The following is a 57,671-nucleotide window of genomic DNA, read 5'->3' as shown; positions in this document are numbered from 1 at the left end:
ATACCCCCATCAACATGGGATTCCTCTTACTCAAGGAAGGAGACACGGCCAAGGGGATGGATATTCTGAACAAGGCCGAGGCGCGGGTTACGAAGTCCCTGCTTACCGCTCCGGCAGATACCGATGCCCTCTTTGAGATGTCTGAGATCTACGTGATGAAAAGAGATACTGCCGCCGCCATGGAATACCTGCAGCGCGCCCTGCAAACCGGACTGGGAAAAGAATGGTGGTTCTACCATGTGATCAGCGAGGAGTCGGTAAGCGATCCGGTCTTTGCTCCCCTGCGTGATCACCCCGGGTTTCAAAAGATCAGGGATTCGATCCTTCAGGAAAGGGTTCGGATGAAATCAGAGTTGGTTGATGGGGAGTAGAGAGTAAAGAGTCGGGAGTGGTGGTTGAGAGTTGAGGGTAAATTATAGATGATGGATGATGAATGATGTCTTTGCGAGGACCACTTCAGTGGGACGAAGCAATCTCTCGAAATGAGAAGGGGGCCTTCGAGAGCTCTCCTGCCGTGGGAGGGCAAGCGAAGCAATCTTTCGAATGGTATTCCGGACATCAATTAGGCTTTGAGGAAGAACAATAAGATTGCCGCGGTCTAACGAAGTATCGGAACACCTACCGCTGACAGATTTAGATACTCTGTTGTAAAGTATATAAATTGTGGCTCCCCACCCTGGACAGAGGGCCGAACGTTAAGAAAACAGCCAGTGGCTGTTTTTAGTGCAGGAGCCAGCCGGCGTGAGGGCGATCAGGGTGAAACCCTGAGACGGGGCGGGTTGATTCAAATTGACCTCTCCTACAACCCCTTCCGACCCTGCCTACCGCAGGCAGGCCCGCTTCTAGCGGCGCATCCCTCCGCCTTCAGGCGCCTTCGCTAAAATGGTTCACCGAACCATTTCTTTACGCTTGGCCCTCCCTGACCAGGGGAAGAAGCCCATAATTATGTTAATCCTCATGACGTCATCATTCTACACAAGAAATCCGCATTTCAAATACCTCGCAAAGACAAACTCGTCCCTCAAACTCGTTCCTCTAACTGTAACTCATCTCCACCTTCACCCCCTTACCTTCGGCGCTGTCCAGTTTAAAATGGCCACCGCTTTGGGTAATTCTGCTTTTCGCATTTTGGAGTCCGCCGGGAGCACAAGTGCCTTGCGAAGCAATACCCTTGCCATTGTCTTTATAGGTGATGCGGAGTTTTTTACCCTCCTTGTTAAATTGCAATACTACCAGGCTGGCCTGGGCATGTTTTTTCATATTCACCAGCAATTCCTGCAGGGTGCGGTAGAGGGCTTCCTGTTGCACTTCAGAAACCCCTGCCCAATCCATGTCATTGAGACCTTTTACAAGAATATTGGTGTTCTCATCACGGTATTGGGATATGAGCGACAACAAGGAGTCTTTCAGTTCGAGTCCGAGAGGTATGGAAGCGTGTTCCCTCGAGATATTACGGGTGCGGATATACAGCCTTTCCAGGTTGTCCAGAAGCCAATCTTTATAGGTAGGCTTTGACAGATCGTTAGTTTCTGCATAGGTCATGGCGCTGAACAGGTCGTTCGCCAATTCGTCATGAATTTGTTTTGAAATTCGGGACTCCGTTTTTCGTACAGCTTCCGACTGTTTTAGCTTATAACGGATCTTGGTGAGGCGATAGGTTTGATACCCTCCAATGATTAAAAGAACGAATACGACGGTCAGGGTTATATTAATAATGCGGTTACGCTCCAGGGCGGCCTGTTGTTCCCGGGAATGGGCCTCCAGTATTTCGTTTTCTTTTCGGGTGTTTTCAACGTCAAACGAATACCTGGCAAAATCATCCTTCGACCTGGTGAACTCTTTTAGCCAAGCTTCATTCAATTGCTGGTACTCCAGGGCGTAGGCTTTCGGATTTGGTGAGATCTGTGTTAATAGATGGAGGGCTTTTAAGGTGGCTTTCTGATTCTTGCTCTCCCTGGCTGCTTGCAACGACATCCTTGCATATTCCCTGGCAGTTTCTAGGTCTTTCTCGTAGAATTCAGCCATTCTCAGGTAGAGCGCAGTAAGTTCGTCTTTTTCGTCTGCCTCTTCCCATAAACGTTGGGCGGTTTGGTATAATTCCTCACTTCCTTCTTTCCCCAGGTCATGCCGCACAAGGGCTAAATTGGCATGTACCCTGGCCCATTCGCTTTTGGCCTTTTGTTGACTATCAAATATGGTGTCTTTTACCTCCCAGAGGGGATCTGCATGGAGTTCTTCCAGAAGTTCCAGGGCCTTGGTTTTATCACCCAATCGATATTGCCCGATGGCCAGGTTGTTCCTAAAGATCAACTCTCCTTCCTTATCTTTACCTGTTTCCAGGCCCTTTTCCTGCCAATACATTTTTTCCTTGTACTGCCCCAATCCTGAATTGGCATTGGCTAACACTGTGTAAAGCGAAGCTTTATGCGCATTAGTAGTAGCATAATCAAGTGCATTCAATGCCACCTTTTCGGCATCTGAATAATTAGATAGTGAATTAAGCAAATTGCCAAGGTTTATGGATATTCTGGCAAAAGTTATACTATCCCTGATCTGTTTGGCCACAGCAAGACCTTTTACATCGTATTTAATGGCAGCACTGCCGGCGTTTACCTTGTCGTAATAATACCCCAACCGGAAATAAGCATCAGAAAGCAGGGTGCTGTCTTTGAGGGTTAAAGCCAGTTTTTCATATTCGTGTGATAGGGCAATAGAACTGTCTATAGAAAACAGACGGGCACTGAAGAACATACGTTGTTCAAGCAGTTTGGGCTGCAGGCTGTCTGCCACCTTTTCTTTGAGTAATCGGGAATTGATCTCCCATCCCTGTCGTGCAAGCTCAGTTCTCTCTTGTTGATCAACTGCTTTTCGAACCAAGGGTTTAAGGGCCTCGGCTTTCTGATATTCCCGGTAGATCCGGTTGCCTTGATCTGTCAACTGTTCCCGGGGCGATTTCTCTCCGGAAATACAGCTCTGAAACAGGATCAGCAGGCAAAGAATAATACCTGAATTTCGCATGAGTTTGTTCATATTATTGGGTGCGACAATATAGGGATATTTTCTATAAACAATGTTTAGATCGGCACGATTAATCATGGAAAGTATACCCGTGTAATAAAGTATAGTACTAAGAAAACCAGGTGTTTTAACGGATTTTTTTGTACGATTAACCTTATCTAAATGCTTTTAATCTATAAAATTTACCTTTTATCTTCAAAATATTATAATTTAGTTGTTATAAGGTGATTTTAGACACACGTATACGTGGCTCCAGGATCACGTTTATCAATAAACGGTTTGCCGATTATCTAATTGCATTCCCGGATTTTATGGCGATAAAGAAGCTTCCCTTGCTACTGGTTTTTTGCGTTATGTTGCTACATGCGCAAGACCGTCGCCTCCAAAAAGCAGATGAATCTTACGACGAATTAAATTATTCTAAGGCAACCCGTCTCTATGAAGGGGTGGTGCAACGCGGTCATCAAACGCCTGATGTGTACGAACGCCTGGCCAATGCCTATTATTTTATAGCCGATTATGAAAATGCGGCCGCCTACTATGATCAGCTTTTTGCCATCAATCCTGACCCTGATCCGGAACTCTATTTTCGTTTTGCCCAATCCTTAAAAACTGTTGGCGATTACAACCGTTCGGATGCTATCATGAATGCCCTGTACCAGAAAAATAAAATGGATGCCCGGGCCCGTTTGCTAAAACTTCGAAAGAATTACAGGCAGGAAATACGGCGACAAAAGGATCGTTTTACCTTGAAAAAGATCAAGGGTAATACAGTGCACTCTGAATTTGGCTTAACCTGGTACGGTGATGAGGTGGTATTTACTTCTACCCGCGATACCGGGGGTGCAGCAAAAAACCGTCATGGCTGGGATGCCTCCTATTTCCAGGAGATCTACCGCGCCCGTCCGGATACGGCCAGTGGTAACCTGGAAGAGATTAGAAAATTTTCATCAGCGATCAATTCCCGATATCATGAAAGCAGCGCAGCCTTTTCTGCCGACGGACAGCGCATTTACTTTACCCGTAATAATACAGACGGTAAAAAGCTTAGAAAAGACAAAGACGGTATTACCCGTTTAAAGATCCTGACTGCCGAACGCCTGCCAGACGGGGGATGGACAGAACCGGTGCCGGTTTCTTTCAGCGATGACGGATGGACGGTAGCCCACCCTGCTTTAAGCCCGGATGGGAAAACCCTTTATTTTGCCAGCGATATGCCGGGCACCAAGGGGGCTTCAGATATTTTTGCGGTGGCTGTAAAGGAAGACGGAAGTTTTGGTATTCCGCAGCCTCTTCAGGGAGTTGTAAATACGGAAGGGAGAGAAACCTTTCCCTTTGTAGCCAATGGCAAGCTGTATTTTGCCAGTGACGGACATCCAGGCTTGGGAGGTCTTGATATCTATGAGGCCGAATTGCTGGACCCTTATATTGTGGGGAGGGTCAATAACCTGGGGCATCCTGTGAATACCCGAAGGGATGATTTCAGTATTCTGACCGATAGTACCGGTCAGTTCGGATATATTGCCAGTAACCGTTGGGGTGGTATAGGGGCTGATGATGTCTATGCGATAAAAGCGAATGACGACATTATTGATGTAGAGGGTATTATTGTTGACCTGGAAAGTGCCGAACCTATTGAAGATGCCAGGGTGACCTTGTATAAGGATGAAGAAGCCATTGATTCTACCCTAACCGACCATAAGGGTGGCTACTTGTTTGAGAACGTTAAAAATGACGGGGAGCTCCGGGTAGAGGCTGATAAACCTAACTATACCACCGAGAAGCTTGATGTAGACCGGGATGGAAAATACTATGACTTAGGACTGAAGCCTGCCCTGGAAGACCTGGTTAGGCGCGATCTGTTGGAGGTTTTAGACTTTAACGATATCTATTTTGATTTTGACCGTGCTGCCATTCGTCCGGATGCACAAACAGAATTGGATAAGATCGCGGGTTACCTGCTTAAAAATGCAAAACTGACCTTAGAGATCCTGTCCTTTACCGATAGCAGAGGTACGCGGGCCTATAATCAAAAACTTTCTGAACGCCGGGCGGCAAGCACAGCAAAATACCTTATAGCTAAAGGTGTAGATGCGTCGCGTATCAAAGCCGTAGGACTCGGAGAACGCCACCTGGAAACCAACTGTCCGGATGGAGTAAAATGTACAAAAGAAGAACATCAACTTAACCGAAGATCTGAATTCTATATTTCTAATCAGCCTGAAAGGGAGAAAGTAGAGCGCCTTATGGCGGAAGCCAATTCGCAGTCTGATGCCCTGGCGAAGGGACAAAGAAGCGAAGGAGCAAAGGGGAATGCCCACCCCCTCGAATCTCCCCCTCGAGTCTCTCCCTCAGACCTCGACGCCATCCCCGAGATGAGGGTTGATGCTGATGCTCAGGAAGAAGCCTATGCCGTTCAGCTGGCGGCCTACCGGGACCATGAGCCCATAGACCTGAAGCGCTTTGACCGGGTGAATAACCTGGTGCTTGAAAAGGGAAATGATGGCTACACCCGCCTGTTCTCCGGGATCTTTAAAGACCGCAAAAAAGCAGATGCCCACCTGCAAGAACTCAAAAACAAAGGGTATCACGGCTTCATCAAAACCCTTGGAGGGCCTTAGTGATTCCTGCGAAATTAATTATGAATTATGAATGATGAATGATGGGTTGTGAAATATTAATTAGGTGGAGTTAGGTGTAGACTATTTTTCCGCCCTTTAGGGAGGGGAAAAGAAAAATAGTCTGCTGTAAAAACCCCATCTACAATCTACCATTTACAATTTATCATCTCTCCCGCTTTCGGTAAGACCACTCTCGTCCCTTTTTACCGACCGTAGCTTTAGCGAAGGTTGGCAAACTCGTTCCTCAAACTTGCCTGCGGGAAGCAGGCTAGTCCCTCAACTCCATGATCCTCGCCACATATTTTCCAACCACATCAAACTCCAGGTTGACTTTGGTGCCCACCTTGTAATGTTTAAAAATGGTATGCTCATAGGTATAAGGAATAATGGCCACGCTGAAATGGTCTTTTCCGGAGTCGACCACGGTAAGGCTGGTCCCGTCTATGGTGATGGATCCTTTTTCTATGGTCACATTGCTTTTTGAAGGGTCATAAGAGAAGGTAAATCGCCAGCTGCCATCTTCTTCAGCGATGTCTGTACAGGTGCCGGTTTGATCTACATGTCCCTGCACAATGTGGCCGTCAAGTCTTGCGCCCATCTTCATGGCGCGCTCCAGGTTTACCTGGTCGTCCACCTGCCATTGGCCGATAGCCGTTTTGTTCAGGGTTTCCCGGATGGCGGTAACCACATAGGTGTCGCCCTCGATGCCGACCACGGTCAGGCAAACGCCATTGTGGGCTACGCTTTGGTCAATTTTTAATTCGCCGGTGATGGCGCTTTTAATATGTATGTGGAGATTTTCTTTTTCTTTTTCAAGTTTGGTGATCGTACCTAACTCTTCTATAATGCCTGTGAACATTCTGATTTAATTTGGTTAAATTTGCCGTTAACGGCGGTCCTGTTTTTTGGAATGGTAAAGATAGCGAAAGCTGTGAACAACTCATGACTACCCCTAAACTGAACGACCGAAAACTTCTGGTTACATGAAAAGCGAAGAACGTATTAAAGTTGGAATATCTATAGGCGATCTGAACGGCATTGGCAGTGAGATCATTTTAAAGACTTTTGAAGATGCACGTATGCTGGAGCTTTGCACCCCGGTTATCTTCGGATCTACCAAGGTGATGTCTTTCCAGAAAAAGCTGCTCAAGCTCGATGTGATCTACCAGGGTATAGATCGCGCGGATAATGCGGTACACGGCAAGTTCAATGTGGTTAATGTCTGGAAGGAGACTCCAAATATTGAGCCCGGCAAAGAAACCGAAGAAGGTGGTAAATACGCCTTGTTGTCATTGAAGGCCGCTGTGGAGGCTTTGAAAAAGGAGGAGGTAGATGTTCTTGTAACGGCCCCTATCAATAAGCACAATATTCAGAGTGACGATTTTAAATTTCCGGGGCATACCGATTACCTGGCCAAAGAGCTGGAAGGAGATGCCCTTATGTTTATGGTAACCGATGACCTCAGGGTAGGATTGCTTACCGATCACGTTCCGGTAAAGGACGTGGCCGATCATATTACGCCAGAGTTGATCAGGAAAAAAGTCACCATCATCCATGATTCCTTATTAAAGGATTTCAGGATTCGTCGCCCTAAAATTGCCGTATTGGGTATCAATCCGCACTCCGGCGACCAGGGTGTTATCGGGAAGGAAGACGATGAGGTCATGAGACCCACCCTGCAGAAGTTACACGAAGAGGGAATGTTGGTGTACGGTCCGTATTCTGCCGATAGCTTTTTCGGAAGCGGAGCTTACAAACAATTCGACGCCGTGGTAGCGGCCTACCATGACCAGGGGCTCATACCTTTTAAGACCCTGAGTTTTGGTAATGGGGTCAATTATACGGCAGGACTGAGTCGTGTACGCACCTCTCCCGATCATGGTACTGCCTTTGATATGGCCGGAAAAGGAAAGGCTGATCACCATTCGTTCAAGGAGGCGGTTTTTACTGCCATGCAGGTTTTCAGAAGCCGCGAAGAATACAAGGAGATCACTGCAAATCCGCTCCAAAAAGCCAAGGGCAAGTTATGAACAAAAAAAAGTTGATAACATTATTATGATTCATAAAAATTTATATCTTTGCACCCGCCTTATCCTTAAGGAGATGGCACTCAAAACTGATGTTTAAAATGAAGCAGTTAAAGGAGTTCGATATTCCTTTTGTGGGGTTGAAACTTGGAAAACACCGGTTTGATTATCAAATTGACAAGACGTTCTTTGAAGCTTTTAACTATGACGAGTTTGCTGAGGCCACGCTGAAGGTAAACCTCGTGATGGATAAAAAAAGCAATATGCTGGAGCTCAGTTTTAAGGTAGACGGGGTGGTGAATGTACCTTGTGATCTTACTGATGAGCCTTTTGATCAGCCGGTAGAGGGCAACCTTCACCTGGTGGTGAAATTTGGTGAAGAATACAATGATGAGAATGAAGAATTGCTCATTATTCCTCACGGAGAACACCAGATCAATGTAGCGCAGTACATATACGAAATGATCGTATTGGCCGTTCCTGCCAAAAGGGTGCATCCCGGGGTAAAAGACGGAACGCTCTCCAGTGAATTATTGCAAAAGCTTGAAGAATTTCAACCGAAGGAAGAGAACAAAAATAATGACGGGGATACAGATCCGCGTTGGGACACACTGAAGAAACTATTAACGGATAAATAAGATTTAAAAATGGCACATCCTAAAAGAAGACAGTCCAGCACCAGAAGAGATAAGAGAAGAACGCATTATAAGGCGACTGCTCCTCAGATTGCTGTTGATCCTACTACCGGAGAGGCGCATGTTTATCACAGAGCGCACTGGCACGAAGGTAAGCTTTATTACAGAGGCCAGGTACTTATCGATAACTCGGCTGAAGAGGTAGCGTAAGGAAAATACTCGGATAAAATAGGAACTCTCACGGAAGTGGGAGTTTTTTTTATTAAAATTTTTCTATCGGCCAAAAACCAAGTATTTTGCGCCTTGTTTCAGATAAAAATTAGTAATTTCAACAAATTTTTATCGATTTTTGCATGTTTTAGGATTCAAACCCAACGGATTATGAATGAACTTAAAGCAGCGATCACTGCTGTGGGGGCTTATGTTCCCGATTATGTGCTGACCAATAAGGAACTTGAGACCATGGTTGACACTAATGACGAGTGGATAACAACAAGAACCGGTATCAAGGAACGACGTATCCTAAAAGGAGAGGGCAAAGGCACCTCTTTTATGGCCATCAAAGCCGCTGAAGACCTGATGCAAAAAAGCGGTCTGAATCCGGAAGAAATTGATATGGTCATCGTGGCTTCGGCTACGCCCGATATGCCCGTGGCAGCTACCGCAACCTATGTGGCCAGCCAGATCGGGGCTGTTAATGCCTTTTCTTTCGACCTGCAAGCGGCTTGCTCCAGTTTTCTATACGGAATGTCAACCGCCTCAGCTTACATTGCGAGCGGACGCTATAAAAAAGTATTATTGATCGGAGCCGACAAAATGTCGTCCATCATTGATTATACAGACCGGGCTACCTGTATCATTTTTGGTGATGGTGCAGGGGCTGTGCTATTTGAGCCCAATGAAGAAGGTTTAGGTGTTCAGGATGAGATCCTGAGAAGTGACGGTATCGGAAGAGAGTTTCTGAAGATCGAAGCCGGAGGGTCTATCCTTCCTGCAAGTGAAGCCACCGTTAAAGAAAAGAAACACTACGTATTCCAGGACGGAAAGAACGTATTTAAATACGCCGTCTCTAATATGGCCGATGTTTCTGCCCGCATCATGGAACGTAATGAACTTACAAAAGACGATGTGCAATGGCTGGTGCCTCACCAGGCGAACAAGCGTATCATAGATGCCACTGCCAACAGAATGGGATTGGAAGAAGAAAAGGTGATGATCAATATCTATAAATATGGGAACACCACCTCTGCTACCCTGCCCTTGTTACTGGCAGATTACGAAAAACAACTTAAAAAAGGAGATAACTTAATTTTTGCTGCATTTGGAGGCGGATTTACCTGGGGGTCGATCTACCTGAAATGGGCATACAACTCTTAACAAACACACTAATCTAACAGAGTAATCATGGATTTAAAAGAAATTCAAAGTTTGATCAAATTCGTGGCAAAATCCGGAGCAAGCGAAGTAAAGCTTGAGATGGAGGATGTGAAGATCACTATCAAGACCATATCTGATGAGAAGAAAGGAGAAGCTACGACTTATGTGCAACATATTCCAATGGGTCAGCCTGTAGCTCAGGCTCCTGCTCAGCCCGCTGCAGCGCCTTCTGCTCCGGCCGCCGCTGCAGAAGCTACTGCTGCTGCCTCTGATGAAAATAGTAAGTATGTTACTATCAAGTCGCCTATCATTGGTACCTTCTATAGAAAACCTTCTCCGGACAAACCTGCCTTTGTAGAGGTTGGTGATACCATTGCTACCGGAGATGTACTTTGTGTTATTGAAGCCATGAAGCTCTTCAATGAGATCGAAAGTGAAATGAGTGGTAAGATCGTCAAAGTTCTTGTTGACGATGCCTCTCCAGTAGAATTTGATCAGCCATTATTCCTGGTTGACCCATCTTAATCGAGAACTTATAACCTGCACCTGTGTTATTCCCATTTTCGGGAAACCCTGCCAGTGTGTGGTTGTTTGTGCGAATTTAAAACATGAAAACCTATGTTTAAAAAGATACTAATTGCCAACAGAGGAGAGATCGCCCTGCGCGTGATCAGAACCTGTAAGGAGATGGGGATAAAGACCGTGGCGGTCTATTCTACTGCCGATGCTGAGAGTCTTCATGTGCGTTTTGCCGATGAGGCCGTTTGTATCGGTCCGCCACCTTCTAAAGATTCCTATCTTAAAATTGCCCATATCATTGCCGCTGCAGAGATCACCAATGCAGATGCAATTCACCCCGGTTACGGTTTCCTTTCTGAGAATGCAAACTTCTCAAGGATCTGTCGTGAACACGGGATAAAATTTATCGGAGCATCTCCTGAACAGATCGAACGTATGGGAGATAAGGCTACGGCCAAGGCTACCATGAAAGAAGCAAACGTACCTACCATTCCCGGTAGTGACGGATTGCTGAAAGACTTTAAGCAGACCAAGGCCCTGGCTAAAGAAATGGGCTATCCTGTGATGCTGAAGGCTACTGCCGGAGGTGGAGGAAAAGGGATGCGTGCCGTATGGAAAGAAGAAGATCTGCAAAAAGCCTTTGAAAGTGCCAAGCAGGAAGCCGGTGCTGCCTTCGGAAATGATGGGATGTATATGGAGAAGCTTATCGAAGAGCCTCGCCATATCGAGATCCAGATCGTGGGTGATCAGTTCGGTAAAGCGTGTCACCTTTCTGAAAGAGACTGTTCTGTACAGCGCAGACACCAAAAACTGACTGAAGAAACACCTTCTCCGTTCATGACCGACGAATTGCGTGATGCCATGGGGAAAGCCGCTGTGAAAGCTGCCGAATACATCAAGTATGAAGGAGCCGGAACCGTGGAATTCCTGGTAGATAAACACCGTAATTTCTATTTCATGGAAATGAATACCAGGATCCAGGTAGAACACCCGATCACCGAGCAGGTTATTGACTATGACCTGATTCGTGAGCAGATCCTTGTTGCCGCAGGAGTGCCGATCTCAGGAAAAAACTATACCCCTAAACTGCATTCTATAGAATGTCGTATCAACGCAGAAGATCCTTACAATGACTTCCGTCCGTCGCCGGGAAGAATTACAACCCTTCACGCACCGGGAGGACACGGAGTTCGTTTGGATACCCACGTTTACAGCGGGTATATTATTCCACCAAACTACGACTCTATGATCGCAAAACTCATTACCACCGCCCAAACCAGGGAGGAGGCCATTCATAAAATGAAGCGTGCCCTGGATGAGTTCGTGATCGAAGGTATAAAAACTACGATCCCTTTCCACAGACAATTGATGGATCACCCTGATTATATAGCAGGGAACTACACCACCAAGTTTATGGAAGACTTCAAAATGAAACCTGAAGTACAAGAATAAAAAAAAGCCCCGCCCAACAGCGGGGCTTTTTAGTTATAAGGTTATGGGGTTACGAGGTTATGAAGTGGTCGTCTTCGCGAAGTTTGCTTTGCAAACTGTGGCGATCTCCTAATTACAGTATTGCATTAACGATGGGCTCCTTCCCCTGGTTAGGGGAAGGTGTCAAAGCCGGAGGTTTTGACGGAAGGGGTTGTTATTATAGCTACCCTGAATCAACCCGCCCCGTCTCGAGACTTTGTCTCGATCCACCCCTCCCTATCCAGGGTGGGGAGCCAGAATACTAGATTGCTAATGCAAACTGTAGCAACCACCCAATCCCAAATTATCGTAACTTATACCTATGAAACTTTTAGCATACGCAGGGATCATCTTACTAATGTTTATCACTATGCAGGCAACAGTAACCATCTACGATTTTAAAGAGCAGGAAGAAGTTGATGCGTGGAGCATTGTGAATGATGTGGTCATGGGTGGCAGATCGGACGCCTCCCTCGAACTTGATGAGGACGGACATGGGGTGTTCTCAGGAGCAGTATCTCTGGAAAACAACGGAGGATTTGCGTCTATGCGACTGCGATTGTCTCCCATGGACCTGAGGCGCTTTAAAACCATTCATCTGCGTGTTAAGGGCGAGCCTACCCGGTACCAATTCAGGTGTAAGTCTTCCTGGAATGAACCCCAGAGTTATGTTGCTCCGTTTGAAACTACCGGCCAATGGCAGGAAGTAGCCCTGAACCTTCGGGAGATGGTACCCACCTTTAGGGGGAACCGATTGGATATGCCTGATTTTCCGGGAGAATCCCTTGCAGAGATCGCTATTCTTATCGGAAATAAAAAGGCGGAATCTTTTGCTTTAAAGCTCGACAGGATCTGGTTGGAATAACACACAAATATCTTTGATATCGAACTTTCACCTCCAACTTCCAAGAGGAGGGGTGCAGCCGAAGGGATCTGCTTCACCTCGTAGCTATTTTCCTTTTGAAAACGCCTCCGCTTTATGTGAATATGCAAATAGCTGTAAATCAAGGAATTACTCAGAAAAAATTTTAAAAGAACCCCTTGCCATTTTCCTGATTTATATATCTTTAGAATATGAAAGTGAAAACAGCCACAGCAAACGGCCCCTGGGTTTCAATGAACGGTACGCCCGCTTCAGGATTTTCTTATTGGGAGTTTCAGGAGTATTTTAACACCCCTGATTTCGTAGTTGTAGGTGCAGGTATTGTAGGGCTGAGCTGTGCATTATCGCTCAAGGAGAAACATCCGAAAGCCAGAGTGGTGGTCTTAGAACGGGGTCTGTTGCCCCAGGGAGCAAGTACCAAGAATGCCGGGTTTGCCTGTTTCGGGAGTTTGTCAGAACTGCTTGACGACATGAATACCCGAACAGAAAAGGAGGTGTTGGAGCTCGTAGAGAAGCGGTATCGCGGAGTGAAGTTATTGCGAAAAACCCTTGGAGACAGAGCGATAGATTATAAGGAGTACGGCGGATACGAGTTATTTCCAAAAGGAGATTCTGATTTTTTTACGGCCTGCCTGGAGCATAGAGAGCGTGTCAATAAATTATTGAAACCACTGTTCAGAAAACGAGTGTTCGATGTAGTTCCCAATAACTTTGGGTTTAAAGGTGTACAGGCTCATTTACTGTTTAATCGCTGTGAAGGTCAATTGAATACCGGTAAAATGATGCAGGCATTGTACGCAAAATGTGCCAAAATGGATGTGCGCATTCTCTATGGGGTCACCCTGAGAGGTTTCCAGGACCTGAACGGTAAAGTGGCCCTGAATACCAGTATCACCGATTTTAATTGCCGAAAATTAATGTTGGCCACCAATGGCTTTGCAGGCGCTATTACCGGAGAAGAGGTGTACCCGGCCCGGGCCCAGGTGTTGATTACCAAGCCGATTAAAAAACTCCGTATTAAAGGCAGTTTTCATATGGACCGTGGGTACTATTACTTCAGAAATATAGATGACCGTATTCTTTTCGGTGGGGGGAGAAACCTGGATCCTTCCGGGGAGCAGACCGAGGACTTCGGGATGACACCCCTTATACAAAACAGGTTGATCGAACTGCTTGAAAATGTGATCTTACCCGATACTCCTTTTGAGATCGATACCCGTTGGAGTGGTATCATGGGAGTGGGCAGCTCTAAGGAGCCGGTACTGAAATCGCTCTCTGATAATGTAGCTTGCGGGGTACGTCTTGGGGGTATGGGTGTGGCCATAGGCAGTCAGACCGGTCGGGAACTCAGCGGATTGCTTTAATTTCCTTGATTCAAGTTCATTTTAGTCCTTCCCTGCAACAGTTTTTAGTACTTTTGCAGCTTTCAAATAATAGCATAAAACCAAATACGATGACTAAACCTATGATGTGGTTGGTATGCGCCTTTTTTCTTTTGACAGGCTGTACCACAGATGAAGAGATGCCTTGTCCTCAACCTTTTTCAGGATCCCTTACAGAAGATGAAGCAACCCTTGCCGGCACCTGGGAATTAACCGCTTTGACGGCTTCTGAAGAGATCGACCTTACTGATGACAATGTAGATAATCCGTCAACCGATCTCTTATCTCAGCTTGACGCCTGTAGCCAGGTGGCAATATATCAATTCGGTACAGATCGTAACATTAAATATTCGGGCGGACTCTTAAACGGGGAAACCTGCCAGGAGCAAGTGCTTCTCGAAGGGACCTGGGCTCTTTCAGGGAGTTCGATCGGGGTAGTTACCGGATGTCGGGCGCTGTACTTCCCACCTGTTGAGTTCGCTGAAGAAGGAGTGAGCTTTTCCTTTACTGAGGCTCGCACTGTATTCGACGCCCTGGGTCAGGGAGTTCAGTTGGAGATCACGGAAACCTATACGAAGGTGGTTGAATAGATTTTGCTGCCTGAAACTTATAAAGCCATCATTTGATGGCTTTTTTTATTTTAGTACTATGACTACCTACCTCACTAACATAAAGGAGCGAGTGATAACCCTTTGCGGGGAAAAACTCGAAAGTTCATGTGCCAATTACCGCACCCAGCTGGCGGCGTTGAAGATCTCATTGGAAAGTGAATCGAAGAGTTCAGCCGGCGATAAGCACGAGACCGGAAGGGCCATGGTGCAGCTGGAAATGGAACGCCTGTCTGCTCGTCTTAAAATTGCCGAAGACGAATTAAACAGTTTCAGGAGGTTGGCCTTTAACGATGCAAAAAACAGGGGTACGGTAACCCCCGGGACTCTTGTTGAGACCGACAAGGGGCTCTATTTTCTGGCAGTTTCCCTTGGGATGGTTAAGGTAGGCGAAACCCCTGTGGCAGTGGTGTCGTCAGCTTCTCCGATAGGGGGTGTTTTAAAAGGAAAAGCTGCAGGTGAGCAGATCCTTTTTAATGGTGTTGCACAAACCATAAAAGCTATTCGTTGAGCCGGGTTTCCAGCACGCCGTTCTTTAAGCGAAGGTTTACGGCAAATTCATTAGGAATACCTTTCTCGCTCCTGAAAAAGATATTACGTCTTCCCACCCTTGCCTTATTCAAATAGGAATGTCCTTCAAAATAACTGTCTGAAACAATGGCAATGATATGGCCGTCAGCGTCGGGTATCAGCTCGTGTGGATATACGAGCACAAGCCCCTTTTTGTCTTCTTCAAACCAGGAGAGGGGCAGTTGATTAACCTCCCCGAATAAACGGGCTACATATTTGGTTTTTGGCTTTTGGTATAAGATGGAAGGGTGACCCCGGTGAACGATCTTTCCATTTTTCATGACCAGGGTGTGGTCTGAAAAGGAAAGACTGTCTGCATTTTCGTGAGTGGCTACTATTGAGGCAATACCTTGCTGCTTCAGGTATTTAAACAACTCTCTGCGTAAAGCACTTTTCTTAAAATTATCAATATTGCTGAAGGGCTCGTCAAGGAGCAGCAGCTCAGGTTCTCTTGCCAATACCCTCGCAAGGGCTACGCGCTGTTGCTGCCCCCCGCTGAGTTCATCAGGCCTGCGTTGGGCAAAGTCGCTCATACCTACCAGCTCCAGTAATTCGGCAATGCGTTGTTGTTTTTTTCGGGGGTAGAAGTTGGATAGAAATTTCCCGACATTTTCAGCCACTGTCAGGGGTGCCATCAGGTCGTAATCCTGGGCCTGGTATTTTATAAAATCCTCCCCCGGTACCAGGTTGTAATCAGGACCCAGTAATTTCTTGCCTTTCCAGAAGATGGTGCCGGTTGCCGGTTGTAAAAGTCCGTAAACAGTCTTTAATAAGGTACTTTTTCCGGAGCCGCTTTCTCCGATAACAGAGAGTTGCTCGCCGGGTTCCAGGGTGAAGTTTATGTTATGGAGCACCTTTTTCTCCTTGTAGGCGAATGATAGATTCTTAACCAGCAGCATTGTAGATAGATCTTGTTGTCGTGCGCTAAGATACTACAAAACAAAAAGACCCCGGGACTGCAGCCCGGGGTCTTAGGTGAGATGGTTCTCAGATATTATCCTTTGATCGGGTCTTTAAGAGCCGCTTGATTGGGCAGCTCCTCAAAGCCCATATTATAGAAGGAGAAACTGAAGATATCAGCATACAACTCTATGGTCTTGTCGGTACCTCCTGAGCCATGACCCGCTTTGGTTTCGATGCGGATCAGCGTCGGATTATTTCCGGCCTGTTTTTCCTGCAGTTCAGCTGCAAATTTAAAACTGTGGGCCGGTACCACCCGATCGTCATGGTCGCCGGTAGTTACCAGGGTGGCCGGGTACATAATGCCATCTTTTACATTGTGTACAGGCGAATAGCCTTTCAGGTATTCGAACATCTCCTTGTTGTCTTCGGCTGTACCATAATCATAGGCCCAACCTGCACCGGCAGTGAATGTATGGTAACGCAACATATCCATAACACCTACAGCAGGTAAAGCTACCTTCATAAGGTCCGGACGTTGGGTCATCACTGCACCTACCAGCAATCCACCGTTAGATCCACCTCTCAGCGCCAGGTGCTCCGGCGAAGTGTAACCTTGATCGATCAGGTATTCTCCCGCTGCGATGAAATCGTCAAATACATTTTGTTTTTGCATTTTGGTGCCGGCATCATGCCACTCTTTTCCATACTCTCCACCTCCACGAAGGTTGGGAACAGCATAGATACCTCCTTGCTCCAGCCAAACGGCCATAGCGATGCTGAAAGAAGGTGTCAGGCTGACGTTAAATCCTCCGTACCCGTACAACATGGTCGGATTCTTTCCGTTTTTCTCGATGCCTTTTTTATAGGTGATGATCATCGGAACCTTGGTGCCGTCTTTTGATTCGTAAAAGACCTGCTCTGATTCGTAATCATCAGGATTAAAGCTGATCTCAGGACTGAAGTACACTTCAGATGTGCCGTCTTCAGGGTTGAACTTATAGATGCTACCGGGTGTTTTGTAATTGGTGAAGGAGTAATAAAGCTCTTTAGCTTCTTTCTTTCCTCCGATACGGCCTATGCTTCCTATGCCGGGAAGTTCAACGGTTCTTACTTCTTTACCATCGTAGTCATATTGGGTTACCTTTGAAATGGCGTCAACCATATACTCTGCAAAGAAATATCCGCCTCCTGTGCTTGCAGACAAAACATGGTCGGTTTCAGCAATAAAATCTTCCCAGGTTGCAGGAGAAGGGTCAGAAGCATCTGTTTTCACCACTTTTTGGTTAGGGGCATCCATATCGGTTACCAGGTAAAGGGTGCTTCCTTCATTGGTGAGAACATAGGTATTGGTGTCGGTATTTCCAATGATCGTCTTTAGCCCACCTTCTTTGTTATTAAGGTCTATTAAGAAAAGCTTGTTCCCGTTGGTAGATACCGATGCTGAGATGAGCAGGTAATTGTTATCTTCGGTTACACGGCCACCTACATAACGATGCTTTTCTTCTTCTTTACCACCAAAGATGAGTTCGTCTTCTTGCTGTGGGGTTCCTAATTTATGGTAGTAAAGCTTGTGTTGATCGGTCTTGGCAGAAAGTTCACTTCCTTCAGGTTTGTCATAGCTGGAATAGAAGAAACCTTCATCGCCCTTCCATGAAATACCACTAAACTTGATGTCATTTAAGGTGTCTTCAACGACCTCGCGGGATTCTGCATCGATCACGATGACCTTACGCCAGTCACTACCGCCTTCAGAGATGGCATAGGCCGCTTTCTTTCCGCTTTTCGAAAAGCTGAGAGCAGAAAGGGTTGTAGTACCGTCTTCAGAAAAAGTGTTGGGGTCCAGGAAGACTTCTTCCTTGTCTTCACCTGTTTTCTTGCGGTAATACACGTATTGATTCTGCAGTCCGTTGTTCTTGCTGTAATAGGTGTAATCTCCTTCGATAAACGGAGCGCCTACCTTTTCGTAATTCCAAAGATCTTTTAATCGGGTTTCCAATTGTTGTCTGTAAGGAATGTTTTCCAGGTACCCGAAGGTTACCTTATTCTGGGCTTTTACCCATTGGGCTGTTTCTTCAGACATATCATCTTCCAGCCATCGGTAGGGGTCTTTTACTTCAGTGCCAAAGTAGGTGTTGAGCGTATCTACCTTTTTGGTTTCAGGGTAGTTCAAAGCCATGTCGGTGTTTGATTCTTGTTTACAGGAGGCCAAAGCTAGTAAAGCTCCGGCAAAAATGCTGATGCGTTGGGTCATGTGTTTCAATTTTTGACTAAAAATAAAGAAAAGTATGTTAGGAAAGAGTTAATTGAGGGATATAGGGATGTGGGGATATAGGGATGTGGAGTTACGGAGGTACGAGCCTGCCTGCCGCCAGGCAGGGTTACGAAGTTACGAGGAGGGGGGCATTAATTATGGATTGAGTCGTCTTTGCGAGACCGCTGAAATTGGATTTCTTGTGGAGAGGGATGAAGTTTTTGCGAAGGAGTAATGGAGCCAGCCGGCGCGAGGGAGTCACGCTGTAAGCGTGATCGGAAGGCGTCTTCTTTTAAGAAAGTCATAAAAACAACACCTCCGGAGTTACAAAACAAACAATTTGTTATTATTTTATAAATATCTAATTGGGTGCTTGTTATCAAAGGGGAATATCCTACATTTGCGGTTCAATTTTGAACCCAAATTATGAAAGTAGCAGTTGTTGGTGCCACCGGAATGGTTGGCCAGGTAATGCTTAAGGTATTGGCAGAACGCCGTTTTCCTGTGAGCGAACTGATCCCGGTCGCTTCAGAGCGATCTGTTGGAAAAGAGATCGAATTTAATGGTAAGGCATATAAGGTGATCGGCCTGGAAGATGCTGTTGCCGCCCGTCCGGATATTGCGTTATTCTCTGCAGGAGGAGACACCTCTCTGGAGTGGGCTCCGCGATTTGCCGAGGCAGGTACCACGGTGATCGATAATTCATCTGCATGGAGAATGGATCCGACCAAAAAGCTGGTCGTGCCGGAGATCAATGCCGATCAGTTAACCGCCAACGATAAGATCATTGCCAATCCGAACTGCTCTACCATACAAATGGTCATGGCCCTGGCCCCCCTGCACAAAAAATACGGGGTGAACAGAGTTATTGTATCTACCTATCAAAGTATTACCGGGACGGGAGTGAAGGCGGTAAGGCAGCTTGAAAATGAATATGCCGGTGTAAAGGAAGAGATGGCCTATCCGTACCCTATCCACCGAAATGCCCTTCCGCATTGCGATGTTTTCGAAGAGAACGGGTATACCAAAGAAGAGATGAAACTGGTTCGTGAGACCCAGAAGATCGTAGATAAGAATATAGCTGTAACAGCTACCGCAGTGCGTATCCCTGTGGTGGGTGGACACAGTGAGTCGGTGAATATTGAATTTGCCAACGACTTTAAGTTAAACGAGGTTCGCGGCATTCTTAATGAGACCCCCGGAATTACGGTACAGGACAACCCGGATACCAATACCTACCCGATGCCGGCCTTTGCCGAAGGGAAGAACGAGGTTTTCGTAGGACGCATCAGAAGAGATGAATCCCGCCCGAATACCCTGAACATGTGGATCGTGGCTGATAACCTGCGAAAAGGAGCCGCCACCAACGCCGTTCAGATCGCAGAGTATTTGGTAGAGAATAACTTAGTTTAAAACCACCCTGTCTCCCGCTGAAAGCGGGAGACACCCCTCCTTAGACCCCTCCGGTTTTGCTCTGCAAAACCACCTCCCCTTTAAATAAGGGGAGGGATATTACGAGTTTCAAATTAATGTTCGTGACAAAAGGAGGGGGTATATTTTAATTTCAAAATTAGCTTTTCAGCTTAATCTTACTTATTTCCATAACCGCATAACCGCATAACAAAAAAGAACCACCTCTCTCGAGGTGGTTTAATTAAACATGCTTGTGCAGCGGTCTGTCCCGATCTGTCGGGATGTATTATGAATTCTGTTTTTTCAATTCGTCGCGTATCTCCATAAGCAATTCTTCCTGGGTCGGACCTTTTGGTGCTGCAGGAGCAACCTCCTTTTTCTTAGTCCGCTCATACGCCTTTAATACTGCAAAGATACAGAATCCAATGATGATAAAATCGATCACCATTTGGATAAAGTTTCCATAATTGATGGATACAGCCTCTGCTACCACCTCTCCGTTTTCGAGTACCGCTTCTTTCAGGATGAGCTTCAGTTCTGCGAAATCCACGCCCCCCAGCAAAAGCCCTATTGGAGGCATAAGAATGTCGTTGGTAAAAGAAGCAACGATCTTTCCGAAAGCCCCGCCCACGATCACTGCCGTAGCCAGGTTGATGATATCTCCTTTGAGGAGAAACTTTTTAAAATCTGAAAGGAATCCCATAGTATAGTGTTTAGTTGATATTTCTAATGTAAGAAAAATTCCCAACTAAATCACTGTGAACGATCACTTTATGAAGGTGCGTTTTACTCGCTGTGAAATGGCGGTGATCAGTTCATAGGAAATGGTGCCCCCGGTAGCCGCGAAGGTTGCAGCAGTCGGGTTCTTGCCAAAAACCACCACTTCGTCTCCTTCCTTGCATTCGATCCCGGTAATATCGATCATCAGCATATCCATGCAGACATTCCCAATAATTGGTGCTTTTTGTCCGTTAACGGTCAGGAATCCTTTTTTGTTCCCATAGATGCGTCCGATGCCATCGGCATGCCCCAAGGGAATGGTAGCGGTTTTGGTATAGCCATCGGCTGTAAATTTCCGGTTATAGCCCACCGACTCTCCCGGTTCGATCATATGGATCTGGGAGATGACACTCTTTAAGGCGACTACCGGCTGAAGTTGCTTATCGTACTTTTCTTCATTCCCGAAACCGTAGAGTCCGATCCCGCTTCTCACCATTTCAAACTGGGCACGGTCTGCATAATTTAAAATACCTGAGGTGTTGAGCATGTGCCTCATTGGTTGATACCCCAGGCCGCTTGCCATGACCCCGGCAATTTTTTCAAAACGAGCTATCTGCTCAAGACTGAATTCTTTTTCGTTGTGATCTTCAGATGCAGCCAGGTGTGAGAACATGGAGGTGATCTTTAACGCTTCAGACGATCTGATAACGTTAAGTATACTGTCGGTATCATTTTCCCAAAACCCGAGTCTGTTAAGTCCGGTGTTAAACTTCAGGTGTACCGGGTAATCTTTAACCTTTTTGTTTTCTGCGGCTTCCAGGAATTCCTTTAACACCTTCAAATTGTATAAGGCGGGTTCCAGGCAATATTCTATCAGTTCTTCAAAATGTACGGGAAGGGGGTGGAGCACCAGGATGGGTTTTGTTACCCCGGCTTTACGCAGTGCCATACCTTCGGTGGTGTAGGCTACGGCAAAGTAATCAGCTCCGATTTGCTCCAGTTTTAAGGCTACCTCACAAGGGTCGCTGCCATAGGCATAGGCTTTTACAACGGCCAGGAATTTGGTGTTGTTCCTGAGTTTTGATCTCAGGTAGCGGTAATTAGCCTCCAACGCCTCCAGGTTGATCTCCAGGACGGTTTCTCTAACTTTACTCATGGGTCTTGCCTGAAGATTTATCAGAAAGGCTTTCGGGAGATGCTACCTCCATTTTTTTGACCTTCTCCTCGAGCATGGCCTTGTAATAGGCGGCACGGCTCAGAGGTTCGTACTCTGCAGTTTCTCCCAGCATAACCAGTTGGTCGTCGTTTGATTTTCTAAAGCTGTAATTGGCAAGATTTCCGGTGCGGGTACACACGGCATGCACCTTGGTCACATATTCGGCAGTGGCCATCAGGGCAGGCATAGGCCCGAAAGGATTTCCTTTAAAGTCCATGTCGAGTCCTGCAACGATCACCCGAACCCCTTTATTAGCCAGGTCGTTACACACAGAAACGATCTCATCGTCAAAGAACTGGGCTTCATCAATACCGATCACATCGCACCCATCGGCCAGGAGCCTGATATTAGTGGCTGCCGGTACCGGGGTGGAACGTATCTCGTTGGCATCATGTGATACGACCAGGTCATCGTCATAGCGCACATCGATAGCAGGTTTAAAGATCTCGACCCGCTGTTTTGCGAACTGCGCCCTTTTCAACCGACGAATTAGCTCTTCGGTCTTGCCTGAGAACATAGACCCGCATATCACTTCGATCCATCCAAATTGTTCTTTATGGTTAACAGTATTCTCGAGAAACATGGTAGTGTAAGCCTTATAAGATTCAGAGAAATAATACGTTCTCCTATTAGGAGCAAACTTAATGAATTATTTGCTGAGAGATCGGGTATCATTTAAATTTTAGGAGACCTGTAACGGCATGAGTAGTTGGTAGTAAGTTGGTAAAGATTTAACAGGAAGCTTAACCGAAATAAAATGGTTTTATGAAAATATTTTTTACCTTTTCCAATAGTTTTGAAAACCATAATTAGAAAGGCCCTCCCGGGCTGATCAAAAAGCAATATTGATGAAAAAGAAAATCGAAAGCGAACTGGTAAAGATCGCCCATCGCATTCTTAATATGCAGGGTAAGGAAGATATCGAAGACCTTAAACGGGAGGCCCGCCTGGCCTATGAGAATCTTACCTTATTGAGTTTCCTGGAAACACATATACAGCCAAGTAAACAGGTGGAGATCCGAAATGAGATCGCTGAACGTTTTGAGACGCTGGCCGGAAGTGTGCTTCGCGGCAATTCTAATGTGCCGGAGACCAACCCGCATGAACATGAAGATGATCTGATGACTCCCGGGATGCAGACCATCAGGGATATGGTCAAAGAGATGCCGGATCCGGAATCGCTGGAAGATATCCTGGCAGGATTTGGGGTAGAGCCCGATTTTGTAAAGCGCGATAAGGAGATCATTACAGCCGATCTTGACGTAAAAGAAAAGGTGCAGACCAAAATGCCTGCTCCTGCTGTGGAAACCAGGAGTAAAAGTAAAGGCGGACTCAGTATCGGTTTGAACGATAAGATCTCCTTTATAAAGTATTTGTTTAACGGAAGCGACGAGGATTACGCCAGGGTCATTTCTCAGTTGAACACCAAGGGTTCGTTTGAAGAAGCCTATAGCTTTTTGAACGAGATGGTCAAGCCGGATTATAATAACTGGGAAGGACAGGAGATCTATGAGGCCCGCCTTATCAAGATCCTGGAAGCCCGTTTTGCCTGAGCCTGTAAATGAATTTATAGAAAGCGCCGCGGTTATTTACTGCGGCTTTTTTAATTTTAGGATATGTCTAAATTATATATAGTACCCACTCCCATAGGGAATCTTGAAGATATTACGCTCCGGGCTATCCGGGTGTTGAAGGAAGCAGACCTGATCCTTGCAGAAGACACCCGCACCAGTTTAAAGTTACTCCAGCATTTGGGGGTAAATACCCCCATGCAGAGTCATCATATGCACAACGAGCATCAAACTGTAGAGGGGGTGGTAAAACGCATTGCCGCCGGGGAGGCGGTGGCCCTGATCAGTGATGCCGGGACACCCGCTATTTCCGATCCCGGTTTTTTGCTTACCCGTGCCTGTGTGGAGGCGGGGATCGAGGTGGAATGCCTTCCCGGACCTACAGCCTTTGTACCTGCCCTGGTCAATAGCGGTTTACCTAATGATCGCTTCGTTTTTGAAGGATTTCTTCCGGTTAAAAAAGGGCGTCAAACCCGATTGAAACAACTGGCTGAGGAAACACGCACCATGGTGTTTTACGAATCTCCCCATAAGATCCTGAAAACCCTCCGCGACCTGGTGGAGTATTTTGGAGCCGATCGCCCGGTGAGCCTTTCCCGGGAACTGACCAAGTTGCACGAAGAAACTTTCAGAGGCACGGCCGAAGAAGTGTTGGCCCACTATGAAAAGAAACCACCCAAAGGCGAGATCGTCCTCGTTGTAGGCGGGAAGCCGAAAAAATAATCGATCCCGCAGCACGGGATCAATTATTGATTATAAATGATGAATTATAGATTATAGATGGCATCCAAATTCATCTATAATCTACCATCTACCATCTACTAACTACAATTACTCTGTACCTTCGTAACCATAGAAAATACTACTCCCGACTCTCGACTCTCTACTCCCTTTCAAACATGCTTCCCAACCTCCCAGCCGCCTTTGGCCAGATGTTCTTCGCCGCTTTCAATAGCACCTTCTTCCAGGGTAGTCCCCATAGAATCGTTCCAGCGATTGAGGTAGCCGAACAGGGAAATGACGCCCAGCATTTCCACGATCTCGCCTTCATTCCAGTGCTCATGAAGGTGTTTCTGAATGGTGTCATTCACCTGGTTGGGGATAACCGAGGCAGCCAGTGCAAAATCAAGGGCAGCTCTTTCAGCCTCACTAAAAGCCGGATGGGTTTTGTAGTCCCAAATATGTTCTAATTGCTCATTCGAAGCTCCGTAACGTTCTGCCGCCCTGATGGCGTGGGCCTGACAGTAACGACAGCCGGTGGCATTGCTGCTCACCCAGGCTATGAGCCTTTTCAAAGCCGAGGTTACCCTGCCGTGATTGGCCATTACCGCCTTGTTCAGGTTGATGAAAGAACGGGCGATCTCCGGACGTATTTGCATGGTAAGTACCGAATTCGGACAAAAGCCAAGGGTCTCGTTAAAGAATTCTGCGAGTTCTTTGGTTTTCTTATCATGATCCGGTGATAGTGGTTGTACTAATGGCATATGTTGGTTTTTTGATTCCGCCTGAAAATACGATATTTAAAAGATTCACCGGAATTTTCCGGGTCGATAATCCTTCAGAGATCTTCCATTCTTTGAATTTATTGGTAATTTTGAAGCTCTAAAAAAAACAATCTATGAAGACAGATCACGTAGTAACTACCTGGAAAAAGAATATGCGCTTTCACACCACTAATCCTGCCGGAGAATTCCATATTGATGCAGGTCCTGAGGATGGAGGAGATGGAGATGGCGTACGCCCTAAAGCCCTGATGCTTTCTTCTTTGGCAGGGTGTTCAGGAATTGACGTGGCCATGATGATCAAAAAGATGAAGCTTGCTGTTGATGATTTTAAGATCGACATCAAGGCACAGTTAACAGAAGAGCATCCAAGGTATTACGATAAGGTGACTATGGAGTTTCATTTTTACGGTCCTGAATTAAGCGAGAAAAAACTTCAAAGAGCGGTTGATCTTTCAATAGAGACCTACTGCGGGGTGATGGCCATGTTCAAAAAATTTGCCGATGTAAAGGTCGAAACGATCTTTCATCATTCATAGGCTTCCCTATGGTTAAAAGCCTTAAATTTAAATAGTCAATAAACCGACCTTCTGATATGCGATGGACCCTCAAAGCAGAACCTGATTCCGGGCAGGTGGCAAGTCTTGCCGCCCAATTGGGCGTTGAGGAAATTATCGCAAAACTGCTGGTGCAACGTGGAATAACCACCTTTGAAGAAGCGCGTGCTTTTTTCCGTCCGTCCCTGGATGAACTTCATGATCCGTGGTTGATGAAAGACATGGAGAAGGCAGTGATTCGCATTGAAAAGGCCATCGAAGCCGGTGAAAATATCCTGGTGTACGGTGACTATGATGTTGACGGTACCACAGCGGTTTCCCTGGTTTCTTCTTACCTGATGGAAGATTACCAACAGGTAGCTACCTATATTCCCGATCGTTATAATGAAGGTTACGGGGTGTCATATCAGGGCATTGATTTTGCCGAAGATAACGACATCAGCCTGATCATCGCACTTGACTGCGGTATCAAGGCGATCGATAAGGTGGCCTACGCCAGGGAGAAAGGGATTGATTTTGTGATCTGCGACCATCACCGGCCCGGGGCGCAGGTACCTGATGCAGTGGCCGTGCTTGATCCTAAACAGGAGGATTGTAATTATCCGTACAAGGAACTTTGTGGCTGTGGGGTTGGTTTTAAACTGATACAGGCTTTAGGCTCACGTAAAGGTCAAACCCTTTCACATTTTATGCGCTACCTCGACCTGGTGGCCGTGGCTATTGCGGCAGATATCGTACCGGTTACGGGAGAGAACAGAATACTTGCCTACCACGGAATGAAGGTGCTTAACAGTGCTCCCCGGGCCGGATTCAAGGCCTTTACCGCCCAAAAGAAAGGAGAACTCACCCTTACCGATGCCGTTTTTACCATAGCCCCCCGAATTAATGCTGCCGGGAGAATGAAGCATGGGCAACATGCGGTGAACCTGCTCACTGAAACCGATCAGAATATTGCTTTTGCGCTGGCAGAAGATATCGATGCCTATAATACCGATCGGCGAGCCCTTGATGAAGAGATCACCAAAAACGCCCTGGAACAGATCAGGGAGAACCGGGAAGAAGAACGTAAAACAACCGTGGTTTACAACGAAATGTGGCATAAAGGGGTGATCGGGATCGTTGCATCACGCCTTACCGAAACCTATTACCGCCCTACCCTGGTCTTTACAAAAAGCGGGGATAAACTTGCTGCTTCTGCCCGTTCTGTAAAAGGGTTTGATGTATACAATGCCCTCGAGGCATGCAGTGACCATATAGAGCAATTCGGAGGACATAAATACGCAGCCGGACTTACACTTTTAGAGCAGCAATATGAAGCCTTCAAGCAACGATTTGAAGAGGTGGTAACACAAACCATCGATCCTGACTTGCTTACCCCTGAAATACAGGTAGACGCCCGGATGGATCTTGAGGATATTACTCCTAAATTTTATCGTATTCTTAAACAGTTTGCACCTTTTGGCCCGGGAAACCTGTCTCCTGTATTTATGAGTGAAGACCTGAGAGATACCGGACGCTCCCGGCAGGTGGGGCAGGATGGAAGTCACCTGAAAGTGAGTGTGACCCAGAACGGAAGTCCTGCCATAGACGGTATAGGGTTCTCTTTAGGAGAAAAGCTGGAGATCATTAAGAATAAGAGATCCTTCGCAGCCGTATATGCCATTGATGAAAACGAATGGCAAGGCAGGGTAAACCTGCAATTGAAGGTGAAGGACCTGAAATAAGGAAAAACTAAATTACCATAGCAATGAATCGCCTGACATCTTTTTGCCTGGCCATGGGAGTGCTGTTCATGATCGCCTCCTGTAGCACTGAAGCTCCTGTTCCGCAATCAGCAAGTATCACCTCCCCATCCGGGGTAAATACCCTTGATTTTTTCCTGAGAGAGGATGGAAGTCCCGCCTATACCCTGAGTCATCGGGGTCAAATGGTGATCGATACCTCCGGTTTCGGATTTGAATTTAAAGATATGCCTGTAATGAAGACCGATTTCGAAGTTACAGGAGTTCAAAAGGATTCTTTGGACGAAACCTGGGGAATGCCGTGGGGCGAACAATTGGAGGTTGATAACCACTATAACGAATTAACGGTAGACCTGACGGAGGCGAATGAAAATGCAAGATCTCTTTCGCTGCGTTTCAGGGTTTATGACGATGGCATCGGGTTTCGTTACGAATTTCCCGAGATGGAAGGTGTAAAGGAGGTGATTATAACCGATGAGCATACCGAGTTTCAGCTTACTGCCGATCATACGGCATGGTGGATCCCGGGTGATTGGGATATTTATGAGCATCTGTATAATACCACCAAAGTTTCAGAGATCAATGCCATTGCCAAACGGGATCATCCCAACCTGGCAGCTACCCATATTCCGGAAAACTCTGTGAATACTCCGGTAACCATGCGAGCTGAAGGAGAACAAAAATACTACCTGAGTTTTCATGAAGCAGCCCTGGTAGACTACGCCGGGATGACTCTGAGGGTAGATACCACCAACCTGAAACTGAGTAGTGGGTTGGTAGGGAGTGACCGACTGGGGTATAAGGTAAAGCGAAGCCTTCCTTTTCATACGCCCTGGCGCACGATACAGGTGGCTGATGAGGCTAAAGACCTGATCGCTTCTCAGCTGATCCTGAATCTGAACGAGCCCAATAAGATCGGAGATGTTTCCTGGTTTACCCCCATGAAATATACCGGTATCTGGTGGGAGATGCACCTGGGCAAATCATCCTGGGATTTTGCCAATACCCAGCGAGGTGGGGAAACCCTGACCCTTGAAGATGCCAAAGGTACTCACGGTGCTACCACAGAGAACACCAAAGCCTTTATTGACTTCTCAGCTGAGAACAATATCGGAGGGGTACTGGTGGAAGGCTGGAATACCGGGTGGGAACACTGGATAGGCTTTGAAGACCGGGAAGGCGTTTTTGATTTTATAACGCCTTATCCTGATTACGATCTGGAAGAGGTGGTTCGCTACGGGAAAGAGAAGGGAGTAGAGATCATCATGCATCACGAAACCTCTGCGGCCCCGCGAACTTATGAGCAACAAATGGATACCGCCTACGCCCTTATGCAACACCACGGGATCCATTCGGTGAAATCCGGATACGTGGGGAAGTTGATCCCAAAAGGAGAATACCATCACGGTCAATGGATGGTAAATCACTTTAATAATGCCGTGATCAAGGCCGCTGAGTATGAGATAGCGGTAAATGCCCATGAACCCATTAAGGCCACAGGATTACGACGCACCTACCCCAATATGATCTCCAGGGAAGGTCTTCGCGGACAGGAGTTTAATGCCTGGTCTATAGAAAAAGGGAATCCGCCGGAGCATTTGCCTATTGTGGCTTTTACAAGAATGTTATCAGGCCCCATAGATTATACCCCCGGGATCTTTAATATTAAACTGGACCCCTGGAAACCGGAAAGCCAGGTGAATACCACCCTTGCGCAGCAGCTGGCACTCTACGTGGTTATATACAGTCCGATACAAATGGCTGCCGACCTGATCGAAAATTATGAAGGGAATCCGGCTTTCCAGTTCATTCGGGATGTTGGAGTAGATTGGCAGCGTACCGAGGTGATCAATGGGGAGCCGGGAGATTTTGTAACCATTGCCCGACAGGAAAGGGAAACCGGAGATTGGTTTGTGGGAAGTATTACCGATGAGGAGTCACGTGGGATGAATATCGCACTTGATTTCCTGGAGCCGGGAATTTCTTATGAGGCGGTTATCTATAAAGATGCCCCTGATGCACATTGGGATCTGAACCCTGAGGCTATTGACATCAGCACCCGGGAGGTAACCCATGAAACCGTATTACAGTTGAAGCTGGCTCCCGGAGGTGGTGCCGCCATCAGCATTAAAAAAGCAGAATAAGGAAAGAGGCCTCAGGCCTCTTTTTCTTTTTGATAGGTTTTCAGGTGCATGGAGGTGCCATCAAACTCACCATAGGTGTAAAAGCCGATCCAATCGCCCAGGTTGATGTATGTAGCCCCTTGTCCAAGATCGATCTCCATAGGCAGGTGGCGGTGACCAAAAACAAAGTAATCACAATGCTCTTCTGCCAGTTTGCGTTTACTGTATTGCACAAGCCATTCGTTGTCCTCTCCGAGAAAGGTCACATCCTCATCCCCTGAAATAAGCTTGTTCTTTACAGATAGGTATTGTGCCAGGCGTACTCCCAGATCCGGATGTAGCCATCTGAAAAACCATTTTGCCACAGGATTCGTGAACACCTTTTTCATTCTCTTGTAACCAAGATCTCCCGGGCCGAGTCCGTCGCCGTGACCGATCAGGAATTTCTTGCCGTTAAATTCGAAAGTTTGAGGTTCATGGTAAACAGGAATGTTCAGCTCTTCTTCAAAATACCCGTCCATCCACAGATCGTGATTCCCTACAAAATAATAGACCGGAATACCGGCATCGGTGATCTCGGCCAGTTTTCCCAGGGTGCGGATAAAACCTTTGGGGACCACGCTTTTATATTCAAACCAGAAATCGAAAAGATCACCCAGTAAAAAGATAGCAGCGGCATCCTTTTTAGCTTCCTCCAGCCAGGCAACGAATTTCAGTTCTCGTTTTGCGCTCTCCTCCCGGTTGGGGGCACCTAAATGGTTGTCGGAGGCAAAATAGATCTTTTTTCCGTGGGGTATTTCCATAGAGATGATTGAGGTATAAATATAGAAAATTAATGCAGGCGGTCAGTAACTAGACCTGGTCGGCCGCATGCCACTCAGCAAATGAGGTCTCAGTTTCCTGCAGCTTCAGGGAATGCAGGGTGATATTTTCAGGAAGCCGGGCTTTGATCTTGGCGGCAAAATCAATGATCATCTCTTCGCTGGTGGGTTGGTAGTTAACCAGTATCACGTTGTGACCACGTTCTTCAAGTTCTTTGGCCAGTTCAATATGGGGGGTGTTTTTATTGAAAACAGTCGCGTGGTCGAATTTATCAACGATCTCTTCCTTCACGATCTTTTTAAGGTCGCCAAAATCGATCACCATTCCATATTTTACATGGGAGGTGTCGGCAATTGGGGTGCCTATAACCGTTACCGATAACTTATAGCTGTGACCATGTACATTACGGCACTTTCCGTCATAACCATAAAGGGCGTGACCGGTTTCGAAATTGAACATTTTGGTGATACGGATCTTTGACATTTTGCTGAGAATTTGTGCAAAGATACGGGTTTTCACGGTGGAATTTTTTTTGATCGATGAATGCTTTTTTGAACTATCTTGGCGCCACTTTTCAAACAGAAATGACACCCGATGTGTTAACAGAGCAGGCCGGGCTTCGGGAGGAGCCGCTGTTCGAGAGGATCATCGAAGACCTTAGTGTTCAGAGATACAGTATAGTTGAAAATTTTTTTAACCCCGATGAAGTTGCCCTGCTGCGCTCTACCCTGTTGGCACGGTATGAAGAAGATCAGTTTCGAAAGTCGGCCATTGGAGATCATTTTAACGAATTGATACGAAGTGGTATTCGCGGTGATTTTATTCATTGGATACAGGAGTCAGAAACCGGGCCTGCAGAGCGATTGTTCTTAAGCCGGATACAGGAGTTGATCACCTACCTGAACCGAACCTGTTTTATGGGCATCGCAGAGCGGGAATTTCACTATGCTGTGTACCCGAAAGGAACGTTTTACGTGCGTCATCTCGATACCTTCAGAAATGATGACCGTCGAAAGCTTTCGGTCGTGTGTTACCTGAACGACGAACATTGGAACTCGGAAAACGGAGGAGAATTAACCCTCTATTTGCCGAAAGATGAGAGGGAAGAGGTGCTGGATATCTTACCGATGCCCGGGCGCATGGTGATATTTGAAAGCCAGGTACTGGAGCACGAGGTAAAGCCTGTAAAGTTGGGAGAACGGCTGAGTATCACCGGCTGGTTAAAGACGAGATAGATCAGCCTTTACGAAATTTAGCCAGGGCATTTGTGGTGAAATCAGACAGGACCAGTCGTCCGGAAATGGCGGCTCTGTCAAACAGAAGGCCGTCCCATGACGGAGTGTCTTCCCAAAGTGCCGATTTCATTTCGATAAGGGCATCAGGATTATAGGAAGCCAAATTACTGCTAAGCAGGTCAACCTCTTTGTCAAGCTCTCCTATGGTAGGGAGTACTTTCGCAAACAGTCCTTTTTCCTGGGCCCAATAGGCGGTTTTCCATTCGGTGGGAGAGAGACTGAGTTCGGCTAAGGCAGCTACTCCTGCCTTGCGCTCAATGGCGGGGGCGATCACAAAAGGACCGATACCGATGCTTAGCTCAGAGAGCTTGATACTCGCGGCTTCTGTAGCCATGACGTAGTCGCAGGCAGCGATGATGCCAACTCCTCCACCTACAGTTTTTCCCTGAACACGGCCAATAATGGGTTTTTTGCAACGTCTCATGGCAAGTAAAACCCGGGCGAATCCGCTGAAGAATTCCTTGCCCGTAACATCATTGGTTACTGCCAGGAGCTCATCAAAAGAGGCGCCTGCGCAAAAGGCCTTTTCTCCTTCACTCTTTAAAATAACAACCCTGGCTTCGGGATTATCAGAAACGCTGTCCAGGGCCTTTACCAGGCGGTCAAGAAGAACCCCGGGAAAAGAGTTGCTGGCAGGGTGCCCGAATTCAATGGTGGCTATGCCGTTCTGAACGTGTTGATACAAACTTCCATCGGTTCTGTTGGTGTTCATCGGTAATCTTTTTCTCAAAAATACAATTTCTAACCCTTCCCGTGAAGGTACTTCTTACGGAACTTGATAACCAGGGCGCCCGAACGAATGAGCATCCACACAAAAAACGCCATCCAGATAGCGTGAAGTTTCCATCCCATATGATCGCCAAAAAGAAGGGTGGGGGTAAAGCCCAGAAAGGTGGCGGCCAGCAGTACATTCCTCAAATAGGCTGCCTCCCCGAGTCCTTTGAAGATACCGTCGAACATAAAGGCAATAGCATTGACCGGCTGCATGATCAGGACGATCCAGAATACGGTGGCAAACAGGGCCAGTACCTCGGGATCTTTGTTGAAGATCATTCCTATATCCCGGTAGAAAATACCGCAAATGGTCATGAGTATGATAGCGACGACAATGGCGTATTTGCTGATATCTTTGCTGAGGTTCCAAAGTCGGGTGTAGTCTTTTGCGCCCAGTAATTTTCCCGAAATGGCGTTCCCTGCACTGGCATACCCGTCAATAAAAAAGGAGAAGAACAACCAGATATTCATCAGGATACTTTGAGCAGCTATATAGTTCTTGCCGTAGTCGGTGGCATAGGCATTGGCAAGGTAGATGGCAAAATTAAGGGCTGCGGTACGCACAAATAAATTCGCGCTCATGACCAACAGGTCGCGCATGCGAGGGTTGATGTTCAGGCTGATCTTCAGCGAAAATGGGGTCTTTTTAAAATAGAACCAGAAGGCCATACATAACATGACGAATTGGGCGGCTACACTGGCCCAGGCAGCACCCTCCAGGTGCATGGCGGGAATAAGATCGTTCCATCCGTACACCAGCAAATAATCGAGGATCACATTCACAACAGCCCCGGTAAGACTGCAACGCATGGCCCAGGAGGTGTTTTGCATGCCGCGGAATACCCCGAATATCGCAAAGGTAACCAGGGTAAGCGGATACCCGAGTGCCCTGATACGATAATAAGAAGCGGTATAATCGAGGATAAGTCCTTCAGCATTGTAAAGCCGAAAGATGGCCTCGGCGGCAAAGGCCGTGGTAAAATAGATGACCAGGCTGAACATAAAATTGAATGCCAGGGCCTGGGGCACCAGGGTTTTTACAGCATTTAACCGATTAGCCCCCAAATGCCGGGAAACGATGGCCGAAATGGCAGTCTTGGTCTGGGCTACGATCCAGATAATGGCCGAGAGAAAAGAGCCTACAATACCGGCAGCGGCCAGCGCCTCTACTGCGTTATCATCTACATTCCCGATCACGGCAATGTCGGTCAGGGAGATCAGGGGTTCGGCAATACCCGCGATAATGGCCGGAATGGCCAGGCGATTGATCTCTTTAAAACTAACCCTCGACATAGTAGCTGTAGTTATGACCCCAAAGGTAACTCATAACAATAAAACGGAAATTTACTCTGCTTTGGGAAAAAGATCTCTCCCAATCTCTGATAACCTCTTTGTTCGTAAAACCGCTGGTTGCGCTCATTCTTGCTAAAGGTATCGAGCCTGACAGAGGTGATGTTATTCTCACGGGCCATGTTTTCTGCGTAGTCCATTAGCGTTTGGGCAAAACCTTTCCCCTGCTGATCAGGATGTACGGCCAGGCGATGGATGTAGTATTGCTCTCCGTCTTCAGTGAGCCATTCTATGTCTTTGTAAAACTCGTCGGCCAGGGTAGAGATCACAATACATCCGATAAGCTTTCTGCCCTTTTCAAGCACATAAAGTTCCTGCCGTTCTACGTCGTGTTCAAAGGCTTCCCGGGAAGGGTAATACCCGTTCCATTGGTAGATGCCTTGCAAGCGCATTTTCTGGGCACAGGCTTTGGTGATCTGGAGGATATTGTCAATGTCTTTAAGGGTTGCCTTTCTGATGGTATGCATAAATAGTAAAGGTTGGTTCGATTCGCGGGGCCTAAAGGTAGCTATTTTCCTGCACCGTGAAAGTCTGAAAATTTTGTTGGCGATATATTGAAAAAAAATATCTATATTCGCAGCCGAATCCAATGGGGATGTAGCTCAGTTGGCTAGAGCGCTTGACTGGCAGTCAAGAGGTCGTCGGTTCGAATCCGATCTTCTCCACCTTCGCCCTCCATAGCTTTTCGTCAGAAAAGCGACGGAGGGTTTTTCATTTCTAATCCTTTTGTTTTTTGAATTTTTAGCTAGTCGGGCTTCGGTGGACGCGGTCCACTAGGCAGTGCATCTGAGTTTAGCGTGGGTTTAAATTGGGCTATAAGGTTGGCTATTACAAAGATCTAAAATTTGAGATCAATGCTCGGGCTTCGGTGGACGCGGTCCACTAGGCAGTGCATCTGAGTTTAGCGTGGGTTTAAATTGGGCTATAAGGTTGGCTATTACAAAGATCTAAAATTTGAGATCAATGCTCGGGCTTCGCCCTCCATAGCTTTTCGTCAGAAAAGCGACGGAGGGTTTTTCATTTCTAATCCTTTTGTTTTTTGAATTTTTAGCTAGTCGGGCTTCGGTGGACGCGGTCCACTAGGCAGTGCATCTGAGTTTAGCGTGGGTTTAAATTGGGCTATAAGGTTGGCTATTACAAAGATCTAAAATTTGAGATCAATGCGAGGGCTTCGCCCTCCATAGCTTTTCGTCAGAAAAGCGACGGAGGGTTTTTCATTTCTAATCCTTTTGTTTTTCGAATTTTTAGCTAGTCGGGCTTCGGTGGACGCTGTCCACTCCATAATATTCGGCTTGTCATATTGTAGAAAATAATCGAAATGATTATTTTTATTCTATGACATTGACTTCAAAATTTTGGACGGTATATCTATTGAGGTGTGAGGATGGGTCTGTTTACAAGGGGTGTACAGCAGATTTGTCAGAGCGTCTACAAAGACATCAAAAGGGAGAAGTAAAGTACACAAGAACTAGGCTACCTGTAGAACTTATAACCTACCTCGTCTTTCAAGATAAATACAAAGCTTTCCAATTTGAGCGGTATTTGAAGACAGGGTCTGGAGCAGCTTTTGCTCGTAAAAGGTTATTGTGAAATGATATTTTTCATATCGGGTAAATCAAGACCGAGCGTATAAAAATGGGCAATCCGACATGTCTTTTAATAGCATGAGTACTATAACTTATCCACCCCTTCAGTCTATGCCCTTGGCGTTATCCTTCGCACCATCTGGCTCTCACTGTTTAAGGTTCACTACATCTCGCACTAACGCTCGGCCCTCCCCCTTAGGGAGAAGGAGATCGTGTCATTCACGGAATTACTACACGTAAGTTTTAACTGATAGTTGAGGTAACATAACACAGCAATTGCGAGATTTGTCTATATTTAGGCGCCAAATTAATACAACCATGAACAAAACAGCACGTTACCTATCTGCCTTAGTATTCCTTCTAAGCCTCAGCCTTACTGCACAAGACCAGGCGGTCATTGATCAGATCGTTAAGGAAGCCAATGAAAATTCGCAATTGGAGCGATTAGGACAGGAATTGATGGACGGGATCGGACCACGACTGGTGGGTTCTCCACAAATGAAACAAGCCCATGACTGGGCCGTAGATACCTATGCCTCCTGGGGAATTCCTGCGCGTAATGAAGCCTATGGCACCTGGAGAGGATGGGAAAGAGGTATTACCCATATCGATATGATCCATCCAAGGGTACAAAGCCTGAAAGGTACCCAATTGGCCTGGAGTCCGTCTACCTCTAAAAAGGGGGTGACTGCCGAAGTAATATTACTTCCGATGGTGAAAGACTCTGCTGAGTTTGCCCAATGGCTGCCTAATGTAAAAGGAAAGCTGGTAATGGTGTCAAAACTGGAAACTACCGGGAGACCTGATTATAACTGGGAAGAATTTGCTACGGAAGAGTCGTTTGAAAAGATGAAAGCAGAACGGGAGAAAGCGGATGAAGCCTGGGGACAAAATATGCGCAATACAGGTTATACCTCGAGATCCATTCATGAACCTTTAGAAAAGGCCGGGGCTGTCGGTATTGTGAGTTCTTATTGGTCTAAAGGATTTGGGGTAAGTAAAATTTTTAGCGCCAGAACGAAAGAAATCCCTGTGGTTGACCTGGAAATGGAAGATTATTCCCTGGTGTACCGTCTGGCAGCCAGAGGAGAAACCCCCAAACTGACTATCGTTGCGCAATCTGAAGAATTGGGAGAAGTGCCCACCTTTAATACCATTGCTGAGATCAAAGGAAGTGAAAAACCGGACGAATATGTGATCCTTTCTGCCCACTTTGATTCATGGGATGGCGGAACCGGGGCAACAGACAATGGTACCGGAACGCTGGTGATGATGGAGGCTATGCGTATCCTTAAAAAGGTTTATCCCAACCCTAAAAGAACCATCCTGGTAGGGCACTGGGGAAGTGAAGAACAGGGGCTAAACGGTTCAAGGGCCTTTGTTGAAGATCATCCTGAGATCGTAGAAAATGTTCAGGCATTATTTAACCAGGACAACGGAACCGGACGCGTGGTACGTATCTCAGGTCAGGGCTTTTTGCATGCCTATGATTATTTGGGAAGATGGCTGCATGCGGTACCCGAAGACATCACCAGGCATATTGAAACCACTTTTCCCGGCACCCCGGGGCGTGGAGGTTCTGACTATGCCTCCTTTGTAGCTGCCGGAGCCCCTGCTTTCGGTCTGAGCTCTCTGAGCTGGTCGTATTGGAACTACACCTGGCATACCAACCGCGATACCTACGACAAAATTATTTTTGATGACGTTAGAAATAACGCGATCCTGACCGCTATTCTGACCTATATGGCTTCTGAAGATCCTGAAAGAACTTCTCGGGAAAGAATCGTTTTACCAGTGAGTAAACGAACCGGGGAGCAGTTGGAATGGCCGGAAATGAAGGGACCTACCAGAAAGGGAGGGTTTTAAGTAATAATCCGTGATAAGTACCATCAAAATTTAATTTAGAATACTTGTTTGATTTTGACCACGTAGGAGGACCTCCGCGGTAGCTTCTTGGGTATTTGGAGTTAGCTGGCCATGTAAGCAATGATACGCCCAGGATGTTATTCTAATCTTAAATTTTTAATAGCGCATGAGCATTTAAAAAGGTAGGGTTATATTTACAGGAAGACATTTCAAATTCCTGATCTTGAAAAAATTAGTCCTCCTTCTCGGTTTAGTTCTTGGCACTTCTTTGTTTACCAAGGCGCAATCGGTGTCGGGTAAGATCGTTGATGAGGCGCAAAACCCGGTACCCTATGCGACCATTCAAATGGGCGACCGTTATGGGGTGATCTCCAACATCGATGGAGAATTTACCCTGGTGGTACGTGAGCCGGCTGAAACAGATACGGTGATCATATCGTACCTCGGTTTCGAGTCGCTGAAGATTCCCGCAGTCCAATTCACAGAAAAGACCTATGTGCTGAAAGAGCAGGTAACCGAGTTGGATGAGGTGTTGGTTAGTAATAAACAGCTCTCCCCTGAAGAGATCATAGCCAAAATGTTGGACGCAGCTCCTCAGCTCTATGCCGGGGACGATCGCTCCCAGGTCTTTTTTATGAGAAACCAGGAGAACCAGCGACTTATTGACTTTACCTTCGAGATCGATAAAGCCAGTAAATCGTCAAGGGCCGACCTGAAAACGATCAACCAGGAGATCGGGGAGCTTACCGAAAGCATTGTAGGTTCCAGGTTCAGGTTTTTTACCGAGTATTACGGCGATTATATCAAATGGGAAGATTCGTCCAAGCTTAAGGTGGAGAAGGCTGTTATCCTGAAAGACAAGGACAGAGACATGTCTGCCGAGGAAATTACCAAAAAACTCATCAATACGGTAAGACCTTATTTGGAGAATGACGCCACCTATAAGGTCAAAACCGGGATTATAAAGATTGAAGATTCTCTTAAAACAGATGAGATGTTCGAGGAGGATATCGATTCGGTTAAAGGCAAAACCAGGTATGTGAAAAGCAGCCTGAGGTGGCGGTTAAAAGGGCATAACGAATTTTATAAGGATGATGATCTTGATTTCTTCCGGAAACAGAACCGCTATGAGTATACCCTAGAAGGGTATTCCAACATCGGAGGGGAGTCGGTGTATGTGATCAGCTTTACCCCTGATCGGGGCAGTGCCCAATTCAGAGGTAAAATGTACATCAACGTCTTTGATTTTGCCCTGATGCGGCTCGAATATGAAATGCTGGAAGGAGAGCGCCTTCAAAATATCAACCTGAAGTTTCTCCTGGGCATTAAATACAGGGAAGATCGGGTAAAAGTGACTTCGGAATACCGGAAGAACAAGGAAGGAAAGTATTACCTGAAATTTGGAAGAAAGAGCTCCGGTATGTACGCCTATATAAGCAGGCCCCTCAAATTTATCAAGAACCGGACAGAAGCTTCTAGTGACCGACAGGTGTTTAAAATGGATTTCACCTTTGAGATCGACAATGTGTCGTCTTCAGAGATCTATATTGTAGAGAGCAGAGAAATTACCGCAGATGATTATAAGTCGTTTGAAACCCAGGAGAATTTTGAACCAGTTGAGATCGAAGCGTACGATGCCTCTATCTGGGAAGGGTATAATATCATTGCTCCCATTGAAGCGATCAGGACCTATGGGAAGACTGAGGTCTATTGATTTAAAATAAAACTCCCTGTTTACCGAATGGAAACAGGGAGTGCAATTTAGGTTGTGTCATGACGATCATTTGGTCTCTATGATCACCACCCGGTCATAGTCACCATCGGTATACTTTTTGATCTCTTCCTGCAAGCCGATTATATTCACAGATTTTATGTTTTCTTTTCCGATAGACGAAACTTCGAAGTCATCTTTTTGTATTTCACCATCAACTACGAATAGCTTTCTGGCATCTTCATAATTGATCTTTTTAGCCACCTGAACTACCTGAGGTTTGGTAACAATTTCAAATTGGTCTCCATGCTCGCCTTTTACAATATTAACGGTCTGAATATTTTTGGCGCCAATTTTGTTCACCTCGGCCTTGCTGACCTCTTTTCCATCTACTACGAAGGTTGCGTCATCGAAATTCATGTCTTCCATAGATAACGGGGGTGGCGGTGGCGGAATATTCATTTCCTCTTTTGCCGCTTCTGGCTCCTCAGCATTGGTGCAGGCTATAGCTAAGCATAACAACATGGTAATTGGAAGTAATACCAACAGCCTCAGGCCGGATCCTGGGTTAACATTTGATTTACTCATCATAAGAATTCGTTTTTTGATTAATGAATGATTGAAGTTAGAAGAAAGGCAGATGAGTCTTCCTTCTGCGATTTGATTTAGCAACAGTACCTGGTAGGTGGTTTTATCTACGCCGGTTTGCAGGACTCCGTCATCTGCTAAATATTCGTGTATCAGGACGATCTTGTTCTTTATGGTCCATGCCAAAGGATGAAACCAGAAAAAGGCAATGAATAGTTCGGCAAGGATGATATCGATAGAATGGAATTGTCTGGCATGAACCTGTTCATGGGTGAGTACCTGCTCATAACGTTCTTCTTCTACCAGTTTTTCGTTGATAAAAACATAGTTAAAAAAGGAGAATGGTGCCATGATCGAAGGGTGCTTAATGAGTACCAGCTCTGAGCTGCGTTCAATGCCGGCCCTTCTGTATATTTTATACATTTTTATGAATTGCCATAAGAACCGCAGTAACATGAGAGCTAGCACAATGGTATATACAGTACCTAAAACAGTCCATAGGTCTATGCTTTTCTCTGTTGAGGTTACTTGCGAAGAAGTCAGGATCTCAAGGCTTTCCAGATCACTAAAGTTTTCAGTAACAGCATTATTTTCAAGCCCTAACGAAAGGGCAAAGGGCTGAAAAGGCAGCAGGAGGGAGCCGCATAGGGTAAAGATCAAATAAACCCGGTGTGCCCATGCGGGAATGGCTTCATTAAAAGCCAGCTTATACACCCCGTAAAAGAGGGTTAAACTTATGGATGTCCATATTATGTAATACATTGGTTCCATCTTACTTCTTTTGATTTTTAATCTCTTCTTCCAACATATTCTTAATGGCCTCCAATTCACTCAGATCAACATCTTTGTCTTTGACAAAATGAGACACCAATTGGTTTACAGACCCGTTAAAGAGTCCGGTTACGGTAGCCCTTAAAACATTGCGGCTGTATTCTTTTTTTGAGATCACGGGATAGTAAACATTGGTTTTTCCAAAGGTCTTATGTGAAAGGTACCCCTTTCTTTCCAGTACCTTGATCACGGTTGCCACTGTTGTATAGGCAGGTTTTGGCTCCGGTAATTGATGCAGAACATCACTGATGGCTCCTTCTCCGATCTCCCAGATCACTTTCAGGATGTCTTCCTGCGCTCTTGTTATTTCCTGTAACTGCATATTAGGTGGTAATTGCTTAAAGTAAAAGTACTATAATTATTTTATATCTACTACAAATATAGTAGATTTTGTTAAATATCAAAATGAACTCCTTTATCAGAACGCTTTTCCAGGTAGTAATACCTCGGCAATTTATTATGCTATTTTCCTGTGTGTCAAGGGGTAAGATTCCTTTTTAAAAGCCGTAACTTTATGATAATAAGGCAGTTAAAAAGTTCTATCTCATGAATAATCAACCCACTCCTCATCAACAACTTGTTCAAATGATCTCCGGATATGCCATCAACCAGGCACTGTATACGGCAGCAAAGCTTGATCTCGCCGAGTTGATAGCCTCCCATCAAAATATGTCGGTGGAAGACCTAGCTGCTAAGGCGGGTGCCCAGCCGAAGGCCTTGTACCGCCTGTTAAGAGCCCTGGCCTCTGTAGGGGTGTTCAGGGAGAACGAGGAAGGACAATTTTTGATGACCCCAATGGCTGAGTGTTTGCGGTATGCTCATCCGCAAAGTGTAAAGGCGATGGCCCTGGGAATAGGTAAGGTAATGTATCCGGCTTTCCAGGAACTTTTGTATAGTGTGAAAACCGGAAAGGGAGGCTTTGAGGTGCATCACGGAATGCCCGTCTTTGAATATTTTAATGTGCATCAGGATGAAGCAAAGATCTTTGATCGTATGATGACCGACATCCATGGAGGAGAAACCCGCCCCATGATTGACACCTATGATTTTTCGGGCTTTAAGACCATCGTTGATGTTGGCGGGGGTAACGGGGAGGTTTTATACCAGTTATTCAGAAAGCATGCTCATTTAAAGGGTATTTTGTTCGACCTGCCCCATGTGGTAAAAAGATCTGCAGAGAATATGAAAAGCTGGGGCATGAAAGACCGGGCAGACTGTGTAGGAGGTAATTTCTTTAATGAAGTGCCGGCCGATGGTGATGCCTATATACTCAGGCATATTTTACATGACTGGAATGATGAAGACGCCGTCAAGATTTTAAGTAATTGCTGTAAAGCCATGAATCCAAAAGGTAAGGTACTGGTAGTAGAAGCGGTTATCCCTCCCGGAAACGACCCTCATCCGTTTAAATGGCTGGACCTGACCATGCTGCTCATAGGTGGTAAAGAACGTACCAAGGAAGAATTTGAGGAACTATTTGACAGGTCATGCCTGAAGTTAGAAAGGGTTGTTCCTGTGACGCCTGAGGTGAGCGTGGTGGAAGCCGTGAGGAAGTGAGTTTGAGGGACGAGTTTCAGTTTGGTGGGGAGGACGCACTGTAGCATCATTAACATTTAGACAATTAGTAGAAGTGCTTGCGGTTAAAAGGAGTATTGTGAAATTAGCCCCATTCGGCTTTATGACTCCCGTCTTTATGTTTTATTCGATTTGTTCGAATCATAGCGAACAACATTCTGGAGATTTCATCAAGTTCCTTAAAACGACTGTTTAAAAATGAGTCTTCAATGGTGTCGGCATCTTTTAAATAGTCCAAAATGGAAGCGCATTCCAGTGTTGATCCTCTTGCAATTGTATAAAAATGTGCCTGATACCTGGGAGTAATTCTACCTGAACCTTCAGAAATGTTAAGTAATATGCTGAAGGATCCACGGTTAAGTTGGTCTAAAATAAAGGGATCGTTTGACAGTCTCTTGGAGTATTTTCTTAGGCTTAAATTAAATGACTTTGCCTTGTTGTACACCTCTAATTTTTCGAAAATAAACATTGTATTTTTATTATAAATATAGTAAATTTTCTATATAGAATTTTATCAATAAACAATTCCTCAAACTCGTTCCTCAAACTCGTTCCTCAAACTCGTTCCTCAAACTCGTTCCTCAAACTCGTTCCTCAAACTCGTCCCTCAAACTCGTTCCTCAAACTAAAGATGAGAATCTTTAAAGGGAATGGTTTTTAGATGATTTTTTGAAAGCCCTTTCAAAGCTGTATCTTTAAGGTAAAAAACAAGACTTATGGAGATCAAAGACAAGGTAGCTTACATTACAGGAGGTACAAAGGGAATTGGTTATGGTATCGCAAAGGTATTGCTCGATGCAGGTATGAGAGTAGCTATTAGTGGTCGTAATGAGGCGGATGCGGTGAAAGCCGCTGCCAATTTGAGTAATGATGCGGAACGGGTGCTCGGACTTGGGTCTGATGTACGAGAGCTGAAATCAGAGCAAAAAGCGGTTACAGCTATCCTGGAGAAATTCGGACAATTGGATCTTGTTCTTGCCAATGCAGGATTGGGGCATTTTGCCCCTGTAGATGAAATGGATCCTGAGCATTGGGTTCAGATGATTGAAACCAATCTTACCGGTGCATTCTATACCCTGAAAGCTTCGGTAGAAGCATTGAAAAGCTCCAAAGGATATTATATGACTCTTGCCAGCCTTGCCGGCACTAATTTTTTCCCAACGGCTGCAGGCTACAATGCTTCTAAATTTGGGGTTGTCGGATTTACCCAGGCGGCCATGCTTGATCTCAGGCAGTATGATATCAAAGTAACCACGATCATGCCGGGTTCTGTAGCCTCGCATTTTAATGGTCATACACCCGATTCAGAGGCTGATGCCTGGAAGATTCAGCCGGAAGACCTTGGAGAGCTTGTAGTGGACCTGCTCAAGATGCATCCCCGTACCCTGCCAAGTAAGGTAGAGGTCAGGCCAACACGTCCTGACAAGAAATAGGTTCCGGAGTTAAGTGATGCTGCAATCGATCTTTTCGATCTGGTGTGCAAGGTTTAAAATGGCACTCCCGGATTGCGCAATGGGGTTTACATTCTTTGCCAGCACCAGGCCCGCATTGGGTGCAAAGAATTCCCGGTTGAGCTCCCCGAAAATATTGCGAACCTCTGCGATCTTCTCGCCTTCTTCGACATGGGTTAGGATTTCAGGGAAGACGGTCAAGATGCCTCCTGCATTTGAGCGCAGCCAGGAGGAGCGTTCAACAAGCCACGTGTCTTCCAGGGTACAAGATATGGGGGTAGGAACCATTTTCAGGTAATGCATGACGTTCCAGATACCCACAATGGCATCGTTTACTACATCGGGTTGAAAAATGGAGGGATCTTTTAATTCCAGGGTAAGCGATTTTATACCCAGGGAGGAGGCATAACCCCTGAGAGTTTGTTCATCGGGAGTACTGTGTAGAACCGCTTCGGGATTTTGTAAAAGGGCCAGGTTCTTCGTTTCCTTATCCTTAAGGTCTGCCCTGATATGCCAGCAATTTTGTTTACCGTAACCTGTGGTGTGGAGGTCTAAAAAGTAATCGAAATTTTTGATCACTCTTTCTATAAGCCGGTTGATATACAGGCTGCTGGCAATACCGTTTTCAGATCCGGGTGCCTGACGGTTCAGGTCAAAGTCATCATTAAATCGTCGCTGCCCCAGGAGCACACCCGGAACGTTGGCTACGAGGATCCCTATAACGGTGCCATGAATATCTTCGCTATTATTCAGTCGGTCAAATAGACGTTGTATCACATTGATACCGTTTAGTTCATTACCGTGCAAGGCTGCATTTAATCCAAGTATCGGACCATCCTTCTTGCCGCGGGCTACCAAAATAGGTACACGTATGGGTTCGCCCAGGCCATTATTGATGATATGAAGCCAGAATTTCGAGATCTCTCCCTTTGGAAACCTGGAGAGATCAAAATATTTGTCGGTAGAGATCTTAGTGTATTGCACGGGTTGATTCTTGGTATAATGAATAGTGCTAAATTATCAAAATAACCAATGCAGTAACCTTCTAAAAACACCCGGGGTAAAGATTTTATACTTTGAATGTCTTAGGGTTACTTTAAAAACCTCAGAGTAACATCGACCACCTCGTTAAGGTGCTGTGGTAAATGTTGACTATTCCACGGATGGGCACCTCCGAATACGTGGTCGGCTCCATCGATGAGTTGTAATTGTGCCTCAGGGTTCCAGGAGCGCAAGGCCTTTGCTTCTTTTACGTTTACAGTAGGATCTTCTGTTCCATGAACGATCAGGTGGGGCACATTGAGATTCTCTGTTGCTCTTCTGATATTGAATCGATCTTCATTGGCTATAAAGTCCTCGTAGAATTGATAGTAATGGGGCAGCTGTTGTTTTGTACGACTGTTTTCAATATAGATCACGCCTTTTTCTTTCCAGTAGGCAAGAGTCTTTTCATCGGCGAACCGTGCCTTAAAATCACTAACGCCGGCCCAACTGCTTACAGAGCTTACCCGCTTATCTTCTGCGGTCTTAATGGTAACGATACCGCCTCCCCTTGAATGCCCAACCAAGTGAAGGTCTTTGGGGTTGATGCTGGCTGCCGATGTTGTAAAATCTATAACGGTGTTCAGATCGTCCAGCTCTTTCGTAAAGTTATTCAGCGCAAAAGCTTCGGGGTCGGGAAAATCTATGGGTTGCGAAATGGTACCTCCGTTATGAGAGAAATTAAACTTTAAAAAGATAAAATTGGCAGCGGTAAACCGTTCAGCAACCAAATCCCAGCAACCCCAGTCTTTAAATCCTTTGTAGCCGTGACAAAAGATCACGGTCCGGCCATTATGGTTTTCGGGTATGTGGAGGTCAACAGGAATAGGGCGTCCGTGAATTCCGTCAAGAATGTGTTGTTGTTTAATAGTCATAACTTTTAATTTCTTTTTCTGTAAAGGGGATACCGGGGTCGCAGATCTCCCGAATGAGTTTGAATAATTTACTCTCAAATTCATCGAGGATCTCCGGAGTTACCTTATTTATGGCATTTCGGGCTCTTGGGGCATCGGCCTTGGCAAACGGCATGAATTCATTGCCAATACTTTTCAGGCTTATAATTCCGGCTTGTACCTCGCAATGCTCCGGTATACTATTACGCATCATATATACATAGCATAATACCTGGAAGGCTTTACTGTATTTGTAATCTTCAAGCATAAGATCCCAATCATAGATCTTCAGGTCTCCGGGTTGTACCGCTCCGGTCTTGTAGTCGACAACGGTCCATACCCCGTCAACTTCTTCTATGCGGTCAACCTTTCCCTTGATCTTTACCGGGAAATCAAGGCCCGGAATATCGAGTTGAACGGGAACATCGTTCTCCAGTGCCAGGATCCTGATCTTTTTGCCTTCTTTAAGACGGGCGGCTTCGTAGTCAAGATATTTTTCAACATATTTTTTTGCGACATGAAAGCTGATCAGGTTTTGTCCCCGGGCCGTCTCAGGAGCAGAATAGCTCAACGTGAAATTCTTGGTGACTACATCTACCAGATTTTTGCGAATTACAGCGATGTCATTCGGTAAAAGTTCTTTGCCGATATAAGGAGTAAAGAGTTCCTCCAGGCTATCGTGAACAATGGTACCCATGGTATTTGCAGCAACTGTTTCTTCTACCATGTCCATTTCTTTAATACCCAACACCCTTTGTTTGTAAAAATCTATGGGGTTGCGGATATAATTGGTAAGGGAGGAAGGTGAAAATCCTTCGCCGGCAACCTGTTTTAACCTGTTGAGAAGTCCTTCAGATTTGGCAAGAGTCACCAGCTCTTTAGGAGTGGTGGCAAGGGTTGGGCTTGCCAGGATTTCTCGTATCCTGTGTTTTGGATTGTTGCTTAACAGCAGTTGCTGAATGAACCTGCTTTTTTCACCACCGTCCAGGGAGTCAGTGGCTGTATTGTATAAAAGGTGTACTTTTTTGGCCCGTTGTAAGAGCCTGTAAAAGTGATAGGTGTAAACAGCGTCTTTTTCTTTATAGGTAGGGAGACCGTAATGGATCTTCAGGTCGAAAGGGAGGAAGGAATTCTGGCTTTTTCCACCGGGTAATACTCCCTCGTTCACAGAGCTGATGATGACCCTGTCAAAGTCGAGGTTTCTGCTCTCAAGCATACCCATTACCTGTAGTCCTGATAAGGGTTCTCCCTGAAAATCGATGGTTTCTTTTACCAGCAGATCGCGATACACCTGTAATAAAGCACGCAGGTCATTTACTGTGTGGTATTTTGACTGTATAGTGTCCAATTGATTAAATACCTGGAAAAACCTGTATAAATACTGCAGGTAAACAGGGTTGTGATGTTCCTGTTCGTTATAATGATCTCTTAATGTCAGCGTGAGATCACTGCAATTTTTAATGAGGTCGTTGATGTTGGCCTGGCGCAGATCGGGAAAAAGCAGGGTTATATTTGAATTTACAGCGTTACTAAACAGCTCGTGGATTCGGGTGGTGGTTACATAAATAATATTTTCCTTACTAATGGCTTCCAGTCCCTTGTTGATGAGTGACTGGGGTAGTATACCCTGAGCTGCGGGATGTGTTAAGATACTGTCAAGGTCCCGGTAATACCACTTATTATTTTGGCTCTTGTGCCAGCTTTGTATCAGGGTATCAAAAAGACTGGCAAAAGGAGTGTGTTGTAATGGGAAACCACTGGTGATATTAATATTTTCTATCTCCCCGGGTATGGCATTAAGGATGGCGGGCAATAAGGCTTCCTGCCCCAGTACCACAGCAGTATTTTCTATTGAAGCTTCTTCATGTTGAATAGAGGTCAGAAGGTTTCCGATGTATTTGGCTTGCTGTATATTACCCGGTATGCCCACAAGATCTATTTCTTTGGGTTTGTGGTAATGGTCTGCAATATATTTAAAGCCGTTTTTTTGAATATGCGGCCACTCGTTTTTAATGTTTCTTAAAAAAAGTGAGGCATCATGGTCGGCATCCTCCATAAATTCCCGATCGATATCCCAGTAGATCTCTCCCTCACAATTAGCCAGTATTTCTTGTAGGATGGCACTTTCAGCCTTGTTCAGGGCATTGAAACCTATGAAATAATGTGGTCGTTCCTGGTTGGCCTGTAAATAATATTCTACCTGCTCACTGGCTTCGCGGTAGATCATGCCCTGATAACCAAGTCCTTTGGCGGTCAGCGCTGCCGTATAGTCGTGATAGAGGGTTTTAAGCTCCTTCCAGAAATTCAGGTAATTCTCCTGTAGGGTTGTTTTTTCCTCCGCATGGGTCCAATGATCGAGTTCCTTGATGTTAAAAAGATGATCGAAAACCTTGTCCGGATCGATGAGGTATCGGTCGATCTCATTAAAATCCTGGATAGCAGTGGTTCCCCAGCTTGTAAATTCATATAGGGTATCCCTGTGTTCGTCTGGAGTTAAGCGACAATAAATTTGGTAAAGTTCAAAAAGGAGCTCCAGATTATTGGCCTGCTTTAGATTGGCAATTTCCTGTACAAACTCTTCAATACTGTAAATGGTGGGAAGAAAGGTGGTTTTTACAATGAGTCCTTTCAATTCTTTTTTGAGAAATGCCCCTGCTCGTTTACTGGGCAATACCAGAATGAGGTCTTGTAGGTTATTCGGGTGACGGGAATATATTTCTGAGATGACTTCTGCAAGGAAACTTTTCATGGACATGCTTTAGAGAAGCATAAAAATAAAAAAAACGCCCCGGAAATTCCGGAGCGCTTTTTATATAAAGAGGTATTAGTTATCTACTCTTTGATCAGGTTGATCTCAACCCTTCTGTTCTGACGTCTTCCGTCGGCAGTACGGTTAGAAGCAATTGGTTTAGACTCACCGTAACCTTCAGACTCTAAACGGTCACTTGGGATACCTGCATTTTCAAGGTACGCCTCAACTGCACCGGCTCTTTCTTTAGAGATCTTTTCATTGATCGCATCACTACCGGTAGAGTCAGTGTGACCTTCGATCATGAATCGTGAGTTAGGGTACTGTTGAAGAATTGCAATAATATCTTTCAGTACTTGCTCAGACTCAGCCTTGATAGTTGATTTTCCTGTATCGAAAAGGATGGTCTTAGCATAGCTGTTTAGAGCAGCCTGAACTTCTTCAGTAACCTCAGGACAACCCTGGTTAGCTACTGTACCAACTTTCTCTGGGCAAAGGTCATCTTTATCCGGAACACCATCACCGTCAGTATCAGGCCATGGGCATCCGTTGTTTTCAGCCGGACCAGCTTCGTTAGGACACTCATCTTTGTTGTCAGAGATTCCATCACCGTCACTGTCAGGACATCCGTTGAATTCAGCCAGACCGGCTACTTCAGGACATTCGTCAACGTTATCAGCAATACCGTCACCGTCGCTGTCAGGACAACCGTTCATATCAAGAGAACCGGCTTCGTTAGGACAGGCATCTTTAGAATCTTCGATTCCGTCACCGTCACTGTCAGGACATCCGTTGAATTGCTCCAAACCTGCAACTTCAGGACAAGCATCATCTTTGTCATAGATGCCATCACCATCAGTATCAGTTCCTCCGAACTTGATGTTAAGTCCCAGTAAATGCTGGAAATGCTCAACACCGTAATCTTCGAATACGTGCTTATAAGATGATTGAACATTGATACCGATGTTGTCGGTAAACCAGAAGTTTAAACCAAGGCCACCATTAAGGGTACCGGCACCGATCTCGTCGATCCAGGTATAACCACCCCCTACTTCGATATAAGGCTGGAACCAGGATTCTTTAACAAGATTGTACTTGATAGTACCATCAACAGCGTAGTGAGACAGATCGTCAACCTCAGTATCTCCTAATTTGTCGATACGGTTTAATGATCCTCGAACGCCTACTGAGAATCCGTCTCCGACATGGCGGGAAACAGAAATCGTAGAAATTGAAGGCAGGATGTTGTAGTGATCTGTCACGTTAAAATACTCTGCAAACCAATCTCCCGAATAAGGCTTATCTGAATTAGTTGGGAAAACGTCGATCGCGTTTATACCAAAACTAACCTGCCATGGGTTGTTGTGGTCTTGAGCATTTGCGTTGTTTACTCCTATAAACAATAGGAAAACAACTAAGATTTTGCCAAGATTTTTCATGTTCAGTTATTTAATTTTAAGTGTTATTTCCTTAACAAATGTAAGTTGTTACTACATATTAACAAAAATAAATATAGAAATTTTTAAGATATTCTTTGTAAGAATACGTTAAATGACACCTAATTCCTTACCAACTGAAGTAAAGGCACTTATGGCATCATCCAAATGTTTACGAGTATGAGCAGCCGACAATTGTACCCTGATACGCGCCATATTTTTCGGAACAACCGGGTAGAAAAATCCTATTACATAGATGCCTTTTTCTAATAATTTGTCTGCCATTACCTGTGAGAGTTTGGCGTCATAAAGCATAACAGGTACTATGGCAGAATCGCCATCAATTATATCAAATCCTGCTGCCTTCATACCCTTTTTGAAGTAATTAGTGTTTTCTTCCAGGCGGTCACGCAGTTCGGTATTTTCTGAAAGCATGTCAAACACCTTGATGGAGGCACCCACGATATTAGGTGCCAGGGAGTTAGAGAACAGATACGGTCGTGAACGTTGGCGAAGAATTTCAATGATCTCCTTTTTTCCGGTGGTGTATCCACCCATGGCTCCCCCAAGTGCCTTTCCGAGGGTTCCGGTGATGATGTCAATACGACCCATCACATTTTTTTCTTCAAGGGTTCCTCTACCAGTCTCTCCTATGAATCCTGCTGCATGACATTCATCGATCATGACCATGGCGTCGTATTTGTCTGCCAGATCGCATATCTGATCGAGGGGAGCCACCAGGCCATCCATAGAAAACACCCCGTCGGTAACGATGATCTTGAATCGGGCGCCATTGTCATTGGCCTCTTTTAGTTTGTTCTCAAGATCTGCCATGTCATTGTTCTGGTACCGGTAACGGGCTGCTTTACAAAGGCGAACCCCGTCTATAATAGAGGCATGGTTCAGGGAATCAGAAATAATGGCATCTTCAGGCCCCAGTAAGGGTTCGAAAACTCCTCCGTTAGCATCAAAAGCCGCTGCGTAGAGAATGGTGTCTTCTGTGCCGTAAAAGGAGGCGATCTTTTCTTCCAGTTCTTTGTGAATATCCTGTGTTCCGCAGATGAATCGTACCGACGACATACCGAAACCATGCGAGTCAAGGGTGTCCTTTGCTGCCTGAACTACCTCAGGATGGTTGGAGAGCCCCAGGTAGTTGTTTGCGCAAAAATTGATGACGGTTTCCCCGGTTGAAATAGTGATCTCAGCGCCCTGGGCAGAGGTGATGATGCGTTCTTTTTTATAGAGTCCTGCTTCTTTGATCTCTTCCAGCTCTTGCTGCAGATGTTCTTTGATTTTACCGTACATAAAGTTTTTTTGACAAAGTTATAAAACTCGTCCTAAGAAACCTTTTTCACAAAGATCTCTTCGTCTATGTACACTAAAAGCTTTTGAATCACCTTATAGCCCATCTCGGTAAGGGCCTTTGCATATTGATGAAGCTGTTGTTCGTGTTTCAGATCCTGACTTCCTGTCTTGTAATCAATGATCCAGGCCTGCCCTTCTCTGATCATAACCCTGTCAGGACGCATAAGTTGCCCGTTGGAGGTGATCAGTTCTTTTTCAGAGATCACCTGATAATGGCTTGTAAAGAAGGCTTTCAGGTCAGGGTGGTTGACCACCTTTAAAAGATAATGTTTTGCTTCAGGAAGGGTTTCCGAGGTCAGGCTGCCACTGTCAAGAGCATCGTTAAGTACATGGTCCAGGTCTTTAACATCCCGGATTTCAGAAAGAAGATCATGGTAGAGGGTTCCTTTTTCTATGGAAACCTCGGCTCCGGTACCCCAAAGACTTCCCGAGCGGGTAATGACATTGTAATGATTCAGGAGTCCTTTATTGGTTTGAAAGGGGATGCCTTCATTTTTAACCTGGTTTTGTTTTCCTGCCTTGTGTTGTTTTACGGGAGAACCCAGGCTATAGGTTCTGGATTGATCCCGCCACAGTCCTTTTTCTTTAAGATAACTTATAAATATTCCGGGCAGGTATTTTACCTGTTCTATTCCGTTGCGATCTGTTTTTTCTTCGCAGAAAATATAAAGTTGTTCTACCGCACGCGTAAAGGCTACATATAGCACGTTAAAGGTGTCGAGCTCCTGTTGTTCCTTATACTGCATAAGGGCTTGACTGGCGTCTTCTCCGAATTGCTCCAATTGGTTGTTCTTGTTGAGTAAGGCATAGGAGAGATTCCAGGGATTGCCGGGTATTTTTAACCATAGCTTTGGGTCTACCTCATGATAGATGTCGGCATTGGCGAACGGATAGATCACCACAGGGAATTCGAGTCCTTTTGATTTATGAATGGTCATTATTTGAACGGCATTGGCCTCATCGGGAGCCGAAAGGCTTAATTTGCTCTTTTTTGCCTCCCAAAATTCAATAAAGGCACCAATGCTTCCTGCTTCTTTCTGGGTGAATTCCAGTACTACATCAAGAAATGCCTGCAGATATGCCTCATCGCCCTGGTAGAGGCTGAATCGTTCGATGGTATATTCAATAGCATTGTAAAAGGGGAGTTGTTTGAACAGATTCAGGCTGAAATCATAGGCATTGAGAATATTCTCAGGCTGTTGCAGGGCCGCAGACAGGAAGGAGTGTATGTCATCCTCTTTTTCTGTTTCGGCCAGGTACCATAACATCTCCAGCAGGTTTTCCCGGTCTTCCTCCCGATAGGCGTAGCGTATCATGCTGACGAGGAATTTTACTTTAGGGTCGTTCTGTAGTAACAACGACTCAGAAGAGATCACCGGGATGTTGTGGTCTGTAAGGTGTTGTGCCACCAGCAGGGCGTGTTTATTTCCCCGGTTAAGGATGGCGATATCGCCATATTGATAGCCCTGTTCTAAAAGTTTTTGGATGGTGCGGGAACAGTGTTCCAGCTGCCTGGTTTCTTTGTCTTCCTCTTCCTTATCAACAAACCCGAATTCAACATAGCCCCCGGTTTTATTATTATATTCCTGCGAACTGTGATGTTCAAATAGTTCCCGATACGATGCATTGGTTAAAAAGCGGGAAACATATTTAAAGAAGTCGTTATTAAACCTGATGATCTCATCAAAGCTTCGATAGTTTCTGGGAAGATTTACAACGTGTTTCTCGATGGGGAAGGGATTGTGCTCCTTCTTGCCATACAGGTCTATGAATTGTTCGGCCTTACCTCCCCGCCATCGGTAGATTGATTGTTTGGCATCACCTACGATCATCAGACTTCCCCTTTTACCGGAGAGGCTTTCTCCTGAAAGAGCATTGGCCACCAGGGGTTTCAGGTTGTTCCATTGCATTTCTGAGGTGTCCTGGAACTCGTCAATGAAATAATTGCGGTAGCGTTCGCCTAATCTCTCATATATGAAAGGGGCAGGCTGTGCCCTGATGGCTCCTGCGATCTTATCATTGAATTCTGATATGGGGAGCAGCTGCTGTTCTTTTTTTATACGATCAAACTCTTTCTGAATGGCATTGATCAGAGACATTGGGGCAAGGTTTCTGTAGATGGCTCTCAGGAACTGGTAGCGTTCAGATGCCGATCTGATAAGGGTGATGCGTTCTGCCAGAACGGGTTGAAGCGCATCCATGGCGTCCCTGTTGCCTTTAAATGTGCCGCTGTACAGGGGTTGGGTTTCAAGGTTGTCAACCCAGACTTTCCCGGCAAAATCATACCCCAGATCGCCTTCGGCAGATCGTATCAAGAATGAGGGGATCGGAGCTTTTTTTCCGCCTTTAAAATCGGTATGTTCTATACCCGAATCCCTGATCTCGTCAAGGGTGACCCTGGCAAGATCTTTTACCTGTGATTGCAGGGAGGAAAATTCGGAACGAATTTCATCTAAGATCTTCAGAAAATCTTCGGTGCTTTTATCCTTGAGTTTGTCAAGGTAGGGCTTATGATTTTCATTAAGTAAAAGTTTACTGGTGTTAAACAGATCGCGGCTAAGGTCCCAGTGCTTGTCGTCATCTGCTTTCTCCAGGGCAAATTGTATCAGGGTTTCTGTCAGGGTTTTATTCTCACCAGCCTGGTATAAAAGATTATCAATTGCTTCTTTTAACAAGGTTTCGGTATCCATAACCACCTCAAAGTTTTGTGGGAGTTCCAGGTCTCTGGCAAATGTGCGAATAACCCGATGGGTAAACTTGTCGATGGTAACGATGTCGAAAAAGGCGTAGTTGTGAAGAATGTAATGAATCAGTTTTTGGGCCCTTTGCTGTAATTGCTGCGGCGGCAGCCCTAATTCATCATTAACGGCCAAAAATAATGGGGAAGGATGCTGTATTATTTCAGGATCTGAAAATTCAGAAAGGCTTTCCAGAATACGTTCCTTCATCTCATTTACAGCCTTATTGGTAAAGGTAATGGCCAGCACGTTTTTAAAGAGGTCCTTACTGCCCGACTGTAAGATGGTACAAAGGTATTCTTTAACCAGGGTGAATGTTTTACCGGAGCCCGCTGAGGCATTATAGATCTGAAATTTGGCTTCCTGCACGAGATGATGGTTTTGGTGCAAAATAGTAAATCGGCTGGAGTTCTTAACAATTTCTTAGAGTATAATGTCTTAGATTTCCTTAAATTTGATCAACAAAATCACTAACAATTAAATCACTGAAAATATGGCATTTGAATTACCAAAATTACCTTATGCATATGATGCATTAGAACCTAATATAGATGCAAGAACCATGGAAATTCACCATACCAAGCATCACAATGGGTACACTACCAAGTTGAATGCTGCCGCAGAGGGTACTGATCTGGAAGGAAAGTCTATTGAAGATATCCTGGCTAACCTGGATATGTCGAATATGGCAGTTCGTAACAATGGAGGTGGTTTCTATAATCACTGCCTGTTCTGGGAAGTAATGTCTCCCGACGGAGGCGGGAAGCCTTCAGGTGAGCTGGCCGATGCGATCAATGCTGCATTTGGCTCTTTTGATGGATTTAAAGAGAAATTTTCATCAGCAGCGGCTTCACAATTCGGTTCTGGATGGGCTTGGTTGTGTGTGCACAAAGGAGGTAAAGTGGATGTATGTGGAACCCCAAACCAGGATAACCCGTTGATGCCCGGAGTAGGGTGTGGCGGACATCCAATCCTTGGGATCGATGTTTGGGAGCATGCGTATTACCTGAACTATCAGAACCGTCGTCCTGATTATATTGAACACTTCTTTAATGTGATCAATTGGGATAAGGTAGCTGAGTACTACGCAGCGAATAAATAAGAAGTTATTTCACTATAGTTAAAAAGCGGCCTTCGGGTCGCTTTTTTAATGCAACTATTTGTCATTGCGGGACCGCTGAAATTTGATTTCTTGTGGAGTGGGATGACGTTTTTAAAATAAAACAAAAACAGGCTCCTTCCCCTGGTGAGGGGAAGGTGGCGCCGCTAGAAGCGGGGTCGGAAGGGGTTGCAAGAGAGGTCAATTTAATCAACCCGCCCCGTCAACGATTTTATCGCTGCCACCCCTCCCTGTCCAGGGTGGGGAGCCACAATTTATATACTTTTTCAACAGAATATCTAAATCCGTCAGTGGTAATTACGCAGAGCGTGGTGTGGCAATCTCCCTGTTGTGGAGAGGGATGACGGTAAAGGCAAAGCAGCAAAGCAGCAAAGGAGCAAAGGGTCAGTATGTAACCAAATAGTTAATTATGGATGGTTCGTGATCTCCCAGATCTTCCTCGATCCATTCTTGTACTGTAGATTGTTTTGGAATCGAATTATACCCCCTCCTTTGTAAGGAGGGGTGGCCGAAGGCCGGGGTGGTTAGTAAGTTCCTTAACGTCTGAATAGATATTTCGTTTACGGTGATCGCGCTACAGGTGTCGTTGCACTCAGCTAAAGCGTCGCTTTATACAATACACACGGCTGAAGGGGTGACGCCTCTTCAAGTTGAGGATGGATAAAAGCTTTCACTTTCTCCATGCCCAGCTTCTTCATGACGGCAATAGAAGGAGTATTCACCTCAGGGGCAATGGCATAAATTTCTTTCCAGCCCAGGTCTTCACGAGCAAATTTCATACAGCGTTTAGCGCCTTCGGTAGCGTGACCCCTGCCCCAGTATTCCGGAGCAAGGCGCCATCCGATATCCTGTATCGGGGTGAAATCGGCTTTAAATGTTTTGATGTCCAAGCCGATAAATCCGATGAAAGAGGTGGTTTCAAGAAGATCAACGGCAAAATAGCAATACCCGTGCTGTTTGTACAGCAGGTCCATACGATCAACGAAAGCCTTTGTTTCAGTTTTACTAAGCGTCTTTGGAAAATATCGCATTACCTTTTCGTTGATGTTGAGCCTGTGCATCTTTTCAACATCCTCGGGTATCCATGGCCGGAATCCTAATCGTTGTGAGGTGAAGAGGTACATCTGGGCTATTTTAGAAAGGTAGTGGTGAATTTAACTGTAACTTCCTTATTTACTTTCAGTAATCCCCAAAAGGCCTTGGGGGGCTCAATACCGAATTCGGTCATGTCAATGCTTTTTTCTCCTTCCAGATCCACGCCGTTGGTGGTTCTTGTCAGGGTAAACCGAAGCTCGATGGGTTTGGTTATGCCGGAAATACTGAGATCGCCACGGGCAATTATATTGTAGGTATTGTCTACAGAAGGTTCCAGCGCTACAGGTGCAGTTAAACTAAAGCTGACGTTGGGGTGAGTTTCGGCTTTCATAGCCTTGTAAGCGTCTTTTTCCATTCCCTTTTTGTTACCTTTCAGGCTCATTACCGGGATTTCAACGTATAAGGAGCTTAACACCCGGGTTCCGTTATTTTCCAATAAGAGGCTCCCTTTGTGCTCTTTTACATTTAGCTGCCAGTCTTTATGATTAGTGGTTCCTGTAAGAATGGTCACTGACCTGATATTGTCAAGGGTATACTGCTGGGCCACGCTTTTAAGAAGGCCGGAAAGAAATAGTAGAAATACTAACCCGGTTAACTGATAAAAAGAGATGTTGCTTCTCATGCTTTAGTGTTTATATAAAGCTACTACAAACCAACCAATATGCATGGGTCACATGTAGGATTTGAGATTTGGCTATTAAAAGCAGAGCGATATCCGAATTCTTTACTTCTTTACGCTCCCAAGCCTGGCTGCAGGAATTCTTCCGGAAGGGATGGCAGGTTTGCCTCTTTGCCCAGTTTGAATAGCACTCTTTAGAAACAGGAAGATGTGGTTCGCAACCTCATGCTTCTACCAGATCAAGCAGAAATTCAATAACCAGGTCATCTTTTACCCGTATCATCCCTAAAGCTTTTTGCGGCGGTTCAAGGTTGAAATCTGGAAGCATGATCTCGAGAACACCTTTTACAGACAGGTCATCTTCCGGGGTTACTTTCAAAAACATATCGTATTGTTTACTTACTCCGGCTATGGTGATACTCACTGCTGCGATATAATTGTTCTTGATCCGGGGATGCGGATATACCCTCTGGAGGTCAATGGTTACTTCCGGATGCCTGGGGGTGTCAAGTAACTTATGCAGGTCACTGTTGATCATTTTTCCTCCGCAGTCAAAATATTCATTTTGTAAATGCAGCACTGCCGAATTGAAGGTCAGGGTCTCATCTATTTGAGTGTAGCCCACTTGCAGTGGGTCTGAGATCTCCTCAATATCATAACGGCATTTAAAGGTGTTCACATTGGTTTTCCCGATGATACTTAAGGAACTACTGTTTTTAATATAGACCAGTTTATCGGCAGTGGCCGAGGTTGAAGACCGGAAAGATAAAAGGCCGGTAATTACCAAGAAAATAATTAACGCTCTCATATTCAATGTGGTTGAAAATAATAAACTTAAAAGAAAAAGGCAAGCCTCGAAGTTATTATCGACGGCTTGCCTTGTGTATGGATGGGTAAGATCAGGGACTCTTTAGAAGCTGATCACTGCCTCAACCATTATTCCGTTGAATGAACCGTCCTGGAATTTGGTTCCGTCATATCCTGCTCCATCGTGGTTTTGGTTTACATACTCCAGTTTGGCGAGGATGTTCTTAGTCAGGAAGTATCCTGCAGAGAGGTTAAATCTGTTGATATCTACATCTCCTGAACCGAGTTCGGCATTTACGGTGTTATAACGTGTTCCTACGTAAAGGTCATCATTGCCTCCGAATCGGTAGATCAGTTCTCCGGCCAATTGAGTGGCATTACGGGTATCGGCTTCATTATTGCTCTTACCACTTGAGAATTCTGCGGTTCCGAAGAACTCAAGTCCGCCAAACTTAACGAATGGGTTGAACATGAATGCAGTGAGTTCGTTGCTGAATCCGGGGTCAAAACGTCCTGATCTGAACTGACTAACAGGGCTGGTTGCCGCAAGACCTCCTCTTCCTCTTGTTTGAACAGACTCCAGTACCAGGTAGTATCTTGATCCGGCACGGTCGGCAGCATACAGGTAGGTTCTGGAAGACTCCGAAGTGGTGTACACAGACCCTGTTAAACGGAATCTGAGGTCATCACCCTGGGCGTAGTTGTCATAACCTAACTTGGCAAGGAAAGAAGGTTTGGTGTCAGATTCTGCAACAGACTGGTTAAGCTTTCCGTTACTTACACCAAGCATTCCGATGAACCCGCCATTTCGGTAATATACCTCAGCACCTACTTCGGTTGTAAAGGCATCC

51 protein-coding genes and 1 tRNA gene (2 of these 52 running past the window's edge) are annotated in these 57,671 nt (G+C 45.6%); 26 read left to right on the top strand and 26 right to left on the bottom strand.

The window, feature by feature from the left end:
* Positions 1-371: the 3' portion of a tetratricopeptide repeat protein gene (locus E7Z59_RS02635; RefSeq protein ID WP_168731225.1), read on the top strand. It extends 409 nt beyond the left edge of the window; 371 of the gene's 780 nt are visible here — the last part of the coding sequence; its start codon lies off the left edge, out of view; its stop codon occupies positions 369-371.
* A 664-nt stretch (positions 372-1,035) separates the two neighbouring features.
* Here E7Z59_RS02635 and E7Z59_RS02630 read toward each other — a convergent pair.
* Positions 1,036-3,030, bottom strand: a complete 1,995-nt coding sequence (locus E7Z59_RS02630) for a tetratricopeptide repeat-containing sensor histidine kinase (protein ID WP_136334735.1) — start codon at positions 3,028-3,030, stop codon at positions 1,036-1,038.
* Positions 3,031-3,329: 299 nt separating this feature from the next.
* Here E7Z59_RS02630 and E7Z59_RS02625 point away from each other — a divergent pair, with 299 nt between their 5' ends.
* Complete coding sequence (locus E7Z59_RS02625; protein WP_136334734.1) at positions 3,330-5,639, top strand: OmpA family protein; 2,310 nt, start codon at positions 3,330-3,332, stop codon at positions 5,637-5,639.
* 268 nt (positions 5,640-5,907) lie between these two features.
* Here E7Z59_RS02625 and E7Z59_RS02620 read toward each other — a convergent pair whose 3' ends face one another.
* Positions 5,908-6,498: a riboflavin synthase gene (locus E7Z59_RS02620; protein ID WP_136334733.1), complete on the bottom strand. Its 591-nt coding sequence runs from the start codon at positions 6,496-6,498 to the stop codon at positions 5,908-5,910.
* Between the two features lie 124 nt (positions 6,499-6,622).
* Between E7Z59_RS02620 and pdxA the strand changes: the two genes are divergently transcribed.
* From pdxA to E7Z59_RS02570, 10 genes are all read left to right on the top strand, one after another.
* A complete protein-coding gene (pdxA, locus tag E7Z59_RS02615) occupies positions 6,623-7,669 on the top strand; it encodes a 4-hydroxythreonine-4-phosphate dehydrogenase PdxA (protein WP_136334732.1) in 1,047 nt (348 codons plus the stop codon).
* Positions 7,670-7,767: 98 nt separating this feature from the next.
* Positions 7,768-8,304 (top strand): YceD family protein, encoded by a 537-nt coding sequence (locus E7Z59_RS02610; RefSeq protein WP_136334731.1) that lies wholly within the window; start codon positions 7,768-7,770, stop codon positions 8,302-8,304.
* A gap of 9 nt (positions 8,305-8,313) precedes the next feature.
* Complete coding sequence (gene rpmF, locus E7Z59_RS02605) at positions 8,314-8,511, top strand: 50S ribosomal protein L32 (protein ID WP_136334730.1); 198 nt, start codon at positions 8,314-8,316, stop codon at positions 8,509-8,511.
* Positions 8,512-8,682: 171 nt separating this feature from the next.
* On the top strand, positions 8,683-9,678 hold the full coding sequence (locus tag E7Z59_RS02600; protein ID WP_136334729.1) for a beta-ketoacyl-ACP synthase III: 996 nt from the start codon (positions 8,683-8,685) through the stop codon (positions 9,676-9,678).
* 27 nt (positions 9,679-9,705) lie between these two features.
* Positions 9,706-10,203, top strand: coding sequence for an acetyl-CoA carboxylase biotin carboxyl carrier protein (gene accB, locus E7Z59_RS02595; protein WP_136334728.1), 498 nt, complete (start codon positions 9,706-9,708; stop codon positions 10,201-10,203).
* 93 nt (positions 10,204-10,296) lie between these two features.
* A complete protein-coding gene (gene accC / locus E7Z59_RS02590) occupies positions 10,297-11,649 on the top strand; it encodes an acetyl-CoA carboxylase biotin carboxylase subunit (protein WP_136334727.1) in 1,353 nt (450 codons plus the stop codon).
* A gap of 340 nt (positions 11,650-11,989) precedes the next feature.
* Positions 11,990-12,532, top strand: a complete 543-nt coding sequence (locus tag E7Z59_RS02585) for a CIA30 family protein (RefSeq protein WP_136334726.1) — start codon at positions 11,990-11,992, stop codon at positions 12,530-12,532.
* A 209-nt stretch (positions 12,533-12,741) separates the two neighbouring features.
* Positions 12,742-13,914 (top strand): NAD(P)/FAD-dependent oxidoreductase, encoded by a 1,173-nt coding sequence (locus tag E7Z59_RS02580; protein WP_242015590.1) that lies wholly within the window; start codon positions 12,742-12,744, stop codon positions 13,912-13,914.
* A gap of 89 nt (positions 13,915-14,003) precedes the next feature.
* Positions 14,004-14,522, top strand: a complete 519-nt coding sequence (locus tag E7Z59_RS02575) for a DUF5004 domain-containing protein (protein ID WP_136334725.1) — start codon at positions 14,004-14,006, stop codon at positions 14,520-14,522.
* A gap of 58 nt (positions 14,523-14,580) precedes the next feature.
* Entirely contained in the window at positions 14,581-15,051 is a 471-nt protein-coding gene (locus tag E7Z59_RS02570; protein ID WP_136334724.1) for a 3-oxoacyl-ACP synthase, read from the top strand.
* Here the strand turns inward: E7Z59_RS02570 and E7Z59_RS02565 are convergent.
* Both E7Z59_RS02565 and E7Z59_RS02560 read right to left on the bottom strand, forming a co-directional pair.
* Positions 15,041-16,009, bottom strand: coding sequence for an ABC transporter ATP-binding protein (locus E7Z59_RS02565; protein WP_136334723.1), 969 nt, complete (start codon positions 16,007-16,009; stop codon positions 15,041-15,043). The genes E7Z59_RS02570 and E7Z59_RS02565 overlap by 11 nt on opposite strands.
* A 95-nt stretch (positions 16,010-16,104) precedes the next feature.
* The gene (locus E7Z59_RS02560; RefSeq protein WP_136334722.1) at positions 16,105-18,264 is read right to left on the bottom strand and encodes a prolyl oligopeptidase family serine peptidase; all 2,160 of its coding nucleotides are present in this window, start codon (positions 18,262-18,264) and stop codon (positions 16,105-16,107) included.
* A 426-nt stretch (positions 18,265-18,690) separates the two neighbouring features.
* Here E7Z59_RS02560 and E7Z59_RS02555 point away from each other — a divergent pair, with 426 nt between their 5' ends.
* Positions 18,691-19,677, top strand: a complete 987-nt coding sequence (locus tag E7Z59_RS02555; RefSeq protein WP_136334721.1) for an aspartate-semialdehyde dehydrogenase — start codon at positions 18,691-18,693, stop codon at positions 19,675-19,677.
* Between the two features lie 286 nt (positions 19,678-19,963).
* On the opposite strand, the gene mscL is transcribed toward E7Z59_RS02555, so the two are convergent.
* The 3 genes from mscL to E7Z59_RS02540 all read right to left on the bottom strand — a co-directional run bounded on the left by mscL (position 19,964) and on the right by E7Z59_RS02540 (position 22,196).
* Positions 19,964-20,380, bottom strand: coding sequence for a large-conductance mechanosensitive channel protein MscL (mscL, locus tag E7Z59_RS02550; protein WP_136334720.1), 417 nt, complete (start codon positions 20,378-20,380; stop codon positions 19,964-19,966).
* A 63-nt stretch (positions 20,381-20,443) separates the two neighbouring features.
* Positions 20,444-21,553: an alanine racemase gene (gene alr, locus E7Z59_RS02545; protein ID WP_136334719.1), complete on the bottom strand. Its 1,110-nt coding sequence runs from the start codon at positions 21,551-21,553 to the stop codon at positions 20,444-20,446.
* Positions 21,546-22,196, bottom strand: a complete 651-nt coding sequence (locus tag E7Z59_RS02540) for a thymidine kinase (protein ID WP_136334718.1) — start codon at positions 22,194-22,196, stop codon at positions 21,546-21,548. The genes alr and E7Z59_RS02540 overlap by 8 nt, the downstream gene beginning before the upstream one ends.
* A gap of 265 nt (positions 22,197-22,461) precedes the next feature.
* Between E7Z59_RS02540 and E7Z59_RS02535 the strand changes: the two genes are divergently transcribed.
* The gene (locus tag E7Z59_RS02535; protein ID WP_136334717.1) at positions 22,462-23,166 is read left to right on the top strand and encodes a hypothetical protein; all 705 of its coding nucleotides are present in this window, start codon (positions 22,462-22,464) and stop codon (positions 23,164-23,166) included.
* 63 nt (positions 23,167-23,229) lie between these two features.
* Positions 23,230-23,907 (top strand): 16S rRNA (cytidine(1402)-2'-O)-methyltransferase, encoded by a 678-nt coding sequence (rsmI, locus tag E7Z59_RS02530; RefSeq protein ID WP_136334716.1) that lies wholly within the window; start codon positions 23,230-23,232, stop codon positions 23,905-23,907.
* 170 nt (positions 23,908-24,077) lie between these two features.
* On the opposite strand, the gene E7Z59_RS02525 is transcribed toward rsmI, so the two are convergent.
* Positions 24,078-24,668: a carboxymuconolactone decarboxylase family protein gene (locus tag E7Z59_RS02525; protein ID WP_136334715.1), complete on the bottom strand. Its 591-nt coding sequence runs from the start codon at positions 24,666-24,668 to the stop codon at positions 24,078-24,080.
* A gap of 134 nt (positions 24,669-24,802) precedes the next feature.
* Between E7Z59_RS02525 and E7Z59_RS02520 the strand changes: the two genes are divergently transcribed.
* The 3 genes from E7Z59_RS02520 to E7Z59_RS02510 are packed head-to-tail and all read left to right on the top strand — an operon-like array spanning position 24,803 to position 29,129.
* The gene (locus E7Z59_RS02520) at positions 24,803-25,225 is read left to right on the top strand and encodes an OsmC family protein (RefSeq protein WP_136334714.1); all 423 of its coding nucleotides are present in this window, start codon (positions 24,803-24,805) and stop codon (positions 25,223-25,225) included.
* 56 nt (positions 25,226-25,281) lie between these two features.
* A complete protein-coding gene (recJ, locus tag E7Z59_RS02515) occupies positions 25,282-26,967 on the top strand; it encodes a single-stranded-DNA-specific exonuclease RecJ (RefSeq protein WP_136334713.1) in 1,686 nt (561 codons plus the stop codon).
* Positions 26,968-26,990: 23 nt separating this feature from the next.
* Positions 26,991-29,129, top strand: coding sequence for a glycoside hydrolase family 97 protein (locus E7Z59_RS02510; RefSeq protein WP_136334712.1), 2,139 nt, complete (start codon positions 26,991-26,993; stop codon positions 29,127-29,129).
* A gap of 11 nt (positions 29,130-29,140) precedes the next feature.
* Here the strand turns inward: E7Z59_RS02510 and E7Z59_RS02505 are convergent, their stop codons facing one another.
* Both E7Z59_RS02505 and E7Z59_RS02500 read right to left on the bottom strand, forming a co-directional pair.
* On the bottom strand, positions 29,141-29,911 hold the full coding sequence (locus tag E7Z59_RS02505; RefSeq protein WP_136334711.1) for a UDP-2,3-diacylglucosamine diphosphatase: 771 nt from the start codon (positions 29,909-29,911) through the stop codon (positions 29,141-29,143).
* A 49-nt stretch (positions 29,912-29,960) separates the two neighbouring features.
* On the bottom strand, positions 29,961-30,413 hold the full coding sequence (locus tag E7Z59_RS02500) for a 6-pyruvoyl trahydropterin synthase family protein (RefSeq protein WP_136334710.1): 453 nt from the start codon (positions 30,411-30,413) through the stop codon (positions 29,961-29,963).
* A gap of 56 nt (positions 30,414-30,469) precedes the next feature.
* Between E7Z59_RS02500 and E7Z59_RS02495 the strand changes: the two genes are divergently transcribed.
* Complete coding sequence (locus tag E7Z59_RS02495; RefSeq protein WP_394346645.1) at positions 30,470-31,165, top strand: 2OG-Fe(II) oxygenase; 696 nt, start codon at positions 30,470-30,472, stop codon at positions 31,163-31,165.
* Between the two features lies 1 nt (position 31,166).
* Here the strand turns inward: E7Z59_RS02495 and E7Z59_RS02490 are convergent, their stop codons facing one another.
* Genes E7Z59_RS02490 through E7Z59_RS02480 form a run of 3 tightly spaced genes read right to left on the bottom strand, consistent with a single transcriptional unit; the run spans position 31,167 to position 33,816 of the window.
* The gene (locus E7Z59_RS02490; protein WP_136334709.1) at positions 31,167-31,937 is read right to left on the bottom strand and encodes an enoyl-CoA hydratase/isomerase family protein; all 771 of its coding nucleotides are present in this window, start codon (positions 31,935-31,937) and stop codon (positions 31,167-31,169) included.
* 29 nt (positions 31,938-31,966) lie between these two features.
* Positions 31,967-33,292 carry an MATE family efflux transporter gene (locus E7Z59_RS02485; RefSeq protein WP_136334708.1) on the bottom strand — a complete coding sequence of 442 codons (1,326 nt, stop codon included), beginning with the start codon at positions 33,290-33,292 and terminating at the stop codon, positions 31,967-31,969.
* Positions 33,293-33,303: 11 nt separating this feature from the next.
* Positions 33,304-33,816 carry a GNAT family N-acetyltransferase gene (locus E7Z59_RS02480; protein WP_136334707.1) on the bottom strand — a complete coding sequence of 171 codons (513 nt, stop codon included), beginning with the start codon at positions 33,814-33,816 and terminating at the stop codon, positions 33,304-33,306.
* A gap of 124 nt (positions 33,817-33,940) precedes the next feature.
* Between E7Z59_RS02480 and E7Z59_RS02475 the strand changes: the two genes are divergently transcribed.
* From E7Z59_RS02475 to E7Z59_RS02460, 4 genes are all read left to right on the top strand, one after another.
* Positions 33,941-34,014 (top strand) — tRNA-Ala (locus E7Z59_RS02475).
* Positions 34,015-34,684: 670 nt separating this feature from the next.
* Entirely contained in the window at positions 34,685-34,939 is a 255-nt protein-coding gene (locus tag E7Z59_RS02470) for a GIY-YIG nuclease family protein (RefSeq protein ID WP_136334706.1), read from the top strand.
* A gap of 314 nt (positions 34,940-35,253) precedes the next feature.
* Positions 35,254-36,801: a M20/M25/M40 family metallo-hydrolase gene (locus tag E7Z59_RS02465; RefSeq protein WP_136334705.1), complete on the top strand. Its 1,548-nt coding sequence runs from the start codon at positions 35,254-35,256 to the stop codon at positions 36,799-36,801.
* A gap of 223 nt (positions 36,802-37,024) precedes the next feature.
* Positions 37,025-38,515, top strand: coding sequence for a carboxypeptidase-like regulatory domain-containing protein (locus E7Z59_RS02460; protein ID WP_168731224.1), 1,491 nt, complete (start codon positions 37,025-37,027; stop codon positions 38,513-38,515).
* 66 nt (positions 38,516-38,581) lie between these two features.
* Here the strand turns inward: E7Z59_RS02460 and E7Z59_RS02455 are convergent, their stop codons facing one another.
* On the bottom strand, positions 38,582-39,862 hold the full coding sequence (locus E7Z59_RS02455) for a M56 family metallopeptidase (protein ID WP_168731223.1): 1,281 nt from the start codon (positions 39,860-39,862) through the stop codon (positions 38,582-38,584).
* 10 nt (positions 39,863-39,872) lie between these two features.
* Positions 39,873-40,253, bottom strand: a complete 381-nt coding sequence (locus E7Z59_RS02450; protein ID WP_136334702.1) for a BlaI/MecI/CopY family transcriptional regulator — start codon at positions 40,251-40,253, stop codon at positions 39,873-39,875.
* A gap of 224 nt (positions 40,254-40,477) precedes the next feature.
* Between E7Z59_RS02450 and E7Z59_RS02445 the strand changes: the two genes are divergently transcribed.
* Positions 40,478-41,488, top strand: a complete 1,011-nt coding sequence (locus E7Z59_RS02445) for a methyltransferase (RefSeq protein ID WP_136334701.1) — start codon at positions 40,478-40,480, stop codon at positions 41,486-41,488.
* A gap of 103 nt (positions 41,489-41,591) precedes the next feature.
* Here E7Z59_RS02445 and E7Z59_RS02440 read toward each other — a convergent pair whose 3' ends face one another.
* Positions 41,592-41,975: a four helix bundle protein gene (locus E7Z59_RS02440; RefSeq protein ID WP_136334700.1), complete on the bottom strand. Its 384-nt coding sequence runs from the start codon at positions 41,973-41,975 to the stop codon at positions 41,592-41,594.
* A gap of 247 nt (positions 41,976-42,222) precedes the next feature.
* Between E7Z59_RS02440 and E7Z59_RS02435 the strand changes: the two genes are divergently transcribed.
* Positions 42,223-42,939, top strand: a complete 717-nt coding sequence (locus E7Z59_RS02435) for an SDR family oxidoreductase (protein ID WP_136334699.1) — start codon at positions 42,223-42,225, stop codon at positions 42,937-42,939.
* A 9-nt stretch (positions 42,940-42,948) separates the two neighbouring features.
* Here E7Z59_RS02435 and E7Z59_RS02430 read toward each other — a convergent pair whose 3' ends face one another.
* The 6 genes from E7Z59_RS02430 to E7Z59_RS02405 all read right to left on the bottom strand — a co-directional run bounded on the left by E7Z59_RS02430 (position 42,949) and on the right by E7Z59_RS02405 (position 53,548).
* Positions 42,949-43,941, bottom strand: coding sequence for a succinylglutamate desuccinylase/aspartoacylase family protein (locus tag E7Z59_RS02430; RefSeq protein WP_168731222.1), 993 nt, complete (start codon positions 43,939-43,941; stop codon positions 42,949-42,951).
* Between the two features lie 107 nt (positions 43,942-44,048).
* A complete protein-coding gene (locus tag E7Z59_RS02425) occupies positions 44,049-44,873 on the bottom strand; it encodes an alpha/beta hydrolase family protein (protein WP_136334697.1) in 825 nt (274 codons plus the stop codon).
* Positions 44,863-47,640 carry a PD-(D/E)XK nuclease family protein gene (locus E7Z59_RS02420; protein WP_136334696.1) on the bottom strand — a complete coding sequence of 926 codons (2,778 nt, stop codon included), beginning with the start codon at positions 47,638-47,640 and terminating at the stop codon, positions 44,863-44,865. Before E7Z59_RS02420 ends, E7Z59_RS02425 begins: the two co-directional genes overlap by 11 nt.
* 83 nt (positions 47,641-47,723) lie before the next feature.
* Complete coding sequence (locus E7Z59_RS02415) at positions 47,724-49,079, bottom strand: OmpA family protein (RefSeq protein ID WP_136334695.1); 1,356 nt, start codon at positions 49,077-49,079, stop codon at positions 47,724-47,726.
* Positions 49,080-49,187: 108 nt separating this feature from the next.
* Positions 49,188-50,381: a glycine C-acetyltransferase gene (kbl, locus tag E7Z59_RS02410; protein ID WP_136334694.1), complete on the bottom strand. Its 1,194-nt coding sequence runs from the start codon at positions 50,379-50,381 to the stop codon at positions 49,188-49,190.
* 32 nt (positions 50,382-50,413) lie between these two features.
* Entirely contained in the window at positions 50,414-53,548 is a 3,135-nt protein-coding gene (locus E7Z59_RS02405; RefSeq protein WP_136334693.1) for a UvrD-helicase domain-containing protein, read from the bottom strand.
* Positions 53,549-53,672: 124 nt separating this feature from the next.
* Here E7Z59_RS02405 and E7Z59_RS02400 point away from each other — a divergent pair, with 124 nt between their 5' ends.
* The gene (locus tag E7Z59_RS02400; RefSeq protein ID WP_136334692.1) at positions 53,673-54,281 is read left to right on the top strand and encodes a superoxide dismutase; all 609 of its coding nucleotides are present in this window, start codon (positions 53,673-53,675) and stop codon (positions 54,279-54,281) included.
* 614 nt (positions 54,282-54,895) lie between these two features.
* Here the strand turns inward: E7Z59_RS02400 and E7Z59_RS02395 are convergent.
* The 4 genes from E7Z59_RS02395 to E7Z59_RS02380 all read right to left on the bottom strand — a co-directional run.
* Entirely contained in the window at positions 54,896-55,423 is a 528-nt protein-coding gene (locus E7Z59_RS02395) for a GNAT family N-acetyltransferase (RefSeq protein WP_136334691.1), read from the bottom strand.
* Between the two features lie 5 nt (positions 55,424-55,428).
* On the bottom strand, positions 55,429-56,016 hold the full coding sequence (locus E7Z59_RS02390) for a YceI family protein (RefSeq protein ID WP_136334690.1): 588 nt from the start codon (positions 56,014-56,016) through the stop codon (positions 55,429-55,431).
* Positions 56,017-56,236: 220 nt separating this feature from the next.
* Positions 56,237-56,821: a YceI family protein gene (locus E7Z59_RS02385; RefSeq protein WP_136334689.1), complete on the bottom strand. Its 585-nt coding sequence runs from the start codon at positions 56,819-56,821 to the stop codon at positions 56,237-56,239.
* A gap of 102 nt (positions 56,822-56,923) precedes the next feature.
* Positions 56,924-57,671: the 3' portion of a hypothetical protein gene (locus E7Z59_RS02380; protein WP_136334688.1), read on the bottom strand. The gene runs 593 nt beyond the window's last position; the window shows 748 of its 1,341 coding nt (coding positions 594-1,341); its start codon lies off the right edge, out of view — the gene reads right to left on this strand; it ends in the stop codon at positions 56,924-56,926.

This window comes from Robertkochia marina, assembly GCF_004799345.1.
In the GTDB taxonomy this organism is placed as follows: Bacteria; Bacteroidota; Bacteroidia; order Flavobacteriales; family Flavobacteriaceae; genus Robertkochia; species Robertkochia marina.
The sequence above is the reverse complement of the archived record's forward strand: the minus strand, read 5'-3'. Positions and strand labels throughout refer to the sequence as shown.

Bases quoted from the DNA above. Each gene is read 5' to 3' on its own strand.
- E7Z59_RS02630 (WP_136334735.1), bottom strand. From the start codon at position 3,030: ATGAACAAACTCATGCGAAATTCAGGTATTATTCTTTGCCTGCTGATC.
- E7Z59_RS02625 (WP_136334734.1), top strand. From the start codon at position 3,330: ATGGCGATAAAGAAGCTTCCCTTGCTACTGGTTTTTTGCGTTATGTTG.
- E7Z59_RS02620 (WP_136334733.1), bottom strand. From the start codon at position 6,498: ATGTTCACAGGCATTATAGAAGAGTTAGGTACGATCACCAAACTTGAA.
- pdxA (WP_136334732.1), top strand. From the start codon at position 6,623: ATGAAAAGCGAAGAACGTATTAAAGTTGGAATATCTATAGGCGATCTG.
- E7Z59_RS02610 (WP_136334731.1), top strand. From the start codon at position 7,768: ATGAAGCAGTTAAAGGAGTTCGATATTCCTTTTGTGGGGTTGAAACTT.
- rpmF (WP_136334730.1), top strand. From the start codon at position 8,314: ATGGCACATCCTAAAAGAAGACAGTCCAGCACCAGAAGAGATAAGAGA.
- E7Z59_RS02600 (WP_136334729.1), top strand. From the start codon at position 8,683: ATGAATGAACTTAAAGCAGCGATCACTGCTGTGGGGGCTTATGTTCCC.
- accB (WP_136334728.1), top strand. From the start codon at position 9,706: ATGGATTTAAAAGAAATTCAAAGTTTGATCAAATTCGTGGCAAAATCC.
- accC (WP_136334727.1), top strand. From the start codon at position 10,297: ATGTTTAAAAAGATACTAATTGCCAACAGAGGAGAGATCGCCCTGCGC.
- E7Z59_RS02585 (WP_136334726.1), top strand. From the start codon at position 11,990: ATGAAACTTTTAGCATACGCAGGGATCATCTTACTAATGTTTATCACT.
- E7Z59_RS02580 (WP_242015590.1), top strand. From the start codon at position 12,742: ATGAAAGTGAAAACAGCCACAGCAAACGGCCCCTGGGTTTCAATGAAC.
- E7Z59_RS02575 (WP_136334725.1), top strand. From the start codon at position 14,004: ATGACTAAACCTATGATGTGGTTGGTATGCGCCTTTTTTCTTTTGACA.
- E7Z59_RS02570 (WP_136334724.1), top strand. From the start codon at position 14,581: ATGACTACCTACCTCACTAACATAAAGGAGCGAGTGATAACCCTTTGC.
- E7Z59_RS02565 (WP_136334723.1), bottom strand. From the start codon at position 16,009: ATGCTGCTGGTTAAGAATCTATCATTCGCCTACAAGGAGAAAAAGGTG.
- E7Z59_RS02560 (WP_136334722.1), bottom strand. From the start codon at position 18,264: ATGACCCAACGCATCAGCATTTTTGCCGGAGCTTTACTAGCTTTGGCC.
- E7Z59_RS02555 (WP_136334721.1), top strand. From the start codon at position 18,691: ATGAAAGTAGCAGTTGTTGGTGCCACCGGAATGGTTGGCCAGGTAATG.
- mscL (WP_136334720.1), bottom strand. From the start codon at position 20,380: ATGGGATTCCTTTCAGATTTTAAAAAGTTTCTCCTCAAAGGAGATATC.
- alr (WP_136334719.1), bottom strand. From the start codon at position 21,553: ATGAGTAAAGTTAGAGAAACCGTCCTGGAGATCAACCTGGAGGCGTTG.
- E7Z59_RS02540 (WP_136334718.1), bottom strand. From the start codon at position 22,196: ATGTTTCTCGAGAATACTGTTAACCATAAAGAACAATTTGGATGGATC.
- E7Z59_RS02535 (WP_136334717.1), top strand. From the start codon at position 22,462: ATGAAAAAGAAAATCGAAAGCGAACTGGTAAAGATCGCCCATCGCATT.
- rsmI (WP_136334716.1), top strand. From the start codon at position 23,230: ATGTCTAAATTATATATAGTACCCACTCCCATAGGGAATCTTGAAGAT.
- E7Z59_RS02525 (WP_136334715.1), bottom strand. From the start codon at position 24,668: ATGCCATTAGTACAACCACTATCACCGGATCATGATAAGAAAACCAAA.
- E7Z59_RS02520 (WP_136334714.1), top strand. From the start codon at position 24,803: ATGAAGACAGATCACGTAGTAACTACCTGGAAAAAGAATATGCGCTTT.
- recJ (WP_136334713.1), top strand. From the start codon at position 25,282: ATGCGATGGACCCTCAAAGCAGAACCTGATTCCGGGCAGGTGGCAAGT.
- E7Z59_RS02510 (WP_136334712.1), top strand. From the start codon at position 26,991: ATGAATCGCCTGACATCTTTTTGCCTGGCCATGGGAGTGCTGTTCATG.
- E7Z59_RS02505 (WP_136334711.1), bottom strand. From the start codon at position 29,911: ATGGAAATACCCCACGGAAAAAAGATCTATTTTGCCTCCGACAACCAT.
- E7Z59_RS02500 (WP_136334710.1), bottom strand. From the start codon at position 30,413: ATGTCAAAGATCCGTATCACCAAAATGTTCAATTTCGAAACCGGTCAC.
- E7Z59_RS02495 (WP_394346645.1), top strand. From the start codon at position 30,470: ATGAATGCTTTTTTGAACTATCTTGGCGCCACTTTTCAAACAGAAATG.
- E7Z59_RS02490 (WP_136334709.1), bottom strand. From the start codon at position 31,937: ATGAACACCAACAGAACCGATGGAAGTTTGTATCAACACGTTCAGAAC.
- E7Z59_RS02485 (WP_136334708.1), bottom strand. From the start codon at position 33,292: ATGTCGAGGGTTAGTTTTAAAGAGATCAATCGCCTGGCCATTCCGGCC.
- E7Z59_RS02480 (WP_136334707.1), bottom strand. From the start codon at position 33,816: ATGCATACCATCAGAAAGGCAACCCTTAAAGACATTGACAATATCCTC.
- E7Z59_RS02470 (WP_136334706.1), top strand. From the start codon at position 34,685: ATGACATTGACTTCAAAATTTTGGACGGTATATCTATTGAGGTGTGAG.
- E7Z59_RS02465 (WP_136334705.1), top strand. From the start codon at position 35,254: ATGAACAAAACAGCACGTTACCTATCTGCCTTAGTATTCCTTCTAAGC.
- E7Z59_RS02455 (WP_168731223.1), bottom strand. From the start codon at position 39,862: ATGTATTACATAATATGGACATCCATAAGTTTAACCCTCTTTTACGGG.
- E7Z59_RS02450 (WP_136334702.1), bottom strand. From the start codon at position 40,253: ATGCAGTTACAGGAAATAACAAGAGCGCAGGAAGACATCCTGAAAGTG.
- E7Z59_RS02445 (WP_136334701.1), top strand. From the start codon at position 40,478: ATGAATAATCAACCCACTCCTCATCAACAACTTGTTCAAATGATCTCC.
- E7Z59_RS02440 (WP_136334700.1), bottom strand. From the start codon at position 41,975: ATGTTTATTTTCGAAAAATTAGAGGTGTACAACAAGGCAAAGTCATTT.
- E7Z59_RS02435 (WP_136334699.1), top strand. From the start codon at position 42,223: ATGGAGATCAAAGACAAGGTAGCTTACATTACAGGAGGTACAAAGGGA.
- E7Z59_RS02425 (WP_136334697.1), bottom strand. From the start codon at position 44,873: ATGACTATTAAACAACAACACATTCTTGACGGAATTCACGGACGCCCT.
- E7Z59_RS02420 (WP_136334696.1), bottom strand. From the start codon at position 47,640: ATGAAAAGTTTCCTTGCAGAAGTCATCTCAGAAATATATTCCCGTCAC.
- E7Z59_RS02415 (WP_136334695.1), bottom strand. From the start codon at position 49,079: ATGAAAAATCTTGGCAAAATCTTAGTTGTTTTCCTATTGTTTATAGGA.
- kbl (WP_136334694.1), bottom strand. From the start codon at position 50,381: ATGTACGGTAAAATCAAAGAACATCTGCAGCAAGAGCTGGAAGAGATC.
- E7Z59_RS02400 (WP_136334692.1), top strand. From the start codon at position 53,673: ATGGCATTTGAATTACCAAAATTACCTTATGCATATGATGCATTAGAA.
- E7Z59_RS02395 (WP_136334691.1), bottom strand. From the start codon at position 55,423: ATGTACCTCTTCACCTCACAACGATTAGGATTCCGGCCATGGATACCC.
- E7Z59_RS02390 (WP_136334690.1), bottom strand. From the start codon at position 56,016: ATGAGAAGCAACATCTCTTTTTATCAGTTAACCGGGTTAGTATTTCTA.
- E7Z59_RS02385 (WP_136334689.1), bottom strand. From the start codon at position 56,821: ATGAGAGCGTTAATTATTTTCTTGGTAATTACCGGCCTTTTATCTTTC.